The following is a 55,113-nucleotide window of genomic DNA, read 5'->3' as shown; positions in this document are numbered from 1 at the left end:
TGATAAGCTACTGGAACAGTCGGGAATCGTAGGCGAAGAAGAAAACAGAAAACTGTTGTTTCTACTGGCTTCCAGTTACAAAATGCCGTATCTGCTGCATGGGTTGGTTCAAGGGAACAGCGGAGAAGGCAAAACGCACCTCATCAACAGTATAGCCAGTTGTATGCCACAGGAAGACATACTCAACATGACCCGAATAACCAGCAAATCCCTATATCACTATCGTGGCAAAGAATTGATAAACAAATTGATTCTAATTCAGGATTACGATGGTTTGGACGATGAAGCGCAGCTCGCCTTTAGGGAAATGCAATCGGCAAAGGTGCTATCCAGCTCAACGGTGATAAAGGACAGTTTTGGAAACATCCGCAGTAAAATAAAAGAAGTGAACGCCCATTTTGCAAGCCTAATGGCAACCACCAAAGCAGAGATTTACTATGATAATATGAGCCGTTCGGTCATCGTGGGTGTGGATGAAAGCGAAGAACAAACCCTTAGAATCATTGGTCAACAGAACAGAAAAATTGCGGGGCTATCCAATAAAGAAAATGAAGAACAGGCAAAGCAATTATTACGTAACTGCATGAGGGTTTTAAAGAGTTATGAAGTGATTAACCCGTTTGCCGATAAACTGGTTTTACCCAGCAACGCTAAGATGTTAAGAAGGTTAAACAGCCAGTTCCAAAATTTTGTTTCACAGATTACCCTGCTGCACCAGTACCAGCGTAAAACGGACGATAAAAATAGGCTCATAACTACCAAAGAAGACATTCAGCTGGCTGTTGATATTTTCTTTAGTGCCATCGTTCTCAAAGTGGACGAACTGGACGGCAGCACCCGTCTGTTCTTTGAAAAGATGAAAGCATTTGTAAAAGAGCAACCCAGCGGAACAACGCACCGTTTTACCGCTCGTGAAATCAGACAAGCTTTGAATACCAGTAAAACATCGGCATTCAAGCACATGGAATTATTGCAACAACTGGAGTACATAAGCCCAGTTGAAGGGAATGCAGCCCGTGGATTCAAATACAAGGTGAGTTACTGGGATAGTTTGGAGAGGCTTAAAGCCACAATCAAGGAAGACCTCAGCAAACAGTTATTGCAGTTGTGAAATCACTAAAAAGAACGCTGAAAGCCTAGTAAATACAACTAATACACCGCTAGCGTTCCTAAAATTGGAAAGTGTGCATAAGGGAAGTTTTCAAATGATGAATTTTTAAAATCGGATAACATGAAGAAAAAAACAATACAAACACCAGCATTTCAAAACCTGCTTAACGAATTTGAAAGCTATGTGAAGGTGAAGAATTACAAGCAGGGAAAAGGTAGTACAATGTACCAGAGCGCAGTCAGAGAATTTTTAATCTGGTTGGAAGAATCGGGAATCACCAAAATAAAACAAGTGACAGGTAAAGAATCGGTAAACTATTTGGAGTACCTCATCACAAGACCCAACCAGAGAAGAACTGGAACGCTGGCGGATAAAACCATCAAATTCCATTTATATGTTCTGGGTATATTTATGTTCAACCTATTGGAAAGCAAGCAGATTGAACGTGTCTATTACATACCGAGCTATTCGGGTGACAATGAAAAGCCCCGAAATGTTCTAACAGTGGAAGAAATCAAAACACTTTATGAACATTGCCAAAGCGATTTACAGCGGGCAATACTATCGGTGGCTTATGGGTGTGGATTGCGTAGGTCGGAAATTGAAGCCTTGGACGTTAGGGATGTTCAGTTCTCCAGTAAGATGCTGATTGTTCGGGACGGTAAGGGAAGTAAAAGGCGTGAAGTTCCCATGAGCAATTTGGTCATTGAGCATTTGAAAAAATATGTAATTGAAGAACGCTACCAAAAATTGGTCGGTAAATCTCAGATTGAAGAAGCATTTTTCATCTACGATAACAGCAAACGAATGACAGGGGAATACTTAGGCAAATCCCTAAAAAAGATTATTGAGCAAACAGAAAATTATGAGCTGATAAAGAAGGACATAACGCTCCATTGCCTACGTCATAGCATTGCACACCATCTGTCAGAGAATAACGCAGGATTTGAGTTTATACGCAGGTTCTTAGGTCATTCGGAAATCAATACAACCTATCTCTACGCTAGGAAAAACAAAATGCCAGTAGTAACCTTTTAAAATAAAAACCTATGGAAAAACAAACACTAGAGCAGTTTCTACTTCAAGATTGCAGCAAACAAACGGTAAAGAGCTATTTGTTTTCGATTAATCATTTTTTGAAAATGAACCCAAGGGCTAAAAGGTATAAATACCAGCATATTGTGGGCTACATGGAAGAAATCGGGCAAAAGCAATCGAATGCCAAATATCGGGTAGCTATACTATCCGCCATCAAAAAATATTATGATTATTTGATATTCAGCGGACACAGAACCGACCACCCCTGCAAGCAGTTGAATATTAAAGTTAACAGCAATCAGGCAATACAGGTGCAGGAACTATTTAGCAGCGAAGAATTACAATTGCTAATGAACCGTGAGAACCGCTACCAGCACCTAGATACCCGAAACCACGTTCTTTTAAGTTTACTGATTTATCAAGGTTTAACCAGCAATGAAATTGCCCGACTGGAAGTGAAAGACGTTGATTTGGATGGTGGAACTATCAAGATTAAAGCTTCCACCAACCTCAACAAGCGAACGCTGGGACTGGAAGCCAAGCAAATAAAATTATTTGCAAAATATATCGATGAAACCAGAGAAGCCCAATTGCGATGCCAGACCGATAAGCTGATTTTAACCAAACTTGGAAAGCCAATCAAAGTGGACAGCATTCATTCGGTAATTGAGCCTTTAAAGCCATTATTTCCAGACAGAGACCTCAATCCGAAAACTATCCGCATGAGCGTTATCTGTAATTGGTTGAATACGGGGAATAAATTGCCTTTGGAACGGGTTCAGTACCAATCGGGACATAAGTGGCCTGGTACTACGGAAAAATATATCAAGGTTAATAACTTGTTAGAAGTGGAGTTGATAAATAGGTATTTTCCTATTTGAAAATTGATTATATTTGGAATATAACAACTTAAACTCTAAGATTATGGGACTAAAACCAGGACCGAAAAGAACAGCGACATCAACAGGACAGCCTGACAAACGCCAACGTGATAATAAAAGTACACCAGGGAATACCCCCTCGTTGAAACCGTCTAAAAGTTCAGGAAAAAAGTAAATTTATCTTTGTTCAACAATCAGTAATCCATCCAATTCGGATGGATTTTTTTGTTTGTTGTTATTCCTATGATGTATTTGTTATTTTGTCCTATCTCAATTAGGATTTGACCTGAATTACCCTTATTTTCGTCAGATAAAACGTTCTTATACATACCAAAGCGACCCTTTTTTTCGTGCGTATGATGGTTTTCTTACTGAAACGTATAAATATAAGTACAACGGGAAAGAATGGCAGGACGAGCTGGGGCTGAACATGTACGATTACGGAGCAAGGAATTATGACCCTGCTATTGGTAGATGGATGAATATTGACCCTAAAGCGGAGACGAGTAGAAGATTTTCACCGTATGTCTATGCTTTAAATAATCCAATTAGGTTTATTGACCCTGATGGCATGCAAGCTGTTGATAGCGATGATTGGATTGAGTATACTACAAAAGATGGTAAGCAAAGTATTACTGGTAATGTATCAGATTTAGTGATACTACTATTCCGAAGAGCTAACAATTTAATAATCAGCAATTATCGAAAGGTTAAAGCAAAAAGATGGATAAATACAAGTCCATCTTTTTTATTTGTTAATGTCTTAAATCGATTCTAATGGCAAATAATTCAATCTTATGTACCATAATTAGTGACAAGGTTAAATGCAAGCAATGTTGCAGCTTTGAAGTGATTAAGAACGGTAGAACTAAGAATAGAAAACAGCAATACGTTTGCAAAAATTGCAAGTATCATTTCATTGATAACTATACTTATAATGCATGTAAAAATGGTACTAACGATAATATTGCAATACTTACAAAAGAAGGATTGGGCATCAGGAGCATTGCAAGGGTTTTGAAAATTTCCATCACAACTGTACTAAAAAGGATTGTGAGTATTGCAATACATTGCAATCCTCCTGCAATGAAATTTGGTAAAGCATATGAAATTGATGAATTAAGAAGTTTTATTAAAGAAAAAGACAAACTCATTTGGATTGTTTATGCTTTAGAAAGAGAAACAAAAAAGGTAGTCAGCTTTAATGTTGGTCGGAGAACGAATAAGACTCTAAGTGTTGTTACAAATAATGTTATCCTATCTTCTCCAAAATCAATATCGACAGACAAATTAATCAATTACAAATCACTTATTGATAAAAACCTACATCAAACAACAAGATTTGGCACTAATCATATCGAAAGGAAAAATCTAACATTAAGAACACATCTAAAGAGATTAAATAGACGCACCATATGTTTTAGCAGAAGTTTGACCATTCTTAAATCTGTTCTAAAAATCTATTTTTGGTATTAAAAAAGAGATAATAATATACTTAGTATACCACAAATATAGAACATTCCTTAAGACCAATCTTTCGATTGGTCTTTCTTTTTGTGTTAATACAGCAATGTTCAAAATCAGAATATCCCTAAATTTAATGATATAAAAATCACCAAAATTAGGTATTATAGGAAAATACTTTTTTAAATATATTGCCATTTAATTGTTTTGAGTTATGCAAAAAATTACAATAAAAGAGCTTGTTGAATTTAGAAGAAAATCTGATAAGAGTAAAATGAACTTTGCTTTCAAATTGAAGACTAGAACGGAAAAAAATAAAGTTGATACTGAAAATGAAGGAGGTGGTGATTACTGGGTAACTAGTACAAGTTCAATCTATAATACATTTAAGCATGATAAAGATGAATTCTATGACGATAAGATTGAAGAATTACATCTTAGATATAGTACGACAGAGGATTTACGAGTTAAAGATATGTATAGAAGAAATATTGAAATTTTAGAAAACTTTAAAGATTTCGATTTTAAAGATTTAAGACCCCGAGACATTTCAAAATTTGAAACAGTTCATAAGGATTCGAAAATATTAATTCTCAATAATTTCCCTATATATCTTAATCCAAGTTTAATTTTTTGCTTTGAAAGAAACGGGAAGGATGAAATAGGCGCACTGTGGTTAGTTCCACAATTAGAAGGATTTCAGAAATCAGAACTTGGAATGTTTTGTGAAATACTTCATAGATTTCTTATAAAAAATTACTCTGCTAATTATCAAATTTCAGAAGACTACTGTATTGCAGTAGACACTTTTAACGCTCAAACTGTAATTTATTCTGATCTAGTAAATGGTCAAATTCCTTTTCTGATTGATAAGACTTTAGAAGAGGTTAAAAACATATAAAAAGACAACAACAATTATGAATTCAAAAAATAGTAAAGTAAAAATTACTAAAATCAGGTATTGCATGAGAATACTCTTTAAGCAATAGCAAAACAAACAATTGCACATTCAAGAACATTAGATAAGTATTTAAGTATACAACATTAAGCGAAATAAAATGTCTTTTGCTGATTTAACTGCATGGAATTGCAACCAAACAAGCAGATGTTCTTAATAAGCAAATTAATAAAATTAGTTAAAAATATGTGATACTATTCAATTATACCACTTGACAAAAATTATAATAATTGTCTACATTTAGATGTGGTATATGAGTATTTTATTATAAAAAAAGATAAACTTTAGCTTCTTTTAAAAACAAAATTTCACCTTAATTTAGCCCTTTTCATTAAAAACCACCAAAAAAAGTTGTGGTTTCCAAGATTAGGAAACTTTTTTCAACGTGGTTTCCAAATAAAAATCAATTTTGGAAACAACTTAACAATCTGTAAATCAATTAGTTTTAGATAAAAGTTTCCTTGTTTCCAAAGTTTCCAAAAAATTTGAATTGGCAGCCGAGAGAAATTAAAAAATCATAACAAAATATTTGAATTTTTTATTTGTTCATCTGCAGATTTTATTCTTGGAGTATAAATTTCAGTTGTTCTAATCTCTTGATGCCTTGCCTGATCTCTAACTTTTAAAGCAGGTATTCCATTATACAATAAATCTGTAATTCCTGTATCTTTAAATGAATAAAACTGAAACTTTTTATCTAGCCTTAGATCTTTTCTAACAACATCCCAAGAGTTTTGAATTTTACGAACACTCATTTGTTTTAGCCCAGCAAAATAATTATTATTAGAAAATACGTACCAATCATTGGGAGCATTTGCAATATGTACTAAAATATCTTGCAAGAAGTTTGCAGGTATTGTTATTGTTTGATCCTTTTTATTTTTGGAAATCTCTTTAGGTATAAAAATTGTGCTCGCAGATTTATCAATCATCCATACTTGCAATTTCCTTAATTCAGAATTTCTCAAAAGACAATAATATATTGCTTTACAAAGCACAGGAAATCCATCTTCTCTGCTTTTTAAATAACCACTTATTCTCTCTTTTGTAATTGGATCAAAGACTTCCCTTTTCTTTACCTGAATCCTTAATGGCTGTAACCCATGAGTCGGATTTTCAGCTAAAACACCTTTGTCAACTAACCAACCACAAAATAGTTTTATGAAAATTAGATGATTATTACGAGTTCTAGGAGAACTCTTCCTATCAATATATATCCACTCTAGATACTGAACACAGAAAGCTTTTTTGATTTCGATTGCAAAAGTGATTTTATATTGTTGATTAACGAATTGCTCCAATAAATTGCAATTTGAATTGTAGGTTCGCTTAGTATCTGCTCTCAAAACATTATCTGCAACTAATTTATCTAGTCCTACTTTGAATTCTGTTATAACATCATTAAAACTTTTGAAATTCTTACCAGACTCTTCTAAATATGGTGACCAACCATTAGATAGTTTATTGTTAATTTCTAAAACTATTCTCTTGGCAAATTTTAATCTTTCAGACTTAGAGTCCATTGATGGAACCCTACTTCTAAATCTTTCTAATTGCTTTGTAATTGGATTCTTTGCATAATAAACAATTAACCATTCTTTGTTTAATCGCAATTCTGCGGGTTTGAAGTCAATAAACGCATTAACCTTTACACGGGAAGTTTTTTTCTCAGAATTTGGCATTTTTTTATATAGCACTAAAAAATACACTTTTTTAGCACCATAAAGTTTGACATATTTCTGACACAGACTTTTGTCTGTTTCTTCTCTCAACCCCACACCTATAGGGGTTGAGAAAATTATTGCAGAGAGGAAGGGATTCGAACCCTCGATGCAGTTACCCACATACAAACTTTCCAGGCTTGCTCCTTCAACCACTCGGACACCTCTCTAGTTTGAGTCTGCGAAATAACAATTTTTATTTGAGTTATTCAATGTTTTTTGAAGAAATTTTAGGACAGTTCGCCACGAATTGAAGTTTCAAAAATGGTTTTGAAAACCGCAGCTGGTACTTGCTGACCTAATAAATACATCAGTTTGGTAATGGCTGCTTCCGTTGTGATATCATGTCCGGAAATTACACCGATTTTCTTCAGTTGAACACCGGTTTCATATTTTTCCATATTCACGCTACCACCGGAGCATTGCGTTACATTCACCACTTGCAAACCGCTCTTGATTGCTTTTTTAAGAGTGCTAATAAACCAATCTTCGGTTGGGGCATTTCCGGAACCGTACGTTTCTAATACTACACCTCTCAAATTTGGAATTGCCAAAACGGCTTTTAACACACTTTCATTAATTCCGGGGAACATTTTCAGCACAACCACATGACTGTCAAACTCTTTGTTGACTTTCATTTTTTTAGTACCTACTTTCTTAATAAGTAAATCGTGATTGATTTTCAGATGCACACCAGATTCCGCCAATTCCGGATAATTGGGGGAAGCAAAGGCGTTAAAATGTTCCGCGCTGATTTTAGAAGTTCTGTTGCCTCGGTACAATTTGTATTCAAAATACAAACAGACTTCGGAAATTACCGGTTTTCCTTTTTGACGCAAAGAAGCAATTTGAATCGCCGTGATTAAATTCTCTTTAGCATCTGTGCGCAAATCCCCTATCGGAAGTTGAGAACCTGTAAATACAATCGGTTTTCCTAAATTCTCAAACATAAAACTCAACGCAGAAGCGGAATACGACATCGTATCCGAACCGTGTAAAATCACGAAACCGTCAAAAGCATCGTAATTCTTCTCCACAGCTTCCGCCATGGCAACCCAGCGCTCCGGATTCATGTTCGAGGAATCTATCGGCTCTTTAAAAGAAACCGTTTCGATTTCACAGTCTAAAAGTTTTAATTCAGGGATATTGTGTAACAATTCGTCAAAGTTGAAGGCTTTCAGCACACCGGTTTCGAAGTCTTTTACCATACCAATGGTACCTCCGGTGTAAACCAACAATATTTTCGGTTTAGTCGACATTGCCGTATTTCAGTTTATTGATTACAGGGTTGGCGTACATCGCTAAGAAACTATCGCGAAGGGTTTCCTTTTCACTTCCCAGACGCATTTCCAAACGACGTTCAAAAAGTTGTTTTTCTTTTTCAGTGTACTTTCCTGTAAAAGTAGTTGTATTGTGTAGTAAATCGTAAGCAATAAAATTGGTTGGCCACAATTTGTAAGTCGACAGAATGGCATCGTCAATTACTTGAGCCAAAGCCTGTATCTGTTTGTTCGTGTTGTCGTTTTCGGCTTTAATCTGTTCGTATTCCTTATCCAAAACATCTCCGATATGAATATGAATACGCTTCTTCTGCCCGATAATCCCACTGATTAAGGTGATAAAATCTTCGTTACGTTCTTTAATATAAACCTCATCGTTGGCTTCTGCCATCAGTTGCGGCATTTTTAAAGCATCGGTTGGATCGTATTCGTAAGAAATGGAAACCGGTACTACGCGAACTTTTCGGAAGAAATCCATCGCATTTTTCTCATCCGATGCCATCGCCAGCATTTTCAATACGCCTTGGTGTGTCGCATCGTTTCCGTCTTTGGTACGTCCTTCGCGTTGGGCTATCCATACCGAACGGTTTTCTTTGGAAAGCAGATGATACATGAATTCCGACATCAGCTTCGAACTTTGCAACAATTCTCTTGGCGACAAACCTCTGCGTACTAAAAAGTTTCGGTTCAATCGCGATAAAGCCAGCAAAAATGTTTTTTGAACCAGATTGTCTCCAATCGCTGAAGCCGTCATGATTTGACCGTGATCAAACAAACTTACGTTCAATAACGAAGTATCTAAAATGATATCGCGGTGATTGGAAATGAAAAGATAGGATGTATTCGGTTCTAATTTTTCAAAACCGGATGTGGAAAGTCCTTCCGAACTGCGCTCTAAAACACGTTGAATGGACTGATAAATAAAGTTAACCTGAAAATCACGAATAGAATGCGTGCGTTTGAGTTGCTCCATCCAAACTTCTTCTTCAACTTCGGGAAAGGTGAAACTCATCAAAGCTTTCATCATCGGATGATTGGCAATGCTTTGGATGGCTTCATTTACCTCGCTGTCATAAAACTGTCGAATCGAATCGAATTTTGTAGGCATTTTTTGGTTACTTCATTTACAATTCACAAAAGAACGAATTTTTTATCAATCTAAGGGAATTTCTTTATTAAATCCCGAAAACTTCTTTAGAATTTTCAGTCGTGATTCGGGCAATTTCAGCAACGGGAAGCTGGTAAATTTCAGCCAATTTTTCGGCAAGTAAAGTAACGTAGCTGCTTTCATTGCGCTTTCCGCGATACGGAACGGGCGCCAAATAAGGAGCATCGGTTTCCAAAACAAGATGTTTGATGTCGATTTGATGCAAAAATTGATCAATCTTTCCGTTCTTAAACGTAACCACACCGCCGATTCCCAACTTCATGTTGTAGGAGATCGCTTGTAGCGCTTGTTCGTAAGTTCCGCTGAAGCAATGAAAAATCCCGAATAAATCATCTGATTTCTCCAATTCCAAAACTTCAAAAATTTCATCAAAAGCGTCCCGACAATGGATATTGATAGGTAATTTGTACTTTTTCGCCCACTGAATTTGTTTCTGAAAGGCTATTTTCTGAATCTCTAAAGTGGTTTTGTCCCAATACAAATCAATCCCGATTTCTCCGATAGCCGCAAATTTTCGTTTGCTCAATTCGGCTTCCACATGGGCCAATTCGGCTTCGTAATTCTCTTTTACATAACACGGATGCAAGCCCATCATCAAATGAATATTCTCCGGAAACTGTTGTTCCAAATCGTACATTTTTTGGGTATACGAAGCATCAATCGCCGGAATAAAAAAACGTTTTACACCTTTACTGATGGCGCGTTCAATCATTTCAGTACGGTCTTCGGCAAATTCTTCGGAATATAAATGCGTGTGGGTGTCGGTTAAAACAAAATCGGTATTCAAAATTTATCTTTTTGTATTGTTGCTGCGAAATTACGAAGATAGTTTCAGTTTTTGTGTATTTTTGAGTTATGGAGCAACTGCACGAGGTCTTAAAAAAGAAAGGATATAAGAAAATCCGATTCAAATTATCTAAAACCCAACACCTTTTGATTAAAGCCAAAATCAACGGTGTGGAAGGCAATTTTATTTTAGACACAGGTGCTTCCAACAGTTGTGTAGGTTTCGACAGCGTTGATTTTTTTAACCTAGTCGCACAAGACTCACCTACCAAAGCAGCAGGGGCCGGAGCTGTAGGCATGTATACGCAAATGGCCACCGACAACACTTTGCAATTATCCCGCTGGAAAACGAAGAATTTTCAGGTCATTATTTTCGACATGAGCCATGTAAACCAAGCCCTCCAGCAATACAAAGCCAAACCAGTACACGGAATCATTGGTGCCGATATTCTTTTAAAAGGTAAAGCAATTATTGATTATTATCACCATTACCTATATCTCAAATAGTTAACCTTAAGCAACCTTTTTACAGATTTTACATCTTTTTTATTAAACTATACTATTATGAAAAAGTTCCTTTTTGCCTTAATCCCTTCTCTAATATTGGTAGCATGTTCTGATCAGGATGACAATCTGGTTCAGGTTACCGGACCTGACGCTGAAGCAGTTTATAATCTTTTCAACACCGAATTGGAGAGTCAAACACAAAATTTCGAAATGAATGCTGAAGACGGCTACGTAACTTTTACTTCTGCTCAGGGCGTGACTTTAGGCATTAACGGAGCCTGCTTACAACTTAACGGTGTTCCCGTAACCGGAGCTGTAGACATCGAGTTTGTTGAAATATTTGATCGCGGCAACATGTTAGTCACTAATAAAACCACGATGGGAATGCATAACGGTGAAAAACATTTGCTGATTTCCGGTGGAGAATTTTATGTCAATGCAACGCAAAACGGAGAACAATTAACCCTGACTTGTGCTTATGAATTATACGTCCCAACAGCAATTACCGGTGGTACAGATAACAACATGCTGCCTTTTAACGGCACTTTAGACAACTTAGGCAATATCACTTGGGAACAATCGACCAGCGGCGAATGGTGGATTGGTTCTGCTAATGGTAACGCCGATTCCTATAATGCGATTATGACCAATTTCGGATGGTTCAATTGTGATAAATTTATGAATACGGCTGGTCCTAATACTACCATTTCAGCCTTTGTTCCTCAAGGTTACGGTAATGGAAACAGTCTTATTTTTATTGCCACTGCTAGCCAGCCAAATTCTTTAGGTGCTATAGCCGGACAATATCCGGTAGGATTGCAATGCCATCTGATTTTTGTATCTGAAAACAACGGCGAGTACATTTATTCGATTTTACAAGACCAGACTTTAGTGGAGAATCATCAGGTGGAGTTTCATTCCAACGAAATGCAAACAGCCACTGCTGACCAGCTTGTAGCAGTCATCAATGCTTTACCATAAAAAGAAAGGCGCTCGTTGAGCGCCTTTCTTTTTATCTTAATCGCAACGCACGATACGCCACAATACAACTAATCAACATTAAAAATCCTCCTAAAAGAAACGGCGCTCCTGCAAATTCAAACGGTGCTTCTTTGTGCGTGAAGAAGTAAAAGGTATTGGTCATTAACGGCGGTCCTACAATCGCTGACGCACTCATCAAACTCGTCAAGGTTCCCTGAATTTCGCCCTGTTCGTTCACCGGCACTTTACTGGTGATGATGGATTGTAAAGCAGGGCCGGCAATTCCGCCTAAACAATACGGTACTAAAAAAGCGAACATCATCCAGCTTTGAGTTGCAATGGCGAATAGAAACATTCCGAAGGTATACAACCCTAAACCAACATAAATACTTTTCTCATTACCCAATTTCGGATTTACCCATCGAATTAAACCACCTTGCACCAACGCTACCAACAAACCGATAACGCCTAAAGAAATCCCAACCATCCTTTCATCCCAATGGAATCGGTACATCGTAAAGAAGTTCCAATTGCTGTGAACGGCATGCGAACCGACGTACAATAAAAAGATAGCCAATACCAGCCCAATTAACGACGGATATTTTTTCAGATTCAGAATGGCATTGACTGGATTCGCTTTTTTCCAATCGAACTCGCGAAGGTTTCCTTTATCCAGCGATTCAGGAAGGATGAAATAACCGTAAAGGAAATTCAGCAAACACAAAACAGCTGCCGCATAAAACGGAACTCTGGCGCCGTATTGTCCTAACAAACCACCCAATACCGGACCGATGATAAAGCCTAAACCGAAAGCAGCTCCAATCATTCCGAAGTTTTTGGCTCGGTTTTCCGGTGTACTGATGTCTGCGATGTAAGCAGATGCGGTTGTGATACTTGCTCCGGTAAATCCGGCGATAATTCTTCCGATGAAAAGCCAAGTAATGGTTGGTGCCATCGCCAGTAAAACATAATCGAAAGCAAAACCTAACAACGAAATGAGAATAATGGGACGACGTCCGAATTTATCACTCAAATTTCCGATTAATGGTGCAAAAACAAATTGTGTGATGGCGTAAGCAAATGTTAGCCAACCTCCATATTTTGAAGCTTCACTGATGTCGCCGTGAATGAGTTCGGCAATTAATTTCGGGATAACCGGTATGATGATGCCCCATCCGATAATATCAATCAGCATAGTGATAAAGATAAACCCGATGGCGGCCTGTTTTTTACTTTCTTTCATGCTAGTATTTTGAGGTTGCAAAGAAATGAAAAATCTACGTTGGTTAAGACGCTTTTGCTTCCTTGATTTTCTGTTCTAGGTTTTTCTTTTGTTTGTCGAAACTTTCTTTTTTGAGTTGTAGTTCTTCTAAAACAAACAAATTGTGAATTTTTAAAGTTGCTGTCGCCCTTGCCTGAATACCTTGCGCCAAAATCGCCTGACTTTCTTTTTGTTTCGCCAGAAAAGCAGCCACTTCCAAAGCAGCGAAACACTCTTGGCGAATGCTCGTAACTTTAGCAATTTGTTTAGCTGTTTTTAACTGTTTGATTTGGATGATACGATACTCGCGTTCCAATTTTTCCTGAAGTTGTAGGCGTTGGGCTTTGTTGATAGCTTCACTTTCTTTGGCAACGGTTTTATTTTCCTTCAGATGCACCAAGACATCATTTAAACGCAACATCGCCGCTATGGGTAAACCGCGCTTCCCGGAAACAAACATCGACCATTGCGCCCGACTAACACCGAGCCATAGCGCCGCTTCTTCTTGCGACAAACCCAATAATTTTCTAAAATCGTTTTCTTTTTTCATGTTTCAATCTTTTAAAAAAATTCTATTTGCAACACAAACTGTTTCAATTCACCAAAAATAATCAGTTTGAAACAAAAGTTGTTGCAAAATTCAAAAAAGTATTTGTTTGCAACAAAATAATTTGTTTATGAAATAAACATTAGTTCTGGGCTCATTTCGAAAAGTTTACAAATAGATTTCCAATTGAAGTCCATATCACTACGAAATAAAATCGTAAATTTGAGATTCAATCAGCAACGAGACTTATGAAAAAACTGCAATTCAAAAAAGAAATCAACGCAACAGCCCAAAAAGTGTACGAAACGATGTTGGGACTGAAAGACAAAAGCAGCTACGAACACTGGACGGCTGCCTTTAATCCTACTTCGACCTACGAAGGCAGTTGGGACAATGGAAGTAAAATTTATTTTGTTGGCGTTGACGAAAACGGCAAAAAAGGCGGTATGGTTTCGGAAATCGTAGCGCACCAACCGGCTAAATTCATATCCATACGTCATTACGGTTTTTTGGATGGTGAGATTGAAGTAACCACCGGAGAACAAGTTGAAAAATGGGCCGGCGGACATGAAAATTATGCTTATGAAGAAAACAACGGCCTCACCACTGTTACCGTTGAACTCGATACCGTTGATGAGTATATGGACTACTTTAAAAACACCTATCCGAATGCGTTGGATAAATTGAAAGAGATTGCTGAACGGTAATGGTTTTTGAAGTTGAAAATAAAAAAATCCCGCTTATCATTAAGCGGGATTTTTAATATCTAATTATTTCAGACTACAACTCCAAAGCTTTCTTCGGGTTGTTGTCCATTAAAAGTTCTACAGGGTTTTCCAACGCTTCTTTTACCGCTACCAAGAATCCTACAGACTCACGTCCGTCGATGATTCTGTGATCGTATGATAAAGCTACAAACATTACCGGAGCGATAACGATTTGACCGTTTTTAACGATAGCTCTGTCTACCACATTGTGCATTCCTAAAATACCAGACTGTGGTGGGTTAATGATTGGTGTAGACAACATCGATCCGAAAACTCCTCCGTTAGAGATTGTGAACGTACCGCCTGTCATTTCATCTACAGTGATTTGTCCGTCACGAGCACGGATAGCCAAACGTTTGATTTCAGCCTCAACACCTCTAAACGTTAACAATTCTGCACTGCGCACTACCGGTACCATTAATCCTTTAGGACCTGAAACTGCTACCGAAATATCACAGAAATCATAAGAGATTTTCTCCTGACCGTCAATCATCGAATTAACATCCGGATACAATTGCAATGCACGAGTAACTGCTTTTGTAAAGAATGACATAAAGCCTAACCCCATTTGGTGTTTCGCTTTAAACTCTTCTTTATATTGGTCACGGATTGCATAAATCGCGCTCATGTCTACTTCGTTGAACGTAGTCAACATTGCCGTTTCGTTTTTAGCCGATACTAAACGCTCAGCCACTTTACGACGCAACATTGATAATTTTGTTCTTTCTGAACCACGAGAACCGCCTGTTGGCGTTCCCATAGACGCTTTAGCATTCATCGCATCTTCTGTAGTGATTCTTCCAGATTTTCCTGTACCTGAAACAGTTGCAGGATCAATATTTTTCTCTGCTAAAATTTTCTTAGCTGCTGGTGAAGCTGAACCTGTTGCATACGTAGCTTCTTGTACCGGTGCTGCTTTTGGTGCTTCAACGGTTGCTGAGCTTGTCGAAGTATCTGCTTTTGGTGCTTCAACTGCCGGTGCTGCTGCTCCGTCAGGTCTTGCTGCATCCGTATCAATTAAACACACTACTGCGCCTACTGCTACCGTATCTCCTTCTTCTGCTTTAAGCGTAATTACCCCGCTCATTTCTGCCGGTAACTCTAAAGTCGCCTTATCGGAATCAACCTCAGCAATCGCCTGGTCTTTTTCTACATAATCTCCGTCTTTTACTAACCAAGTAGCGATTTCTACTTCCTTGATTGATTCTCCCGGTGAAGGGACTTTCATTTCTAAAATCATCGTTTATATAATTTTATAAGTGTTGTTATTTATTGCTGTTCAAAAATACAATTTTTATTGGAATAGGTTTTTGTCGAAAACCATCGCAATGGCTGCCGCGTGACGCTTTTTAGAACGCACGTAACTTCCAGCTGCCGGCGCACTGTACGCTTTAGGTGATGCTACTCTGAATTTCACTTCGTGGAAGTTCATCAGCATAAACCCGTACGCTCCCATGTTTCTTGGCTCTTCCTGTGCCCAAACGTAATCGTCTGCGTTTGGATATTGTGCGATTACCGCTTTCATCTGCTCGACTGGTAACGGGAACAATTGCTCCACACGAACCAAAGCAACATCGGTTCTTCCGTTGGCTTCTCTTTCAGCTTTTAAGTCGTAGTAGAATTTACCGGTACAAAATACTAACGTTTTCACATCGGCTTTGTTTACATTCGCGTCGTCGATTACTTCCTGAAATTGTCCGTCGGTGAATTCAGATACCGCAGAAACGGCTTCCGGGTGACGTAACAAACTCTTCGGTGTAAATACCACCAATGGCTTACGGAATTTCGTTACCAACTGTCTTCTCAACAAGTGGAAGAAGTTCGCCGGTGTGGTACAATCTGCTACATACATATTGTGGTTCGCACATAATTGTAAGAAACGCTCCATTCGTCCTGACGAATGCTCTGCTCCTTGGTTTTCATATCCGTGCGGCAACAACATTACTAAACCGTTTTGGTTGTTCCATTTGTCTTCCGCTGCGGAAATGTATTGGTCAATCATGATTTGCGCTCCGTTTCCGAAGTCTCCAAACTGCGCTTCCCATATCGTTAAGGCATTCGGATTGGCTAAGGCATACCCGTATTCAAATCCTAAAACACCGTATTCAGAAAGGTGCGAATTGTATACCGAGAATTTTCCTTTTTTGTTCGGAACGTGGTCTAACAAGATTACTTCTTCTTCCGAATCTTCTACTTTTACTACCGCGTGACGGTGCGAGAAAGTTCCACGCTCTACGTCCTGACCGGAGATACGAACGTCGTAGCCTTCCGTTAATAGTGTTCCGTAGGCTAACATTTCACCCATTGCCCAATCCAACTTATCGGTTTCAACCATTGTTTTACGGTCTCCGATTAGTTTGGTTATTTTGCTGATGAATTTTTTATCCGATGGCAATTCCGTTACGGTTTTGGCTACATCGGCAATGATCTTTTTATCTACTTTAGTTTCGTATTTTTGAAGCATCCCTTCAGCCTCAACCTGTTCGAAACCTTGCCATTCGTCTTGCATGAACGGAGAAATCACCGTTAAGTCTTTCTTGCGGGAATTTTCTAAGTTTTCTTCAAGATTGGCTTTGTATTGCGCTTCTAATCCACTTACATACGTTCCGTCGATGGTTCCTTCAGACTTTAATTTGTCTGCATACAAGTCTCTTGGGTTTTTATGTTTGGAAATCGCTTTGTATAATTTTGGCTGGGTGAAACGCGGCTCATCTCCTTCGTTATGACCGTATTTTCTATACCCCAATAAGTCGATGAACACGTCTTGCTTGAATTCCATACGGTATTCTAAAGCGAACAACATCGCATGTACTACCGCTTCCGCATCGTCTGCGTTTACGTGCAATACCGGAGACAAGGTAACTTTCGCTACATCGGTACAATACGTTGACGAACGTGCATCTAAGTAATTCGTGGTAAATCCAACCTGGTTGTTGAATACAACGTGGATGGTTCCGTTGGTTTTGTATCCGTCCAGTTTCGCCATCTGAATGATTTCATAAACGATACCCTGACCGGCTACGGCTGCATCTCCGTGTACCGCAATTGGCAACACTTTTGACGCATCTTCAGCATAATATTTATCTTGTTTTGCTCTTGCAATTCCTTCAATTACCGCTCCAACCGTTTCCAAATGCGAAGGGTTCGGCGCTAAATTGATGTTGATGTTCTTTCCTGTTTGCGTAGTACGATTGGCTGTTAATCCTAAGTGGTATTTCACGTCACCGTCAAACAAAGCATCGTCGTCGTAATCTTTCCCGTCAAATTCTGAGAAGATATCTTGTGTTGGTTTTCCGAATACGTTCGCCAATACGTTCAAACGACCGCGGTGCGCCATTCCCATTACGAATTGCTCTACGCCTTTATCAGCAGCTGCTTCAATTAAGAAATCTAATGCCGGAATAGCCGACTCGATTCCTTCCAAAGAGAAACGCTTCTGCCCAACATATTTGGTATGAAGGAAGTTCTCGAAAGAAACCGCTTCGTTTAATTTTCCTAAAATTCTTTTCTTCTGATCTGTATTGAAACTTGGCAAGTTATCGTTGACATCTAAACGACGCTGAATCCACTCAATCACTTTTGGATCACGGATATACATGTATTCCACCCCGATTGACTGGCAATACACTTTGTCTAAATGATCGATGATTTGTTGCAAAGTACTAGGCGGCATGTTCACCACTTTCGCAGCATCAAAAACCGTATTCAAATCGGCCGAAGACAAACCGAAATTTTCTATTTTTAAATCTGGCGAATACGTTCTACGGTCACGAACCGGATTGGTTTTGGTGAATAAATGTCCGCGGGAACGGTATCCGTCGATTAATTTTAAAACGTTAAATTCTTTTTGGATTTTTTCCGAATTTCCGGTCATTGGTGCATCGCCATTAGCAAGTGCATTCAATTGATCTAGAGGACCGTTACCAAACTCATTGGCAAAATCAAACCCTTGAAAAAAGCTTCTCCAACTTGGTTCTACACTATCCGGATTATCTAAATATTGGTCGTATAAATCGGCAAAAAAAGCCGTGTGTGCTGCGTTTAAAAAGGAAAACCTATCCATAATACTGTCGTATGACGATTTTGGGTTAAAAAAATTTACGCAAAAGTACAATACTTTATAATAATCTTCTAATGTTTTTCATACTTTTATATCATAAATTCTTCTTAATGATGAAGTTCAAAATCAACTTATCAATTTATTTAACATTTAGTCTGAGTTTATTTCTTTTTTTAACGGACTTTTCTTCTGTTTACGCTCAGGATACGATAAATTTCAAACAAAAAAGTGATTTTTGGAAGAACGTTCGGTTTGGTGGCGGACTCGGATTGGGCTTCGGAAGTGGCTACACTAATATCATGGTCGCACCGAGTGCAATTTACAATGTAAACGATTATTTTTCAACAGGTTTGGGTGCGCAATACAGCTATGTAAGTTCGCGTGATTATTTCAATTCACATATTTATGGCGTGAGTTTGATTGAACTCTTCAACCCGATTCCGGAAGTACAGCTTTCTGCAGAATTGGAACAACTTCGCGTAAATAATACCTACACGCAATTTAACCCTGAAATCAAAGACAATTTTTGGAATACCGCTTTGTTTTTAGGCGCCGGATATCGCAACGAAAATGTGACTATTGGAATTCGGTATAATGTTCTCTATAAGGAAGCAAATAATGTGTACAGTCAGGCATGGCTGCCGTTTGTTAGAGTTTATTTCTAAACCAAACCTTTTGCCATTCGCGTTTTAAAATCAGGAACGTTACTTGTTCCGACAAATCGGCTAAATCTGAGCCATCGAGTTTCTTTACTTGTTCTTCGGAAACATCAATGATGTAAAGCAGGTTTAAATATTCCGCGAATTTATATTGGATAAGCTTATAAATTTTGTCGTGAAGCTGTAATTTCAGATTGATGGGCGAAATATCGGTTTCAAAATCCACACTTTCGTTAGCAAACGTAAAATCTTTGTTAATTTGCTCTACCAGTTTTACATACAATTCCTCCTTCTGAGCTTCAGAAAGCAATAAATCGGTATTTAGAGGAGTAACATACATGCAATTACACTTTTCGGCCCATTAAGTTTTCTCCGAAAGTACGCAAAACTGTTTTTTTATCAGCTTCAATCTGCATTTTTTCTAAAGTCTCAAAAGCTTTAAAAGTATAAGATTTGATGGCTTCCTGAGTAGCTTCACTCGCTTTGGTTTGGTTGAAAATTTCTTTTACTTTTTCAACTTTGTCGGTATAATTACTCGGCTGAATGGAGAACAGATGCTTGAGTTGTGTTTTAACATCGGAATCGGCAAATTCCACTGCTTTTAAATACAAATACGTTTTTTTGTTTTCGATAATATCGCCACCCACTTGTTTCCCAAAAGTCAGCGGATCGCCGAATGCGTCTAAATAATCATCCTGTAACTGGAAGGCAATGCCTAAATTCAATCCAAAATCGTAAATCAGGTTCGCATTCTCTTCCGAAGTTTCTGCCACGATGGCGCCAATTTTCATAGCAGCACCAACCAAAACTGCCGTTTTGTATTCAATCATTTTCAGGTATTCCGGAATGGTTACATCGTCTCGGTTTTCAAAATCGACATCCCATTGCTGGCCTTCACACACTTCCAAAGCCGTTTTACTGAACAGTTTTGCTAAATCCCTGAAAATCGCCGGTTCGTATTGTTCAAAATACTGGTAGGCTAAAATCAGCATCGCATCACCGGATAAAATTCCGGTATTGATGTCCCATTTTTCATGCACAGTTTCGTGCCCGCGACGCAAAGGGGCATCGTCCATAATATCGTCGTGAATCAGGGAAAAGTTGTGAAAAACTTCCACCGCGGTTGCTGCAGCCAAGGCTTTTTTATAATCCGAATTGAAAACTTCGGCAGCCATTAACGTTAAAACCGGGCGAATTCGTTTTCCGCCTAACGATAAAATATACTGAATCGGCTCGTACAAATTCTTAGGCTCTCTTTCGATTGAAATTTTGGAAAAATGCTCGGATATAAACTCTTGATACTGCGCTATGGAATGCATAAAACAAATTTTGCGCTAAAGTAGTTCAATTTGTGGTTTTTTCAAACGTTAATTTTTTATTAAAAAACGAGGAAACTTTTTAAGTGCTTAAAGTTTCCATTATACATTTGTCCCATAATTTAAAGTTTAATAAAATGTATATTCTAATCATATCTATAGCAACAATCAGCGTAATAGCCTACTGGTTTTTAGAAAGCGAGCGCTTTGGGAAAATGCCAAAAGGGTTACGTTTAGAAAGAATTAAAAATTCAGAGAACTATAAAAACGGTGCTTTTCAAAATAAAAGTTTCACACCCGATTTAACCGAAGGAGCTAATTACTATTCGGTTTTAAAAGAATTTATATTCTCAGACAAACAAAGAAATAAGCCTACAAACATTATCCCGAACACCAAAACCGACCTACACAATTTGGATTCGGAAAAAGATTTGTTAGTATGGTTTGGTCATTCCTCGTATTTTATTCAATTGGATGGCAAAAAAATTTTAGTGGATCCCGTTTTCAGCAAAACCGCTTCACCATTTTCGTTCACAACAAAATCATTCAAAGGCAGTAACCAATATACAGCTGATGATATACCGGAAATCGATTTTGTTTTTATCACCCACGACCATTGGGATCATTTGGATTACAGAACGATGAAAGCTTTGCAACCTAAAATCGGTCAGGTGATTTGTGGTTTGGGAACAGGTGAACATTTAGAACGTTGGGGATTTCGCTCAAATCAGATTATAGAAAAAGATTGGCATGAAAATTTTGCTTTGACTGATGGTTTTTCAGTAACAACGGTTCCGGCAAGACATTTTTCGGGACGCGGTTTAAAACGAAATCAGTCACTTTGGCTGTCGTTTGCTTTGAAAACCCCTACAATGAACATTTATATTGGTGGAGACAGCGGCTACGATACCCATTTTGAAGAAGCCGGAAAAAAACTTGGTCCTTTTGATATTGCTATTCTTGAAAACGGTCAATACGACAAAAGCTGGAAATACATCCATATGCAACCCGAGGAAGTGGTGAAAGCGGCTGAAGATTTAAAAGCATCGAAATTGTTCCCGGTACATTCTTCAAAGTTTGCTTTGGCAAATCATGATTGGGATGAACCTTTAGAAAGAATATCAAAACTCAATGAGAAAACTGATTTACAATTGCTTACACCCATAATTGGAGAAGTTGTGCATCTAAAAAAACAACAAAAGTTTTCAAAATGGTGGGAGTTTACGAATTAATGTTAACGTTGATCAATCAATAATCATCACAATCCCTCTATTTACAGTACTTAACACTAATGTTAAATAATTGTGAAAACTTTGGAAACTATTTTTGTGTTCAAAGTTTCCATAGTACATTTGCGTAGAATTTACAAAGAATATGAAAGAGAAAATCATGCTCAAGGCCAATGAAATGTTTTTAAAACTTGGTTTTAAGAGCGTTACCATGGACGACATTGCCGGAGAAATGTGTATCTCCAAAAAAACCATTTACAAATATTTCTGTAACAAAGAATTGTTAGTAGAAGAAACCACGGAAAGAATGCACCAGGAAGTTAATCAGAAAATTAACGAATTGGCCTTGCAGAACTTTAATGCGATTGAAGAGAATTTTGAAATTCAAAAGATGTTCAAAGAGATGTTCAAATCGTATGATACTTCTCCGGTTTATCAGCTAAAAAAACACTATCCGATGATTTTTATGAAAATTCAGGAGAAAAGTATTGAATTCTGTAATTCCAATTTCCGCAATAACATTGAAAAAGGAATCCGCGAAGGCTTGTACAGAACAGATTTAGACATAAAAGCCGCAGTTGACTTTTACTACACCTTAATCTTCTATATCAACGAAAACACCATTTACGAAAAAGATGTACATGAAATGGAAATAAAAGCGCTTGAATACCATACTCGAGCCATTGCCACTCCAAAAGGAGTTTTAGAACTTGAAAAACATTTACAAAATCCTAATATATAATGAGAAACCTATTTATACTTTCCTTGTTAACGCTTGCTTTTACAGTAAAAGCTCAAGAAGTCAAGGAACTTAGCTTGAAAGACGCTGTTACCTATGCGTTAGAAAACAAGGCAGAAGCCGTTAAAGCCCGACTTGAAGTAAAAAACAGCGAATTAAAAATTGATGAAGTTAGAGCTAGTGCTTTACCGCAAATTAACGCCAACGGAGGATTAACGTACAATCCCATTTTACAACAAAGTGCCATTGATTTTGGTGGAGAAACGCAAATCATCACTATGGGACAGCCTTGGCAATCAACTGCTTCGGTTTCCTTAAACCAACAGTTGTTCAACTTGGCTGTTTTTACTGGATTAAAAGCCGCAAAATCAACGCGTGAATTTTATCAGATTAACGCCGATTTAACAGACGAACAGGTAATCGAAAAAGTAGCCAACAGCTATTATGAGGTATACAAAACCAAATCACAATTAAAAACAGTTGATCAGAATTTAGCCAATACCACCCGAGTACGTGATGTAATCGCAGACTTATTTAAAAACGGATTGGCAAAAAAAATCGATTTAGACCGAACTACAGTAACCGTAAATAACATCCAAAGTACGCGTTTGCAACTTATCAATTCCTTACAATTACAGGAAAACGCTTTAAAATACCTGATTGGTATGGATATCAACAACAGCATCATCTTGCCAGAAAACACCTTTGAAGTTACAGCAAATGCTTTCACAACAGATGGTAATTTTGTTGACAAACGCACCGAAATTAAACTATTGGAAAAACAATCCGAATTGTTAGAACTGAACAAAAAAGCCATTCGCGCAGAAGGTTTGCCAAGTTTAAGCTTAACCGCTAATTACGGATATTTAGGAATTGGAGAGGAATTTCCTTGGTTTCAATCGTATCCCGGAGCGTATTGGTCAGATTATTCAGCCATCGGATTGAACCTGAACATTCCAATTTTTAACGGTGGTAGTGTGCGTGCCAAAACAAAACAAGCACAAGTCCAAATTGACATGTTGGAAGCTGACAAAAAGGATACTCGTTTAGCTTTGGATTTGGCATATAAAAATGCTGTGGCACAAATCAACAACTCGCTTTTATCGGTTAACACGCAAAAAGAGAACGTAACCTTGGCGAAAGATGTTTTAAGCAACACAGAGAACAATTACAAAAACGGATTATCACCTTTAACAGATTTGCTTGACGCTGAAACATCGTATGCCGATGCGCAAAACAACCTTACAAATGCCTTATTAAGCTACAAACTAGCTGAAATTCAATTAGTAAAATCAAAAGGAGAACTTAAAACACTAACCAAATAATATATAGAGATGAAAAAAATAATAATAACTTCAATCATAATTTTAGCCTCATTAGTTGCTATCGGTTTTGTATTAACAAGCAATAAAAAAGAAAACCAAGAAAAAATTGATACAGTAGCAGCAACTAACGCAGCTGTTGCCGTAAAAGTTGCCCAAATTAAAACCGAAGAAGTTTCATTTGATTTTGAAACCAACGGAACTTTTGAACCCATTCAACAATTGACTTTTTCTGCCGAAAAAAGTGGTAAAATCACAAATGTCTTAGTTAAAGAAGGGGATTATGTGCGTGCCGGACAAGTGTTAGCCATTATGCGCGGTGATGCCATAGGTGTAAGTGCCGAAAATGCAAATGCAGTATATCAAAATGCTGTGGTTGATTACAACCGATTTGAAAACGCATACAAAACAGGTGGTGTAACCAAACAACAATTAGATCAAGCCAAAGTAAATATGCTCAATGCAAAAGCTAATTTATCGCAAGCCAATATTAATGTAGGCGATACACGAATTAAAGCGCCATTTAGTGGTTTTATCAATAAGAAATTTATCGAAGTAGGTTCTATAATTACATCAATGCCGGCAACAGAATTATTTGAAATCGTTAACACTGCCAAATTAAAATTAAATGTTACCGTAAACGAAAATCAAGTAACACAATTAAAAGTGGGTACGCCTATTAAAGTAAAATCAAGTGTTTTTCCAGATAAAACTTTCAACGGAAAAATTACGTTTATTGCTGCAATGGCAGATGCTTCTTTAAACTTTCCAGTTGAAATTGAAATCAACAACAACGCTTCAAACGACTTAAAAGCGGGTATGTATGGTACTGCAGAATTTACTTCGAACCAACAAAAACAAAATATTATGATTGCACCTCGTGCCGCTTTCGTAGGAAGTGTTAGTAGCAATCAAGTATTTGTAAACGAAAACGGTACTGCTGTATTGAAAAATGTAACTTCGGGAAGAATTGTAGGTGACCGAGTTGAAATCATCAGCGGATTAAAAGACGGCGATGTCGTAGTTACAACGGGTCAAATCAACTTAGCTGACGGTGCCAAAATAGAAGTTATTAAATAATATAATTTCTACAGAAATTAAAATATATGAAATTAGCAGAAATATCTATAAAAAGACCTTCTTTAATCATTGTATTATTTACAATATTAACATTAGGCGGGTTGTTCTCTTACACCCAACTGGGCTACGAATTAATCCCGAAATTTGAAACCAACGTAATTACCATTTCAACGGTTTATCCGGGTGCTTCACCAAGTGAAATTGAAAATACGGTTACTAAAAAAATTGAAGATGCCCTAGCGTCATTGGAAAACATTAAAAAAATTGAATCGAAATCATTTGAAAGTTTATCAACGGTTTCTGTCACCTTAATTTCGGGTGCCGATGTTGATATTTCAATGAACGATGCCCAACGAAAAGTAAATGCCATTTTAGGAGATTTACCCGATGATGCCGATCCGCCTTCATTAACAAAATTCTCGTTTAGCGATATGCCAATTATTACATTGGGCGCTAAAGGAAAAATGGACGAAGCTGCTTTTTACGACTTAATTGACAAAAAGATTACACCGGTATTATCACGTGTTGCAGGTGTTGCGCAGGTGAATATTATTGGTGGTCAAGAACGTGAAATTCAAGTAAATCTTGACGCTACAAAAATGCAAGGTTACGGACTTTCAATTCCGCAAGTACAACAAACTATTTTAAGTTCCAATTTGGATTTCCCTACCGGAAATATTCAAACGCGTGATCAAAAAATATTAATCCGTTTAGCCGGAAAATATAAAACAGTTGATGAATTGCGAAATTTGGTTGTATCATCGCAAAACGGAATTCAAATTCGTTTAAAAGACATTGCCGATGTACAAGACGGACAAAAATTAGCCGAAAAAATTGCCCGTGTTGATGAAAAAAGTGCCATCATTTTACAAATCGTAAAACAATCGGATGCTAATGCGGTTGCGGTGAGTGAAAAAGTAATGGAAACCATTCAAAAATTAGAAACCGAATACAAAGCCAACGACTTAAAACTTGAAGTAGCAAAAGACAGTACTATTTTTACATTGGAAGCTGCCGATTCAGTTACGCACGATTTATTGATTGCCGTAGTATTAGTGGCATTGGTAATGTTGTTTTTCTTACACAGTATCCGTAACTCGTTAATCGTAATGGTGTCTATTCCGGCATCGTTAATTGCAACTTTTATTGGTATTTATTTATTAGGATATACCTTAAACTTGATGAGTTTATTAGGACTTTCGCTTGTAGTTGGTATTCTTGTCGATGACGCCATTGTGGTTTTGGAGAATATTTACCGACATATGGAAATGGGTAAAAGCCGAATCCGTGCCGCTTACGACGGAACAGCCGAAATTGGCGGGACCGTAACTTCGATTACTTTGGTAATTGTGGTAGTATTCTTGCCTATTGCAATGAGTTCCGGATTGGTTTCTGACATTATTACGCAATTCTGTATGACCGTTGTAATTTCAACTTTGTTATCATTATTGGCTTCATTTACCATTATTCCATGGTTGTCATCTCGTTTTGGTAAATTAGAACATATCGAAGGTAAAAATTTATTCGGAAGAATAATTTTAGGATTTGAAAGTTATTTAACTCGTTTTACCAATTGGATTTCAGGATTATTAACCTGGTGTTTAGATCACTATAAAACTACTTTTGCTATTGTAGTATTTCTTTTTGTGAGTTCAGTAGCATTAATTCCTGCGGGATTTATCGGTGGTGAATTCTTTGCTTCTTCTGATAGTGGTGAGTTTTTGGTACAAATTGAAATGCCAAAAGAAGCATCGCTGGAACAAACCAACTTTATGACGCAAAAAGCCGAAGCGTATTTAAAATCGAAAAAAGAAGTTGCTACGCAATTTACGACCGTTGGTCAAACCAGTGAAGGCTTTAGTGCATCGCAATCAACGGCTTATAAAGCTGAAATCGATGTTAAATTATTGGATAAAAAAGATCGTATAAACCAAGATGAAGCCAATGTGTATGCTGCTAAAACAAAACGTGAGCTTCAAAAAATATTAGTCGGTGCCAAAGTAAAAACTGTTCCGGTGGGTATTATGGGTACGGCTGAAGATGCCACTTTACAATTAATTGTAACCGGTCCGGATGTGCCAAGTGCTATGAAATTTGCGAAATTAGCCGAAAACGAATTGCGCCAAATTCAAGGTACAAGCGAAATTAAATTGAGTGTTGAAGACGGAAATCCAGAAATTAACGTTCAAGTTGACCGCGATAAAATGGCCGCTTTAGGCTTAACGATGCAAACGGTTGGTTTAACGATGCAAACAGCTTACAGCGGAAACACTGATGGTAAATTTAGAGCTGGTGAATACGAATATGACATCAATATTAAATACAACGAATTTGACCGTAAAAACATTAACGACGTAAGTAATTTGATATTTGTAAATAGCTTAGGACAACAAATAAAACTAAGTCAGTTTGCCACTATTACCGAAGGATCAGGTCCAAGCCGATTAGAGCGTCGCGATAAAACCGCTTCAGTTACGGTTCAAGGTCAAAATATCGGTGTACCATCGGGAACCATTGTACAAGAATGGCAAACCCGATTAGATAAATTAGAAAAACCAACCGGTGTAAGCTACATTTGGGGTGGTGACCAAGAAAATCAAAGCGAAGGTTTTGGTACATTGGGAATTGCTTTATTGGCCGCTATTATTTTAGTTTACTTAGTAATGGTAGGTTTGTACGACAGTTTTGCGCATCCGTTTGTGGTATTGTTTGCTGTTCCTCTTTCGTTTATCGGTGCGTTGCTAGCATTGGCACTAACCAATAACTCGTTAAACATCTTTACCATTTTGGGTATTATTATGTTAATTGGTTTGGTGTGTAAAAATGCGATTATGCTAGTGGATTATACGAACCAACGTAGAGCAGCCGGCGAAAGTATTCGTACAGCCTTAATCCAAGCGAATCACGCACGTCTTCGTCCGATTTTGATGACAACAATTGCAATGGTTTTCGGTATGTTACCAATTGCATTAGCTTCGGGTGCTGGTGCCGAGTGGAAAAACGGTTTGGCTTGGGTAATTATCGGCGGATTGATTTCATCATTGTTCCTTACTTTAATTGTTGTTCCGGTGATTTATGAAATTATGGAAAAAATAATTGCTAAATTCTCTAAAGGCGAAAAAATCGATTACGAAAAAGAAATGGTAGCCGATTACGAAGCTAAAGAATTGAGTGAAGACGGCTTTACACCGAAACACAATATGTAATAGATTGATTATTTAATTTGTGGGAGAACCGCTGCAGCAATGTAGCGGTTTTTTCGTTGGAAGAAGTTCCTAAAAACAAGAATGGCTGTCACTACTCTGTAACAGCCATTCCTCTTTAAAAACGGTGGTTTTTTAATCCTACAAACCGATTTAATCTTTTTCTCGAAAGCAGACCGTGATTAATTTCGATTTGCCAACCCGTCTTTAGACCATTTTTTTACATCTGAAATTTTGCTTTTGGTGTAATCTACTTCAGCTAATGAAGCGTCGTTCCAAAAAAACCATTTACCGGTTTTCATTCCGTCTGTATATTCTCCTATAGATTGTTTAGATCCGTTTTCATTGAAAGCAACCCATTTCCCGTGCAATTTGCCGTCTTTGTAGAACCCTTCCTGTTTTACCTGACCGTTATCATAATAATAGGTAGCCTTTACCGTTTTTCCAACAATCTCATATTTAGGCTCTATATTTTGTGCAAATAATACTCCCGAAAACAATAACAATCCTGCAATTAAGTTCTTTTTCATAGCGCTATTTTTTAATAGGTTAACAATTATACTAACGAAGTTACAATTATATTTTACACTAAAGAAACTTTTGCTTAACAATTTCGTAACATTGAACAAAACTTAACATGACAAAGTAAAATCTTACAATTTTAAAATCTTCTTTTTATTTAAAATCCTAAGTTTCAAACTCGAAAATAAAAACTTAAATTTGCGTCAAATTTTTTAAAGAATGTACAGAAGTCATACTTGTGGAGAACTAAATCTTTCACATAACAATACAGAAGTCACCCTAGCCGGATGGGTACAAAAATCACGCGACAAAGGATTTATGATTTGGGTGGATTTACGTGACCGTTATGGCATCACCCAGTTAATTTTCGACGAAAGCCGTACCGATAAAGCCGTTTTCGACTTAGCCAAAACTTTGGGCCGTGAATTCGTGATTCAGGTGAAAGGAACTGTAATTGAACGTGAATCAAAAAATCCAAATATGGCAACCGGTGACATCGAAATTTTGGTTACCGAACTGAACATTTTAAACCAAGCGATGCTTCCTCCATTCACAATCGAAGACGAAACCGATGGTGGTGAAGACATCCGCATGAAATACCGTTACTTAGACATCCGAAGAAATCCGGTTAAAAACAGTTTGTTGTTCCGTCACAAAGTAACGCAGGAAGTTCGCAACTATTTATCCGACAAAGGATTCTGCGAAGTGGAAACTCCATATTTAATTAAGTCTACACCGGAAGGGGCACGTGATTTCGTAGTGCCAAGCCGCATGAATCCGGGGCAATTTTACGCTTTACCACAATCACCACAAACTTTCAAACAGTTATTGATGGTAGGTGGAATGGACAAATATTTCCAAATTGTAAAATGTTTCCGCGATGAAGATTTGCGTGCTGACCGTCAACCGGAATTCACCCAAATCGACTGTGAAATGGCTTTTGTGGAGCAGGAAGACATCATCAACATGTTTGAAGGCCTAACCCGTCATTTATTGAAAGAATTAAAAGGCATCGAAGTCGATAAATTCCCGAGAATGACGTACGAGCATGCCATGAAAACTTACGGAAATGACAAACCGGACATCCGTTTCGGTATGGAATTTGGCGAGTTAAATGCTGTGGCGCAACATAAAGATTTCGGCGTATTCAATTCTGCGGAATTAGTGGTCGGAATTGCAGTTCCAGGCGGAGCATCTTACACTCGAAAAGAAATTGACGCTTATATCGATTGGGTAAAACGCCCGCAAGTTGGCGCATCCGGAATGGTTTATTGTAAATACGAAGCTGACGGCAGTTTAAAATCATCTGTCGATAAATTCTACGACCAAGACGATTTAAAAAAATGGGCAGAAGCAACCGGAGCCAAAGAAGGGGACATTATTTTTGTACTTTCTGGACCTGCTAATAAAACCAGAGCACAATTAAGCGCACTACGAATGGAAGTATCAACACGTTTAGGCTTAAGAAAACCGGACGAATTTGCACCGTTATGGGTTGTCGATTTCCCGCTATTGGAATGGGACGAAGACAGCAACCGTTTCCATGCGATGCACCACCCGTTTACCTCTCCAAAACCGGAAGATATTCATCTAATTTCGACCGAGCCTGGTAAGATTAGAGCCAATGCTTACGATATGGTTTTAAACGGAAATGAAATCGGAGGCGGCTCCATTCGTATTCATGATAAAGACCTACAAGCCAGAATGTTTGAATTGTTAGGATTCACCAAAGAAGAAGCTGAAAATCAGTTTGGATTCTTAATGAATGCCTTCCAATTCGGCGCACCACCACACGGAGGTTTAGCCTTCGGATTAGACCGATTGGTAGCCATTTTAGGTGGTCAGGAAACCATTCGTGACTTTATTGCCTTCCCGAAAAACAACTCTGGAAGAGATGTGATGATTGATGCTCCATCGGTAATTGACAACAAACAGCTCGATGAGCTTTTCATAAAACTGAATTTAAATTCATAAGAATGAGCGGCCAAATTGGTCGCTTTTTTTGTTTTATTAGCAAATAATTAACTTTGATTTAAACTTTTCAACACTTAAACCATTTTTTTGTAAATTTTTTAGCAAAAACTTGTTTGGTTTAAAAAAAAGTCTATCTTTGGATTATTATTAATTATTTTTTATTACAGAATGCGCACAGGCAAAGTAAAATTTTTCATTGAATCCAAAGGATATGGATTCATCACGGACGACGAAACCGGAAACGACATTTTCGTTCACGCAACAGGTTTAAACGCTGAAGGTTTAAGCGAAGGAACAAAAGTTTCTTACGTTGAAGAAGAAGGCAGAAAAGGTAAGATTGCCGCTCAAGTAGCAGTTATCGAAGAATAATATATTTTCAATTACCTGAATGTTTAACCACTCTTTACAGAGTGGTTTTTTATTTTTAAAAAACAAACAAACCGATTATGTTAATTATTTGGAATTAGTCTAAATATGTTTTACCTTTAATAGTGCTCTCTACGCGAAAATCAACTTAAAATTGCCTTGCGTTTAATTATAAGGAATGTATATTTGTGAATTGAATTCTTTTAAGAGATTTTAACATGCAAACTAACCAAATCGACTACATTCCTATCATCATGCAATTGCTTTTAGCAACAGGGTTTGTAGGGACTACAATTATCATTTCAGGCTTCTTAGGCCCGAAAAGACATTCTGCCAACAAAGACAAAAACTTTGAGTGCGGTATCGAATCTGTAGGTAATGCGCGTATTCCATTTTCCGTAAAATACTTTTTAGTCGCTATCCTTTTCGTGCTTTTCGACGTGGAGGTTATCTTCATGTACCCATGGGCCGTGAATTTCAGAGAAATGGGTTGGGAAGGTTTAGCTAAAATGGCCATTTTCATGACGCTATTGGTAATCGGTTTTTACTACGTTATCAAGAAGCGCGGTTTAGAATGGGAATAAAAATTTAAAACAATGAGCGATTCTTCAAAATATACAATGGTAGACGCTCCGGAAGGATATGCCGGAGAAGGTTTTTTTGCTACCAAATTAAGCGATGTAGTAGGATTGGCAAGAGCTAATTCTCTTTGGCCTTTACCTTTTGCTACCTCTTGTTGCGGTATCGAATTTATGGCAACTATGGCTTCTCACTATGACGTAGCACGTTTCGGATCGGAACGTATGAGTTTCTCTCCGCGTCAGGCTGATATGTTATTGGTTATGGGAACCATCGCTAAAAAAATGGCCCCGGTTTTACGTCAGGTATACGAGCAAATGTCAGAACCGAAATGGGTTATTGCTGTGGGAGCTTGTGCTTCTTCAGGTGGTGTTTTCGATACGTATTCCGTACTTCAGGGAATTGACAAAGTCATCCCGGTAGACGTTTACGTTCCAGGTTGTCCGCCAAGACCGGAACAAATCTTAGACGGTATCATGAAATTGCAGGAAATCGTTAAAAGCGAATCGGTTCGCAGAAGAAGTTCCGACGAATACAAAGACTTATTAGGTTCTTATAACATCAAGTAAAATGGCTTTAGAAACCTCAGTAATACAAAACAAACTGATTGAAAATTTCGGCTTAAAAGTATCCGATTTCGTTCAGCTTCACGATATTTTAACTTTCGAAGTAGCACCGGGTTCCATCTTGGAAATCATGAAATTTTTAAGAGACGATAGTACGATGCGTTTCAATTTCCTAACCGATGTTTGTGGTATCCATTACCCGGATTACGACCAAGATCGTCAATTTGCCGTGGTATATCACATGCACAATTGGGTAGATAATGTTCGCATCCGCATCAAATGCTACTTAAACGGAGACAATCCTGAAATCGACTCAGTTTCTTCTTTATTTTTAGGAGCCAACTGGCAGGAAAGAGAAACGTTTGATTTTTACGGCATCAACTTTAAAGGTCATCCGCAGTTGAAACGTATTCTGAATATGGACGAAATGACTGTATTCCCAATGCGTAAAGAATTCCCATTGGAAGATGGCGGAAGAACCGACAAAGACGACCGTTTCTTCGGAAGAACCAAACAAAATTGCTAATAGTAACCTGAAATAACCACCCAAATGTCAGATCTATTATTAACGCCGGAAAAGCGATTCGCTAAAGAAATCGAAAAGCGCCGAAACGAAGACGGAAGTGAACTTTCGGTTTTGAATCTTGGGCCAACACACCCGGCTACCCACGGAATTTTCCAAAACATCCTGTTAATGGACGGAGAGCGTATCGTTGACGGAGAAGGAACCGTTGGATACATTCACAGAGCATTTGAAAAAATCGCTGAAAACCGACCATTCTACCAAATTACCGTATTAACAGATCGCATGAACTATTGTTCGGCGCCTATTAATAATATGTGTTGGTGGATGACGTTGGAAAAAGCGCTAGGAATAGAAGTTCCAAAACGCGTACAATATATGCGCGTAATCGTAATGGAATTGGCACGTATCGCAGACCATATCATCTGTAACTCCGTATTAGGAGTAGATACCGGAGCTTTAACCGGATTCTTATATGTTTTCCAGTTCCGCGAAAAAATTTATGAGATTTACGAAGAAATTTGTGGTGCCCGATTAACGACCAATATGGGACGTATCGGAGGTTTCGAAAGAGACTGGAGCCCGGAAGCCTGGAAAAAAATCGATGCTTTCCTAGAAGAATTCCCTCCTATTTGGCAGGAATTTGAAAACTTATTGACCCGAAACCGAATCTTTATGGATCGTACCATCAACGTAGGTCCAATTTCTGCTGAAAAAGCAATGAGTTATGGCTTCACAGGACCTAACTTACGAGCTGCCGGAATCGACTACGACGTTCGTGTAATGCAACCGTATTCGTCATATGAAGATTTTGATTTCAACGTTCCTGTTGGAAAATCTGGCGACACTTACGATCGTTTTTGTGTTCGTAATGCGGAAGTTTGGGAAAGCTTGAGCATCATCAAACAAGCCTTGGCTAAATTGCCGGAAGGACCTTTCCATGCGGATGTTCCAGAATATTATTTGCCTCCGAAAGAAGATGTGTATTCCACCATGGAATCCCTAATCTGGCACTTTAAAATTGTAATGGGTGAAGTTCCAGTTCCGTTAACGGAAGTTTACCATGCGGTTGAAGGCGGAAACGGAGAACTTGGTTTCTATTTGATTACCGATGGAAGCCGTACACCATACAGATTACATTTCAGAAGACCTTGTTTTATATATTATCAGGCATTTAACGATATGGTACGCGGACAAATGCTATCCGATGCCATTGCAACCTTATCAAGTTTAAACGTAATTGCCGGAGAATTAGACGCTTAATGATTATGGAAAAATATATCTACAAACAGGATATCAATATTACACCGGAATTAATGGTTCGCATCAACGAATTATTAAGTCATTATCCGGAAGATAAAAAGAAATCGGCTTTGTTACCGGTTTTGCACGAGGTTCAAGATGCTCACGACAACTGGTTGAGCTATGAATTGCAAGACAAAGTAGCCGAAATTTTAGAAATCCAACCGATTGAAGTTTACGAAGTAGTATCGTTTTATACGATGTTCAACCAAAAGCCAATCGGAAAATACATGTTCGAGTTTTGCAGAACGTCTTGTTGTGCAACGCGCGGTGTAGAAGATTTGATGGATTACACATGCAACAAATTAGGCATCAAAGAAGGAGAAACTACTGTTGACGGCATGTTCACCGTTGTTGGTGTAGAATGCTTAGGGGCTTGCGGTTATGCTCCGATGATGCAGGTTGGAGATTTCTACCACGAGAATTTAAACCAGGAAAAAGTAGATCAGTTAATCGCCGACTGCAGAGCCGGTAAAGTAACGTTACACGATAAATAATACCATGGGAAGAAAGATATTATTAGATAAGATAAACGTTCCGGGTATCAAAACCTATGAAGTCTACCGCCAAAACGGAGGCTATGCTTCAGTGGAAAAAGCGTTGAAACAAATGACTCCCGATGAAGTAACCGAAGAAGTAAAAACTTCAGGTTTACGTGGTCGTGGTGGTGCCGGATTCCCAACCGGATTGAAATGGAGTTTCATCGATAAAAAATCAGGAAAACCAAGACATTTAGTTTGTAACGCCGACGAATCCGAACCAGGAACTTTCAAGGACCGTTACTTAATGGAATACATCCCTCACTTGTTAATCGAAGGAATGATTACTTCAAGTTATGCATTAGGCGCGAATTTGTCGTACATCTACATCCGTGGCGAATACATGTGGGTTTTCAAAATTTTGGAAAGAGCCATCAAAGAAGCATATGCAGCAGGTTGGTTAGGAAAAAACATTTTAGGATCAGGATTCGATTTAGATTTGCACGTACATTGTGGTGCCGGAGCTTACATCTGCGGTGAGGAAACAGCTTTAATTGAATCGTTGGAAGGAAAACGAGGCAACCCAAGAATCAAACCACCATTCCCGGCGGTTAGCGGTTTATGGGCGAATCCAACGGTAGTAAACAACGTAGAATCCATTGCAGCAGTGCCTTGGATCGTATTGAATTCCGGTGAAGAATACGCAAAAATCGGAGTTGGTCGTTCTACCGGAACCAAATTGATTTCCGCATCCGGACATATTAAAAATCCAGGAGTTTATGAAATCGAATTGGGCTTATCTGTAGACGAATTCATGAATTCTGACGAATATTTAGGAGGAATGTTAAACGACAGACCATTAAAAGCATTAGTGCCGGGTGGCTCATCGGTGCCGATTCTTCCTGCGAATTTAATTTACAAAACTGCCAACGGAGAAGACCGTATGATGACGTACGAATCACTATCCGACGGAGGTTTTGCCACAGGTTCCATGTTAGGTTCCGGAGGTTTCATCGTATACAACGACACCACTTGTATCGTTCGCAACACTTGGAATTTCTCCCGTTTCTATCACCATGAATCGTGTGGACAGTGTACACCTTGTCGTGAAGGAACCGGTTGGTTAGAGAAAATCTTACACCGTATCGAAAACGGTCACGGGCGTGAGGAAGACATCGAATTATTGTGGAGTATTCAGAGTAAAATCGAAGGAAACACGATTTGTCCGTTAGGAGATGCGGCTTCTTGGCCGGTTGCAGCGGCAATTCGTCACTTCAGAGAAGAGTTTGAATACCACGTTCGATTCCCGGAAAAAGTTAAAAACAGAGACCACTTTGTGAATGAGCCTTTTGAAAAAGTACGTCACTTAGTTGGAAAAACCATAGTATAAACCAAGTCGAAAGTTGAAAAAGTAAGTTTTTCGCTTTAAACAAAAGCAATATGAAAGTAACAATAGACGGTCAGGAAATACACGTAGAACCGGGGACCACCATCCTGCAGGCTGCGCGAATGATTGGAGGCGAGTCCGTACCGCCGGCGATGTGCTACTATTCCAAATTAAAAGGAAGCGGTGGTAAATGTCGTTGTTGTTTGGTAGAAGTATCGAAAGGTAGTGATGCCAACCCTACCCCTATGCCGAAATTGGTAGCCTCTTGTGTTACCGGTGTGATGGACGGGATGGAAGTTAACAGTAAAAATTCAGCCCGCGTGGAAGAAGCGAGAAAATCGGTTACCGAATTCTTGCTGATCAACCACCCGCTGGATTGTCCGGTATGTGATCAGGCTGGAGAATGCGATTTGCAGAACTTGAGTTTCCAACACGGAAAATCCGAAACGCGTTTTATCGAAGAAAAAAGAACCTTCGAACCGGAAGACATAGGCCCAAACATTCAATTGCACATGAACCGTTGCATTTTATGTCAGCGTTGTGTATTGGCTGCAGATCAGTTAACTGACGGACGTGTTCACGGTGTTGTTAGCAGAGGTGACCATGCGCAAATTTCAACGTGTTTGTCCAAAGCGATTGACAATGAATTCTCCGGAAATGTAATCGATGTTTGTCCAGTTGGAGCTTTAACCGACAAAACCTTCCGTTTCAAATCGAGAGTTTGGTTCAACAAACCGTACAACGCGCACAGAAATTGTGACAAATGTTGCGGTAAAACAACCGTATGGATGTTCGGAAACGAAATTCAACGTGTAACAGCTCGTAAAGACGAGTACCATGAAGTAGAAGAATTTATCTGTAATACTTGTCGTTTCGACAAAAAAGACATGAATGATTGGGTAATCGAAGGACCTCGTAAATTCGAGAAATTCTCGGTTATCAATAGAAATAATTATGCGCTACACGCTCCAAAAGTGGAAATCAAAACCGAGAAACACATTTTGGAAGGACGCGATCAGGACCAGAAACGCATCAGTATGGTGGAAGTTCCTGAGAAAACTAATGGTAATTCAATTTCATAAACAATGGACAGTGCAATTATCATAGAAAAAGGGATTTTTATCCTGGCTATTTTCGCTGTAACGATGTTTATGGCGATGTATTCCACTTTGGCTGAACGTAAAATTGCTGCTTGGCTGCAAGATCGTATCGGACCTAACCGTGCTGGTAAAGGAGGAATTTTACAACCTTTAGCCGATGGTTTGAAACTATTCGCGAAAGAAGAGTTCATGCCGAGTACCCAAAACACCTTCTTATTCGTATTAGGTCCGGCAATTTCCATGTCGATGGCTTTGATGACCAGTGCTGTTATTCCTTGGGGTGACAAATTGGAAATCGGTGGCAGAACTGTAATTCTTCAAGCGACGGATATCGATGTGGCAATGTTGTACATCTTCGCGGTTTTATCAGTTGGCGTTTACGGAATCATGATCGGAGGTTGGGCTTCTAACAATAAGTTCTCCTTAATGAGTGCCATGCGTGCTTCTTCCCAAATGATTTCTTATGAAGTGGCTATGGGATTAGCTATCATCGCATTAATCATGGCAACCGGAACGTTGAGTGTTCGTGAAATCGCGGCACAGCAATCTGGTTTCTGGAATGACGGTTGGTTCACCTGGAACGTGTTCAAGCACCCGGTGAGTTTCCTAATCTTCTTAGTGTGTTCTTTTGCTGAAACTAACAGAACGCCATTCGATTTAGCGGAATGTGAAGCCGAGTTGATTGGAGGACACCATACGGAATATTCTTCCATGAAAATGGGCTTCTATTTGTTTGGGGAATACGCAGCGATGTTCATTTCATCCGCTATTCTTGCTATCTTATACTTTGGTGCTTACAACTACCCTGGATTCCAGTGGGCGGTTGAAAATTGGGGTGTAAACGTAGCCAACATTCTAGGAATCATTGCTTTGTTTACTAAAATCTGTTTCTTCATCTTCTTCTATATGTGGATTCGTTGGACTATCCCGCGTTTCCGTTACGACCAGTTGATGAACTTAGGATGGAAGATGTTAATTCCGTTAGCCATCGCTAACATTATCATAACGGCCTTAGTAATTTTACTAACCGATAAAATTTTATAAGAAATGTCATTAGATACCATTTCATTATCAGGAAAGAAAAAAGAGGTTTCCAACAAGAAGATGACCTTCTGGGAAAGCTTGTATCTGGTTGCGATTTTCAAAGGGTTGATGATTACGATTCGTCACCTTTTCAAAAGAAAAGTAACCATTAAATATCCGGAACAAAAACGTCCGTTGAGTCCTGTTTATCGTGGACAGCACATGTTAAAGCGCGATGAACTAGGTCGTGAAAACTGTACGGCTTGCGGTATGTGCGCCGTTGCCTGTCCTGCCGAAGCTATCACCATGAAAGCCGCAGAGCGCAAACCGGACGAAAAATTATTATACCGAGAAGAGAAATACGCCGAAATCTACGAAATCAACATGTTGCGTTGTATTTTCTGCGGTTTGTGTGAGGAAGCGTGTCCGAAAGATGCGATTTACCTAACAGAAACCAAAGTTATGGTGCCATCGGCCAGCAAACGTGAGGATTTCATCTTCGGAAAAGATAAATTGGTGATGCCTTTAACTGAGGCTATGAAAAACCGTCAAAATCAAGTGAGTTAATATGGGAATGGGAGAAATTATTTTTTACGTTTTAGCCGCTATCACACTTGGAACTGCATTTTTGACTATTTTCAGCAGAAACCCAATTCATAGTGCGTTGTCTTTGGTGGTGTGTTTCTTTTCCATCGCCGGGCATTATTTGTTACTGAACGCTCAGTTTTTAGCTATTGTTCATATCATCGTGTATTCGGGAGCTATCATGATTTTGATGTTATTCACCATCATGTTGATGAACCTGAACAAAGATGACGAATCGCATAAACCAATTGCCGCTAAAATTGCCGCCACTATAGCTTTCTGCTTGGTTGGTTTAGTTTTATTGGCCGGTTTATTACGTACCAAGCCTGTAGTGGAAAGCTACTACTACTCTGGAGAAGATTTCCAGTCGATTAAAGTGCTTGGAGAAGTATTGTTGAACGAGTATATCTTACCATTTGAATTTGCTTCCGTATTATTATTGGTTGCGATGATTGGAGCGGTATTGATATCCAAAAAAGATAAAGAAAAAAGCCTGAAATAATATGGAAACGATTTTAAAAGAAATTGGGGTAGAAACCTATTTGTACCTGTCCGCCTTATTATTCAGCATAGGCGTTTTCGGAATTTTATTGAGAAGAAATGCCATCGTGATGTTCATGTCGATTGAAATCATGCTGAATGCGGTAAACATGATGTTAGTAGCATTTGCAACCTATCATCAGGATGCGTCCGGACAAGTGTTCGTATTCTTCTCGATGGCGGTAGCAGCTGCCGAAGTAGCAGTTGGACTGGCGATTTTGGTTTCAATTTTCAGAAACCACGGATCGGTAGACATTGATAATTTAAAGAATTTAAAAGGATAAGCCCGAATGGAGACAAGTTTAGTTTTACTCTTATTGTTGGCCCCGTTTGTTGGGTTTTTATCTAATGTATTTTTAGGGAAGCAATTCGGCAGAACCGGTTCTGGTGTTTTAGGAACTTTGGCTGTGGTGATTTCCTTTATTGTTACTGTAATTTTCTTCATGCAGGTTAATACTACTGGAGAAGTGGTCAAATTGCCTTTGTTCGATTGGATTGCTTTAGGAAAATTCAGTATTGGTTTTGACATTTTATTAGATCAGTTGTCGTTATTGTGGTTGCTATTCGTTACCGGAATTGGTTCGCTAATTCACATGTATTCGATTAGTTATATGCACGACGACGAGAATGCACACAAATTTTTCTCGTACCTGAACCTTTTCGTGTTCTTCATGATTACATTGGTAGTCGGAAGTAACTTATTGATTATGTTCATCGGATGGGAAGGTGTTGGATTGTGTTCGTATTTGCTAATCGGATTCTGGTATAAAAATCAGGATTATAACGATGCGGCGAAAAAGGCGTTCATCATGAACCGTATCGGGGATTTAGGTTTCTTAATCGGAATCTTCATCATCGGTTATTTGTTCAACACATTGGATTTCGTAACCTTAAAACAAGCGATTTTAGCAGGTAAAGGCACTACAGATTTAGCCTTACTTGGAACAGCAGCTTTATGCTTGTTCATCGGAGCTTCGGGTAAATCAGCACAAATTCCGTTGTATACTTGGTTACCGGATGCGATGGCAGGACCTACTCCGGTTTCAGCTTTAATCCACGCAGCTACGATGGTTACCGCAGGTATCTTCATGATTACCCGTTTGAACTTCTTATTCGAATTAACTCCGGATGTAAAAACCATCATTGCAGTTATTGGGGCTATTACGGCTTTGGCTGCTGCTGCTATCGGTTTAGTACAAAACGACATCAAAAAAGTATTAGCTTACTCAACCGTTTCGCAATTAGGTTTAATGTTCCTAGCCATCGGAATGGGCGCTTATCAGGTAGCTGTTTTCCACGTAATAACACACGCTTTCTTCAAAGCTTGTTTATTCTTAGGTTCGGGATCGGTTATCCACGCGTTGCACGGAGAACAGGATATGCGTAACATGGGTGGTTTGCGTAAAGCGATGCCGATTACGTTCATCACCATGTTAATTTCAACCTTGGCTATTTCAGGAATCTTCCCATTTGCAGGATTTTGGTCGAAAGATGAAATCTTAATGAGTGCTTTCCACGGAAACGTTGTCTTGTGGGTGATTGGTTCCATTGCTTCAATTATGACTGCTTTTTATATGTTCCGATTGATGTTCTTAACGTTCTTCGGAGAATTCAGAGGCACGGAAGAACAAAAACATCATTTGCACGAAAGTCCGGCTTTAATTACGGTTCCTTTAATTGTTTTAGCCATTTTAGCAGCCATCGGTGGAGCGATTAACTTACCGGGAAGCAACTGGTTGAACCATTATTTGGCGCCATTGTTTCAAGGTCACGAAGCGCATCATTTAGACAATACCGCTTATATGTTAATGGGTATTGCAACTGTTGGTGCTTTAATCGGAATCGGAATTGCTTACAGCATGTACATCAGCAAAAAACAAGTTCCGGAAGCGGACGATCAAGTACAAGGTTTACACAAAGTATTGGCCAACAAATTTTATTTAGATGAAATGTATATGGCTGTTATCGTGAAACCGATTTACGCTTTGTCAAAATTCTTCCGCGACTATATCGAAAAAGGAATTTCCAACATCGTTTTCGGTTTTGGAACCGTTGCCGATTCGTTGGCGCTGCAAGGTAAAAAACTACAGAACGGAAACATTGGTTTCTACCTGTTTGCCTTTGTATTCGGACTTTGCTCGATAGTATATTATTTATTCTTTGTACGATAATCTCATAAAAATGGACGTAACTCTATTACTCATACTTTTATTCATCGGAGCGTTAGCCACGTATTTCTCCGGAAATGCGATTGCTTCTAAAGTAGCCTTGTTTTTCAGTGTAGCGGCTTTGGGCGTTTCGTTGGCACTTTTGAATCAGTTTACCAATGGAACCGATATCAGTTTCTCGGCACAATGGATTAAAAATCCAAACGTATTGTTCGCTTTAAAAGCAGACGGTTTGTCGATTGCAATGGTACTTTTAACCACAGCACTGACTCCGTTAATTATACTTTCTGGATTCGGAAACAATTTCAACAATGCTAAGAGTTTTTACGCTTTAGTACTATTCATGGCGTTTGCGATGATTGGCACTTTTTTAGCTTCTGACGGTTTTGTGTATTACATTTTCTGGGAACTTGCTCTAATTCCGATTTACTTCATCGCCTTACTTTGGGGTAATGGTGACGCGGAAGAACGCAAAAAAGCCGTTATTAAATTCTTCATTTATACGTTTGCAGGATCGTTGTTCATGTTGGCAGCGTTCATCTATTTGTACAAAAAAGCCGGAACTTTCAAATGGGATGTTTTGGTTGGATTGAACTTGTCCTCAACTGAAGAATTTTGGATTTTCTTAGCTTTCTTCGCTGCTTACGCAATTAAGATTCCTTTGATTCCATTCCACACTTGGCAGGCAAACGTGTACCAAAAAGCACCAACCATCGGAACGATGTTATTATCCGGTATCATGCTGAAGATGGGATTGTACTCTATTTTACGTTGGCAATTGCCTTTGGCTCCAAATGCTGCTAAAGAATTGCAATATACCATCATCGGAATGGCATTGGCTGGCGTAGTTTACGGTTCTATTGTAGCTTTAAAACAAAAAGACTTAAAGAAATTATTAGCGTATTCTTCCCTTGCACACGTTGGTTTAATCGCGGCAGGATGCTATGCTTTAAATATGGACGGTTTACGTGGTGCGGTTTTACAAATGATTGCTCACGGTTTTGTAATCGTTGGCTTGTTCTTCGCGGCGGAAATAATTTACAGACGCTACGAAACGAGAACCATCAGCGACATGGGCGGCATTCGTCAGCAAACTCCAAAATTCGCTTCGATGTTTATGATCTTGGTATTGGCTTCTGTGGCTCTGCCGGGAACTTTCAACTTCGTGGGAGAATTTACCGTTTTATACAGTTTATTTACAGAAAACATGGCGTTCGCTGTTATCGGTGGAACGACAATCATATTAGGAGCTTTCTACATGTTAAGAATGTTCCAACATGTAATGTTAGGCGAAACCAATACGAAAGTTTTTGCAGATGTTAACGCATCGGAAGCGATTGTGTTTGTGGCGATTATCGGTTTCTTATTGTTCTTCGGATTATACCCGAAACCAATTATCGAATTCATCACGCCGAGCATTCAGGAAATTTTAGTTCACGTTAAATAATTTAGACCTACAGAATGAATACTTTAATAGCAATTGCAGTTTTAGGTGTTATTGTCCTTTTAGCTGAAATTTTCAACGCAAGAAAAGCCATTATTCCTGTAACCCTTGCAGGTTTAGTTGCGACATTGGGTCTAACCATCAGTGAATTTGGTGTCAACGAAACACATTTCAACAACATGATTAAGGTGAACAATTTTACCGTTGCCTTTTCCAGTTTGTTTATAGTGTTGACAATCTTTTTAGTGGCGTTAAGTGCTAACTTTTATGAGGACAAAGCTTCCAAAATTTCGGATTTCATCTCCATAAAATTATTCCTTTTGGTAGGTGCGGTTTCTATGGTTTCTTTCGGAAATTTAGCGATGTTCTTCTTGGGAATTGAAATCTTATCCATTTCCCTTTATGTTTTGGCAGGAAGCGACCGTTTGAATGTAAAAAGTAACGAGTCGGGAATGAAATATTTCTTGATGGGATCATTTGCTTCCGGAATCATCCTTTTCGGGATTGCCTTGATTTACGGTGCCGTAGGTTCATTTGATATGGACATGATTTTTGAAGCATCCAATTCAGCTACTACTGTTGATTGGTTCTATATCGGGGTTTCGATGATTACTGTCGGAATGTTGTTCAAAATTGCAACGGTTCCGTTCCATTTCTGGGCTCCGGATGTATACGAAGGCGCGCCAGCTTTGACTACTGCGACGATGAGTACGTTGGCTAAAGTTACCGCGATGGCTACCTTCTTCAAATTAAACATGGCGATGAACGGTAATATGAAATTCGAATATGAATTGGTGATTGTAATCGTTTCAATTGCTTCGATGACTGTTGGTAACATTATGGCGTTACGTCAAAATAATATCAAAAGAATGTTGGCATTTTCGGGTATTTCCCATGCCGGTTTTATGTTGATGGCTTTATTGAACTTACAAAACGCTACCGGAAGTTTGTTCTATTACACTGCTGCTTACGGTTTAGCCGGTATCGCAGCCTTCACGGTAATTCTATATGTTTGTAAAGGAAAAGACAACGAGAATATCGAAAACTTCAACGGTTTAGGAAAAAGAAGCGCATTGATGGCAGGAATTCTAACAGCATCATTATTGTCAATGGCTGGTATTCCAATTTTCTCAGGATTCTTCGCAAAATTCTTCTTATTGAACCAAGTGTTACAAGCTGGATGGTTAATTTTAGTGATTGCCGGAGTTATCAATTCGATGTTAGCCGTGTACTACTACTTCAAAGTAATCAGTGCGATGTACACTAAAGAAGCTACAGAAGAAGCAACCAAAGTTCCTTTCGAATTTTATATCGTGGCAGTTTTAGCTATCGGTTTGAATGTAGCAATTGGACTTTTCCCATCCGTTTTGATGGATTTATTCTAAGAGAAAACAACTCAAAATAGTAAAGGCTGTTCATAACTTTGAGCAGCCTTTTTTCATTTTCTCCGTACCTTTACTACATGTATGCTTTAGTCGATTGCAATAACTTTTACGCTTCGTGCGAACGCGTGTTTCAGCCCCATTTAACTGGTAAACCGATTGTCGTTTTATCGAACAATGACGGTTGTATCATCTCGCGCAGTGAAGAAGCGAAAGTTCTTGGCATACCCATGGGCGCTCCGGAATTTCAGGTTCGGGAACAACTTAAAAAAAACAATATCAATGTATTTTCTTCGAATTATACTTTGTACGGAGACCTCAGCGGGCGCGTGATGAACATCTTACGCGATTTCACGCCCAATGTGGAAGATTACAGCATCGACGAAGCATTCCTCAATTTTGATGGTGTTTCCATTTCCGATTATCATGCCTACGGTTTAGCAATCAGACAGCGCATTCTAAAATGGTTGGGTTTACCCGTTTGTATCGGCGTTGCTCCTACCAAAACCTTAGCGAAACTTGCCAATCGGATTGCAAAGAAATTCCCGGAAAAAACTCTTGGTGCGTATGTAATCGATTCCGAAGAAAAACGAATCAAAGCCCTAAAATGGTGCAAAATTGAAGATGTTTGGGGCATTGGTTATCGGCTCTCCAAAAAAATGAAGACTAAAAAAATTGCAACGGCTTACGATTTTATCCAACCACAACACGAAGCCTGGATTAGCACAACGATGGGTGTTTTAGGCAAACGTATGCTGAGTGAACTCAAAGGGATTCCCGTTTTGGATATGGATGCACCACTCGAAACCAAAAAAAGCATCGCCATCACCCGAAGTTTTAAAACCAAACTGACACAACTTCAGGATTTGAAAGAACGCGTTTCCACTTTCGGAACGGTTTGTGCCGAAAAACTGCGTAAGCAAAATTCATGTTGTTATACCGTAAATGTGTTTCTGGCCAAAGATCCGCATAAAACGGTTGGGAGAACCTATTTCAGCCGAACGGAGACCTTGCCGTTTGCCACCAATTCCAACTTAACCATCAGTCAATTAGCCGTGGAAATGCTGGAAAAAATTTACGAACCGAATCAAGTGTATATGAAAGCCGGCGTGATTGTGACGCAAATTATTCCGAAGAACCAGAAGCAGTTTCATTTGTTTGAGGAAGAAAATCCGAAGCACCAAAAACTGATGGAGGCGATTGACCAGTATCACACCAAAATCGGGCAACGAAAAATTCGCTTGGGCAATCAGGATTTACAGCAAACTTGGATTATGAATCAAAATTTCCTTTCCAAAAATTACACGACCAATATTAACGAAGTCATTACCGTACAATGTTAACAAACGATACTAAAATAAGTGTTTTTCAGCCCGATGAAAGCAATTCTTCGGAAGTTCCTTTTGTGAGCAGTGGCATCAAAGCAGGATTTCCTTCGCCCGCAGCAGATTTTGATGGCACAAAAATCAGTTTGGATGCGATAGTCGTAAAGCACAAAGAAGCAACTTTTTACGCCAGAGCCAGTGGAAATTCGATGGTTAATGCCGGAATAGCCGATGGTGATATTTTGGTAATCGACCGCAGTTTAGAACCCACGCACAACAAAATTGCCGTTTGTTTTATTGATGGCGAATTTACCGTAAAGCGCATTCAGATTGAAAAAGATTGTGTGTATCTGATTCCGGAAAACAACGATTACGAGCCAATAAAAGTAACCGAAGACAATGAATTACTCATTTGGGGCATCGTAACACACGTCTTGAAAAGTCTTTAATTTTTGCAGAGATTGCCAATGTAAGCATTCAATTGAATCTGGAATAAAGTGCCTTCCACCAAATCTTTTAACTGCAACGCTTCATCCGAAGATACCGCCAATTCCAAACCGTCAAAAGGGGTTCGTAACAAATAGCGTTGGCAACGATTTTTTAGTTCACAATCCGAACAACAGATTTTAGAACAGGTAGTATCTAACTCTTTCGCGAATTTCAAAAGATTCGGAGTAGTTAGATACAACCCGGTTTCTTTAAAAACGAGTTGTACTTTTTCGGTTAAAATCTGCTGGTCTTTCTTCCAAAAAAAAGCGACTCCGATATCGTTATGATAGACTTCCTGTAACTCTTGCATGCTTTTAGATTTTTCTCAAAGATAAGAATTTATTTAAAATGATTCTAAATAAATTAACTTTCTAATTCTTTGTCTATGTTCAGCTTTATGAATTTAGGCGAAGTAACGCCCATCACTCCTACTACAACCAAAGTCATCACTCCGCCAAATACAACCGCTGGTACAACACCCATCAGTTTGGAAGTCAAGCCACTTTCAAAAGCTCCTAACTCATTCGAAGAGCCAACAAAAATGGAATTTACGGAAGAAACCCGTCCGCGCATGTGATCGGGCGTGTATATCTGCAAAATAGTTTGGCGAATTACTACAGAAATTCCATCGGTTACTCCACTTAAAAAAAGGGCAACAACCGAAATCCAAAAATTAGTAGACAAACCGAAAATGATGATACAAATTCCGAAACCGAAAACGGCAATCAATAACTTCTTACCGGCATTCTGATTTAATGGAATTGAGGTCGCAATCAACATCGTAATCAAACCTCCAATTGCCGGAGCAGCACGCAAAATCCCAAAACCTTCCGAACCGACTTTTAAAATATCTTGTGCAAAAACGGGTAATAAAGCTACTGCTCCACCAAAAAGCACCGCAAACATATCGAGGGAAATCGCGTTCAAAACGGTTTTATTCTGAAAAACGAAACTGATGCCTTCTTTCAAGCTCTTGGTAATCGGCTCTCCTTTTTTAGGATTTAAAATTGGTTTCTTTTCAATCTGAAGCAAACCGAAAAAGGCAACAAGCAAACAAACCACCACAATCACCATCGACCAAAAAACGCCTATCCATCCAATTGAAAACCCAGCAACGGCAGGACCAAAAACGGCTGCAATCTGCCAAGTAGAACTGCTCCAAGTCGCAGCATTCGCGTATTCTTTCTTCGGCACAATCAAACCCAATAAACTGAATACAGAAGGAATGATGAATGCCCGTACAATTCCACCCAAAAACACCAAAGCGTAAATCCCATAAAGTACGTACTCTTTGGAAAGGATATGTGAAATGTCCGATTTCACCAATAAAGTCATCAAAGCGCTTAACGAAGTTAAAGCGAACAAACATTTTAGCAACAACGAACGCTTTTCGTTCTGATCGACAATGTGTCCGGCAAACAAGGCCATCGAAATCGCCGGAATGACTTCCATCAACCCAATTAAACCGAGCGACCACGGATCTTTCGTAATGGAATACACTTCCCATTCAACCAAAACAAACTGCATCGACCACGCCAGAACCATCGCCAGACGCATGCTCAAAAACCAACGGAATTCTTTAATCCGAAGGGCAGAAAAAGGATCTTTTTTAATCATTTTTTATATCGCGTATTCGCAACTGAAGCGAAATCGTTCCGTTCCATTCGTTTTCGTCCACGGAAAAAACAGCGGCGAAACTTTGCTTTTTTTGAATCAGACTTAATTTGTCACCCAATCCAAAACCTACGGCTCCAAAACCATCGGCATCATCTTGTTTAACATACAGTTTTAAATGTTCTTCGTTACCCCCAATTTTCTTGGCATAACCGGAATCCGTTAAAGCGCCGGTAATGAAAATAGGTGTCATATTTTGGGGCCCGAAAGGCTCAAACTGTTTCAATATTCTGAAGAATTTAGGTGTGATTTCCGAAAGATGAACCTCAGCATCAATACTGATTTCCGGCGTGAGCAAATCCCGAGAAATTGTTTCCGAAACCACACGTTCAAAAGCGTCTTTAAATTTCTCGTAGTTTTCTTCCTTAAGTGTCATTCCCGCTGCATACATGTGTCCGCCAAATTGTTCCAAATGTTCCGAACAGGCTTCCAAAGCGTTGTACACATCAAAATCTTTCACCGAACGTGCCGAAGCGGCTAACTTATCACCACTTTTGGTAAAAACCAAGGTCGGACGGTAATAGGTTTCGGTCAAACGGGACGCTACAATTCCGATTACGCCTTTGTGCCAGTCTTCCTGATACACCACAGTAGTAAATCGGTTTTCTTCGTTATTTTCTATAATTTGTTGCAAAGCTTCTTCGGTGATTTGCTTGTCGAATTCACGTCTATCTGCATTGAAATTTTCAATTTGTGCAGCAAAGGCTTCGGCTTGTTCCAAATCGAATTCCGTCAATAATTCTACGGCATAATTCCCGTGTCTGATGCGTCCTGCAGCGTTGATTCGAGGCGCAATGACAAAAACCACGTCAGTAATGGTTAAGGTTTTACGTTTCAGATTCTGAATCAAAGCTTTAATTCCCGGACGCGGATTGGTATTAATCACTTCCAAACCGAATTTAGCCAATACGCGATTTTCGCCCGTAATCGGAACAATATCTGCTGCAATCGCTGTAGCTACCAAATCTAAATAAGGTATCAAATCTTCAATGGTTTGGTTTCTGTTGGCCGCTAAAGCCTGAATCAGTTTAAAACCGACTCCGCAGCCACACAATTCGTCATACGGATACTGACAATCTTCACGTTTTGGGTCAAGAACAGCCACGGCATCGGGCAAAACATCTCCCGGACGGTGGTGATCACAAATGACAAAGTCAATATTTTTAGCCTTTGCATACGCTACATGTTCGATGGATTTTACGCCGCAATCGAGTGCTATGATTAAGGAAAATCCGTTGTCATCCGCAAAATCAATTCCTTGATACGAAACGCCGTACCCTTCATTGTAACGGTCTGGGATATAGGTGGCAACATTCGGATAAAAACTTCTCAGGTAGGAAGACATTAGGGAAACGGCTGTTGTTCCGTCTACATCGTAATCGCCAAAAACCAAAATATTTTCGTTGTTTTCGATGGCTTTTTCAATTCGTTCAACCGCTTTGTCCATATCTTTCATCAGGTACGGATCGTGTAAGTCGTCTAAACTCGGGCGGAAAAATTTTCGGGCGTCTTCGTAAGTGGAAATCCCGCGTTGCACCAACAATTTGGCGATTAAAGTATCAACATTTAATTCTGAAGCTAATTGGCTTATGGTTTCAGAATTCGGTTCGGGTTTTAGTGTCCAGCGCATATATTCAAGGATTTTGGATTGTATAAAATTTAATGTTTCGGCTTATAGATTATTGATGATGGTAATGGATTTTAATTTCAAGTTTGGCAAACTGTCGGAACATTTCCATTACGCCACAGTATTTTTCAACGGAAAGATTTACAGCACGTTCTAGTTTTTTTTCATCCAGATTGTTGCCGTAAAAATGGTAGTCTAATCGAACGGTGTGATACGTTTTCGGATGCTCTTCGGTTAAGTCGCCTTCGGTCTCAATTTTGAAATCTGCAACTTCGAGTTTCATTTTTTCGATTAACGAGGTAACATCCAATCCCGTACAACCGGCTAACGCAGAAAGCATCAGTGCTTTTGGACGAAAACCATTCCCTTCGCCGCCATTATCCGGTCCGGCATCGATTAACATAGTGTCGCCACTCGGGTTGGTGGAATCGAATTGCATTTTTCCTTGCCAGGTTGTAGTTATTTTGTGTGTGTCCATATTAATTAACTTAATTATTATGCCATTGAACAACTTTTACATTCAATTGATAATATTCTTGGAACCCATAATATTAGATTCATCCCTAAAACTAACAATCCAAAGGCAAATACATTATATTGACGATTTAAAAAGTTATAAAAGGCCATCAAAAAAAACACAATAGTTGATATGAAAAATAAAATAATACAAAAATCTGCACTTGTCGTATGAGCATTAACTGATTTCTGAATAAATGGTAATAGCCAAAAATAAACGCCACTATTTACAATCAATAGTAAACTAAATAAAAGAACTATTTTAGTTTTCATTCTCATTTATTTTTCCCTGCCACAATCACCACAATTTCTCCTTTTGGTGGTTTGGCTTCGAAATGTTGCAGTACTTCTTCCGCAGTTCCGCGAACCGTTTCTTCGTGCAGTTTCGACAATTCTCTCGATACCGAAACTTGTCTGTCGGCGCCAAAATATTGTACAAATTCCGCTAAAGTTTTAACCAATTTGTGTGGTGAAACGTATAAAATCATGGTTCTCGTTTCTTCGGCTAAAGCCAAATAACGGGTTTGTCGTCCTTTTTTATCTGGCAGAAATCCTTCAAATACAAATTTATCATTGGGCAAACCACTGTTCACTAAAGCCGGTACGAAAGCCGTAGCGCCTGGCAAACATTCTACTTCAACACCGTTTTCAACGCAGGCTCTCGTCAATAGAAAACCAGGGTCAGAAATCGCTGGAGTTCCGGCATCCGAAATTAAAGCAATCGTTTCTCCGGTTTGCATTCGTTTTACCAAACCTTCAACAGTTTTATGCTCGTTGTGCATATGATGACTGTGCATCGGTGTGGCAATTTCGAAATGCTTTAATAGTTTTCCGCTGTTTCGGGTGTCTTCGGCTAAAATCAAATCGACTTCTTTCAGAACTTTGATGGCTCTGAAAGTCATGTCTTCCAAATTCCCAATCGGTGTGGGGACCAAATACAGTTTTCCCATTTATACGAAACGTTTCTCGACCAACTCCATAAAACGCTCTACATACTCGTCTTTGCCGTTCCAGTTGTTGTAGTCCGGTTTAACCAAATCGTCAATAAAATCTTTGGCTTCATCAAGTGAATTAAGGGTGTTCAACTGTGAAATCACACGGTTTAAATCTTCACCGCTACCATCGAAAAGGTGCTTTTCAAACGAAATTCTGTCGTTTAACCCTAAAGTAATAGTCTTGCTGAACTTGTCGTTCAAGTTTAAATTCGCGACTTTATAATTCTCTTTTTCTTTGGCAATTTCTTCCTGAATGTTGTTTATCGGTTCGGCTTTTTTAACTTCTTCAACTTCGGTTTCGGCTTTTTCGAAAATGATGTCAGTAACTTTTTCGATATTCGCAGGAACGTCATCCACTTTTACGAATTCTGGCTCTGTATAGGTTTCGCCTAACAAATCTTCAAAGGAAATTTGCTGTGGTTGCTTTTCTTCTTCGGCTACCGGCTCGAATAAAGGTTCGATAATTTCTTCTTTATTGTCTTCAAGAACGGCAATCGGTTCTTCTTCATCAATATCTTCTTCGTCGATTGCAACTTCGCCTACCAGAACTTTTTCTTCTTCAACTGGAAGTGCCACTTCTTCATTTGTTTCTTCCGCAACTTGTTCTTCTGGTTTAGTTTCGGATGCAGCAATAACAACTTCTTCTGCTTTATGTGCTACGGCCGCAATCGGCTGGTTATAAACTTCTTCTAACTTTTCGTCCAATTCCTCATGCGAAAGCGTTGGTTTTAAGGCTTCAAAATTTTCTTCGTAGAAACGTAAAATCGAAAGCTTCTCATATAATTTCTGGGTTTCCTGATGCAATAAAACGACGTCTTCTTTTCCTTTCAGCTTTAAAATTCGGTGCGCAATACTAATTAATTCGGCTTCTAATTTTTTCTTCATAACTTTTGAGTTTATATGGAGTAAAGCAAGTTGATTTTACTATTTTTGTTTTAGTTACAAATCTAAACAGAAATAACTTCTGTTGCACTGAAAATTACAAAATGTTTCTCGAAAATACGGTAAATCATAAAGAACAATTCGGATGGATTGAAGTCATCTGCGGCTCGATGTTTTCAGGCAAGACGGAAGAGCTGATTCGAAGGCTGAAACGCGCCCAGTTCGCCAAACAGAAAGTGGAAATTTTCAAGCCCGCTATCGACACGCGTTATCACGACGAAATGGTGGTATCGCACGATTCCAACGAAATCCGATCTACTCCGGTTCCTGCTGCAGCGAATATTCGCATTTTGGCACAAGGCTGTGATGTAGTCGGTATTGACGAAGCGCAGTTTTTCGATGACGAAATTGTATCGATTTGTAACGATTTGGCCAATTCTGGAATTCGCGTAATTGTAGCCGGTTTGGACATGGATTTTAAAGGCAATCCGTTTGGACCGATGCCCGCGTTGATGGCTACTGCCGAGTACGTAACCAAGGTTCACGCGGTTTGTACCCGAACCGGAAACTTAGCCAATTACAGCTTCCGAAAAGCACAAAGTGATAGTTTAGTATTATTAGGCGAAACCGAAGAATACGAACCCTTGAGTCGTGCTGCTTACTTCAACGCTATGAGAGAACAGGCGGAAAAAGAAGACAACAACCATTCCAGAAACAAAAACAATCCCGAATAAGCTTTGAGTTTATTGATTAAAAATATCGTCCCGGTCATTCACGCCAAATGGTTTGGGACCGACGAATCGTGTTCGATTGACAACGTTTCCATCGACAGCCGTTCGTTACAAAACAACAATGGAACTTTATTTTTTGCCTTAGTCGGACATCATCATGACGGGCATCAATACATTTCGGAATTAATCGAAAAAGGCGTTCAGAATTTTGTCGTACAGTACATTCCAGCGAACCTGAACGGAAAAGCAAATTTTCTGATGGTCGGAAACACTTTGGAAGCTTTACAACAATTCGCTGCTTTTTACCGCCAGCAATTCGATTTCCCCATCATTGGAATTACCGGAAGCAACGGTAAAACCATCGTAAAAGAATGGCTGAACTTTCTTTTGAGTCCCGAATACAACATTATCCGAAGTCCGAAAAGCTACAACTCGCAGGTTGGCGTTCCGCTATCAGTTATCGGAATCAATGAAAAACACAATTTAGGAATTTTTGAAGCCGGCATTTCTCAGCTTGGGGAAATGGAAAATCTGGGCAACATCATACAGCCAACTTTGGGAATCTTGACCAATATCGGTTCAGCACATAACGAAGGATTTGCTTCGGAAGAAGAAAAAATTCAGCAGAAACTAAAATTGTTCGACGCTACTCCGGTAGTCATTCTGCAGAAAAACGAGAAAATCGAAACGTTGCTAAAATCGGAAACCAAAGCATTTACTTGGAGTTTTGATAAGGCTTCCGCAGATGTTTTTATTACCAAAAAATCGGTTTCAACCTTTGATATTCAATATAAAAGTGAAACCTTTTCAATTGTACTTCCGTTTCACGACAAGGCTTCGGAAGAAAATTCGATAACCTGTTTAATGGCGCTTTTGTATTTTGGTTACGACGCCAAAACCATTCAGGAGCGTATTGCCAACTTGTACCCGGTGGAGATGCGTTTGCAGGTGAAAAACGGTATCAATCATTGTACTATTATCGACGACAGTTACAGTTCGGATTATCAGTCGCTTAAAATTGCATTGGATTTTCTCGAACAACATAAAACACACCAGAAGAAAACGGTCATTCTCTCCGATATCTTCCAAAGTGGATTTTCGGCAGAAGAATTATACGCCAAGGTTGCCAAACTCCTGAAAAACAACCATATTGAACGTGTTTTTGGTATTGGCGATAACATTTCAGCACATTTAAAAGCGTTTCCGAATTTCATTTCGTTTCCCACTACTCAGGATTTTGTAGCGCATTTTGATTCCCATGAATTTGAATACGAAACAATTCTAATCAAAGGTGCGCGCAGTTTTCAGTTTGAAGAAATCGTTGTCCTTCTTGAAGAAAAAACACATGAAACGGTTCTGGAAATCAACCTGAATGCTATTAGTCACAACCTGAATTTTTACAAATCAAAACTCAAACCGACCACCAAAATGATGGCGATGGTTAAAGCTTTTGGTTACGGAAGCGGCAGTTTTGAAATCGCTAAATTGTTAGCGCATCATAAAATTGATTATTTAGGTGTGGCTTTCGCCGATGAAGGAATCGCACTTCGTAACGCCGGAATCACCATGCCAATTATTGTGATGAATCCCGAAAACAGTGCTTTTGCTGCGATGGTGGCTTACAATCTGGAACCCGAAATTTATTCGGCTGCTGTTTTGAAAAAGTTCATCACTTTGGCACAGCAGAAAAATTTATACAACTATCCAATTCACATCAAATTGGACACCGGAATGCATCGTTTAGGCTTCGAAGAAAAGGATTTGGACGGACTTATCAGTTTGCTCAAAAACAATAATTTAGTAGAGGTTAAAAGCATCTTTTCCCATTTGTCGTCAAGTGATGTGCCGGAATTTAGAGATTTCACTTTAGAACAGATTCAGAAATTTGACAGATGGTCATCTCAATTGATGTCAGAATTAAACATTCAACCGATTCGGCATATTTTAAACACTTCAGGTATTTATCATTTCGCTGAACATCAGTTTGATATGGTACGTTTGGGCATCGGTTTGTATGGCGTTGGGAACGATGCTGAAGAAATGCAACAGCTTGAAAATGTCGGAACACTGAAAACCATTATTCTTCAAATCAAAGAAATTCCAACCGGTGACAGCGTAGGTTACAGCCGAAAATTCAAAGCCGAAAAACCCACCCGAACCGCCACCATTCCAATCGGTTATGCGGACGGTATTCCGAGAAGCTGGGGCAACGAAAAAGGCTATGTTTTGGTCAATCATCAAAAAGCCAGAATTGTGGGCAACATCTGTATGGACATGCTTATGATTGATGTAACCGACATCAATTGTCAGGAAGGCGATACGGTTATTGTTTTCGGAAAATCACCTCGTGTAACTGAACTCGCTAATGTTGTCGGCACCATTCCGTATGAAATTTTAACCAGCATTTCCCACCGTGTAAAACGCGTTTTTTATAAGGAATAAATCACTTTTTGTTGAAAAAACACGAATTGTAAATCTAATTTTACTAATTTAGTGTTAAATGAATTTTTAACTAAAATCAGAATCTATGGGATTTATTTCAGAATTTAAGGAATTTGCCATGAAAGGCAACTTAGTGGACATGGCAATTGGTTTTGTGATGGGAGCTGCTTTTACAAAACTGACTACTGCTTTTGTTGAAAAAATGTTTGCACCAGTTGTAGGACTTTTAATGGGAGGTTTAGACTTATCAAAAGAAAAAATTGTTCTTAAAGATGGTGTTGCCGAAGTAAAGGATGCGGCTGGAGCTGTAACAACACCTGCCGTAGCTGAAGTAGCAATCGAATGGGGAGCGTTTATCACTGCTGTAATCGATTTCATCATCGTAGCTTTCGTGATGTTCCTAATTATCAAAGC

The 55,113-nt window shown here is 38.9% G+C and carries 54 protein-coding genes and 1 tRNA gene; 36 read left to right on the top strand and 19 right to left on the bottom strand.

Annotation, left to right across the window (positions count from 1 at the left end; translation table 11 throughout):
- The 6 genes from RUH60_RS06970 to RUH60_RS06945 all read left to right on the top strand — a co-directional run.
- The coding region (locus tag RUH60_RS06970) for a hypothetical protein (RefSeq protein WP_313806767.1) at positions 1-1,111 on the top strand (1,111 nt) is incomplete at its 5' end.
- A 120-nt stretch (positions 1,112-1,231) separates the two neighbouring features.
- The gene (locus RUH60_RS06965) at positions 1,232-2,149 is read left to right on the top strand and encodes a tyrosine-type recombinase/integrase (protein WP_313806766.1); all 918 of its coding nucleotides are present in this window, start codon (positions 1,232-1,234) and stop codon (positions 2,147-2,149) included.
- A gap of 11 nt (positions 2,150-2,160) precedes the next feature.
- Positions 2,161-3,030: a tyrosine-type recombinase/integrase gene (locus RUH60_RS06960; RefSeq protein WP_313806764.1), complete on the top strand. Its 870-nt coding sequence runs from the start codon at positions 2,161-2,163 to the stop codon at positions 3,028-3,030.
- A 250-nt stretch (positions 3,031-3,280) separates the two neighbouring features.
- Entirely contained in the window at positions 3,281-3,808 is a 528-nt protein-coding gene (locus tag RUH60_RS06955) for an RHS repeat-associated core domain-containing protein (RefSeq protein WP_313806771.1), read from the top strand.
- The gene (locus RUH60_RS06950) at positions 3,808-4,506 is read left to right on the top strand and encodes an IS1 family transposase (RefSeq protein ID WP_313806762.1); all 699 of its coding nucleotides are present in this window, start codon (positions 3,808-3,810) and stop codon (positions 4,504-4,506) included. The genes RUH60_RS06955 and RUH60_RS06950 overlap by 1 nt, the downstream gene beginning before the upstream one ends.
- A 202-nt stretch (positions 4,507-4,708) precedes the next feature.
- Positions 4,709-5,395, top strand: a complete 687-nt coding sequence (locus tag RUH60_RS06945; protein WP_313806760.1) for a hypothetical protein — start codon at positions 4,709-4,711, stop codon at positions 5,393-5,395.
- Between the two features lie 572 nt (positions 5,396-5,967).
- Here RUH60_RS06945 and RUH60_RS06940 read toward each other — a convergent pair.
- The 5 genes from RUH60_RS06940 to RUH60_RS06920 form a co-directional block, all read right to left on the bottom strand.
- Positions 5,968-7,230, bottom strand: coding sequence for a site-specific integrase (locus RUH60_RS06940; RefSeq protein WP_313806759.1), 1,263 nt, complete (start codon positions 7,228-7,230; stop codon positions 5,968-5,970).
- 26 nt (positions 7,231-7,256) lie between these two features.
- A tRNA-Ser gene (locus tag RUH60_RS06935) sits at positions 7,257-7,343 on the bottom strand.
- A gap of 60 nt (positions 7,344-7,403) precedes the next feature.
- Positions 7,404-8,432: an asparaginase gene (locus RUH60_RS06930; protein ID WP_313806757.1), complete on the bottom strand. Its 1,029-nt coding sequence runs from the start codon at positions 8,430-8,432 to the stop codon at positions 7,404-7,406.
- A complete protein-coding gene (locus tag RUH60_RS06925; RefSeq protein ID WP_313806755.1) occupies positions 8,422-9,561 on the bottom strand; it encodes a 1-acyl-sn-glycerol-3-phosphate acyltransferase in 1,140 nt (379 codons plus the stop codon). The genes RUH60_RS06930 and RUH60_RS06925 overlap by 11 nt, the downstream gene beginning before the upstream one ends.
- A gap of 67 nt (positions 9,562-9,628) precedes the next feature.
- On the bottom strand, positions 9,629-10,408 hold the full coding sequence (locus RUH60_RS06920; RefSeq protein WP_313806754.1) for a TatD family hydrolase: 780 nt from the start codon (positions 10,406-10,408) through the stop codon (positions 9,629-9,631).
- A 68-nt stretch (positions 10,409-10,476) separates the two neighbouring features.
- Here RUH60_RS06920 and RUH60_RS06915 point away from each other — a divergent pair, with 68 nt between their 5' ends.
- A complete protein-coding gene (locus RUH60_RS06915; RefSeq protein WP_313806753.1) occupies positions 10,477-10,914 on the top strand; it encodes a retropepsin-like aspartic protease in 438 nt (145 codons plus the stop codon).
- A gap of 57 nt (positions 10,915-10,971) precedes the next feature.
- Entirely contained in the window at positions 10,972-11,895 is a 924-nt protein-coding gene (locus RUH60_RS06910; RefSeq protein WP_313806751.1) for a hypothetical protein, read from the top strand.
- Positions 11,896-11,926: 31 nt separating this feature from the next.
- Here the strand turns inward: RUH60_RS06910 and RUH60_RS06905 are convergent, their stop codons facing one another.
- Together RUH60_RS06905 and RUH60_RS06900 are read right to left on the bottom strand one after the other, a co-directional pair.
- Positions 11,927-13,138: a TCR/Tet family MFS transporter gene (locus RUH60_RS06905; protein ID WP_313806749.1), complete on the bottom strand. Its 1,212-nt coding sequence runs from the start codon at positions 13,136-13,138 to the stop codon at positions 11,927-11,929.
- Positions 13,139-13,181: 43 nt separating this feature from the next.
- Positions 13,182-13,706: a helix-turn-helix transcriptional regulator gene (locus RUH60_RS06900; protein WP_313806747.1), complete on the bottom strand. Its 525-nt coding sequence runs from the start codon at positions 13,704-13,706 to the stop codon at positions 13,182-13,184.
- A gap of 245 nt (positions 13,707-13,951) precedes the next feature.
- Here RUH60_RS06900 and RUH60_RS06895 point away from each other — a divergent pair, with 245 nt between their 5' ends.
- Positions 13,952-14,410 (top strand): SRPBCC domain-containing protein, encoded by a 459-nt coding sequence (locus RUH60_RS06895; protein ID WP_313806745.1) that lies wholly within the window; start codon positions 13,952-13,954, stop codon positions 14,408-14,410.
- 73 nt (positions 14,411-14,483) lie between these two features.
- On the opposite strand, the gene odhB is transcribed toward RUH60_RS06895, so the two are convergent.
- Positions 14,484-15,710 (bottom strand): 2-oxoglutarate dehydrogenase complex dihydrolipoyllysine-residue succinyltransferase, encoded by a 1,227-nt coding sequence (gene odhB / locus RUH60_RS06890; RefSeq protein WP_313806743.1) that lies wholly within the window; start codon positions 15,708-15,710, stop codon positions 14,484-14,486.
- Positions 15,711-15,764: 54 nt separating this feature from the next.
- A complete protein-coding gene (locus tag RUH60_RS06885) occupies positions 15,765-18,533 on the bottom strand; it encodes a 2-oxoglutarate dehydrogenase E1 component (RefSeq protein ID WP_313806741.1) in 2,769 nt (922 codons plus the stop codon).
- Between the two features lie 107 nt (positions 18,534-18,640).
- Here RUH60_RS06885 and RUH60_RS06880 point away from each other — a divergent pair, with 107 nt between their 5' ends.
- Positions 18,641-19,195: a hypothetical protein gene (locus RUH60_RS06880; protein WP_313806739.1), complete on the top strand. Its 555-nt coding sequence runs from the start codon at positions 18,641-18,643 to the stop codon at positions 19,193-19,195.
- Here RUH60_RS06880 and RUH60_RS06875 read toward each other — a convergent pair.
- Entirely contained in the window at positions 19,179-19,529 is a 351-nt protein-coding gene (locus RUH60_RS06875; protein ID WP_313806737.1) for a hypothetical protein, read from the bottom strand. The two genes, RUH60_RS06880 and RUH60_RS06875, sit on opposite strands and share 17 nt — an antisense overlap.
- A gap of 4 nt (positions 19,530-19,533) precedes the next feature.
- Positions 19,534-20,508, bottom strand: a complete 975-nt coding sequence (locus tag RUH60_RS06870; protein WP_313806735.1) for a polyprenyl synthetase family protein — start codon at positions 20,506-20,508, stop codon at positions 19,534-19,536.
- Positions 20,509-20,642: 134 nt separating this feature from the next.
- Between RUH60_RS06870 and RUH60_RS06865 the strand changes: the two genes are divergently transcribed.
- The 5 genes from RUH60_RS06865 to RUH60_RS06845 all read left to right on the top strand — a co-directional run bounded on the left by RUH60_RS06865 (position 20,643) and on the right by RUH60_RS06845 (position 28,081).
- Positions 20,643-21,737 carry an MBL fold metallo-hydrolase gene (locus tag RUH60_RS06865; protein ID WP_313806733.1) on the top strand — a complete coding sequence of 365 codons (1,095 nt, stop codon included), beginning with the start codon at positions 20,643-20,645 and terminating at the stop codon, positions 21,735-21,737.
- Positions 21,738-21,879: 142 nt separating this feature from the next.
- Positions 21,880-22,476 carry a TetR/AcrR family transcriptional regulator gene (locus RUH60_RS06860; protein ID WP_313806731.1) on the top strand — a complete coding sequence of 199 codons (597 nt, stop codon included), beginning with the start codon at positions 21,880-21,882 and terminating at the stop codon, positions 22,474-22,476.
- Complete coding sequence (locus tag RUH60_RS06855) at positions 22,476-23,798, top strand: TolC family protein (RefSeq protein WP_313806729.1); 1,323 nt, start codon at positions 22,476-22,478, stop codon at positions 23,796-23,798. The genes RUH60_RS06860 and RUH60_RS06855 overlap by 1 nt, the downstream gene beginning before the upstream one ends.
- 9 nt (positions 23,799-23,807) lie before the next feature.
- Positions 23,808-24,875, top strand: a complete 1,068-nt coding sequence (locus RUH60_RS06850) for an efflux RND transporter periplasmic adaptor subunit (RefSeq protein WP_313806727.1) — start codon at positions 23,808-23,810, stop codon at positions 24,873-24,875.
- 26 nt (positions 24,876-24,901) lie between these two features.
- On the top strand, positions 24,902-28,081 hold the full coding sequence (locus RUH60_RS06845; protein WP_313806725.1) for an efflux RND transporter permease subunit: 3,180 nt from the start codon (positions 24,902-24,904) through the stop codon (positions 28,079-28,081).
- Positions 28,082-28,260: 179 nt separating this feature from the next.
- Here the strand turns inward: RUH60_RS06845 and RUH60_RS06840 are convergent, their stop codons facing one another.
- Positions 28,261-28,608, bottom strand: a complete 348-nt coding sequence (locus RUH60_RS06840) for a membrane-binding protein (protein ID WP_313806724.1) — start codon at positions 28,606-28,608, stop codon at positions 28,261-28,263.
- A gap of 211 nt (positions 28,609-28,819) precedes the next feature.
- Here RUH60_RS06840 and aspS point away from each other — a divergent pair, with 211 nt between their 5' ends.
- The 18 genes from aspS to RUH60_RS06750 all read left to right on the top strand — a co-directional run bounded on the left by aspS (position 28,820) and on the right by RUH60_RS06750 (position 45,792).
- Positions 28,820-30,574 (top strand): aspartate--tRNA ligase, encoded by a 1,755-nt coding sequence (gene aspS, locus RUH60_RS06835; protein ID WP_313806722.1) that lies wholly within the window; start codon positions 28,820-28,822, stop codon positions 30,572-30,574.
- Positions 30,575-30,742: 168 nt separating this feature from the next.
- Complete coding sequence (locus RUH60_RS06830) at positions 30,743-30,943, top strand: cold shock domain-containing protein (RefSeq protein WP_313806720.1); 201 nt, start codon at positions 30,743-30,745, stop codon at positions 30,941-30,943.
- Positions 30,944-31,158: 215 nt separating this feature from the next.
- Entirely contained in the window at positions 31,159-31,524 is a 366-nt protein-coding gene (locus tag RUH60_RS06825) for an NADH-quinone oxidoreductase subunit A (RefSeq protein WP_313806718.1), read from the top strand.
- Positions 31,525-31,536: 12 nt separating this feature from the next.
- Positions 31,537-32,088, top strand: a complete 552-nt coding sequence (locus RUH60_RS06820; RefSeq protein ID WP_313806716.1) for an NADH-quinone oxidoreductase subunit B — start codon at positions 31,537-31,539, stop codon at positions 32,086-32,088.
- A gap of 1 nt (position 32,089) precedes the next feature.
- On the top strand, positions 32,090-32,611 hold the full coding sequence (locus tag RUH60_RS06815; protein WP_313806714.1) for an NADH-quinone oxidoreductase subunit C: 522 nt from the start codon (positions 32,090-32,092) through the stop codon (positions 32,609-32,611).
- Between the two features lie 24 nt (positions 32,612-32,635).
- Positions 32,636-33,871, top strand: coding sequence for an NADH-quinone oxidoreductase subunit D (locus RUH60_RS06810; protein ID WP_313806712.1), 1,236 nt, complete (start codon positions 32,636-32,638; stop codon positions 33,869-33,871).
- A gap of 5 nt (positions 33,872-33,876) precedes the next feature.
- Entirely contained in the window at positions 33,877-34,407 is a 531-nt protein-coding gene (locus tag RUH60_RS06805; RefSeq protein ID WP_313806710.1) for an NAD(P)H-dependent oxidoreductase subunit E, read from the top strand.
- 4 nt (positions 34,408-34,411) lie between these two features.
- Positions 34,412-35,779: an NADH-quinone oxidoreductase subunit NuoF gene (nuoF, locus tag RUH60_RS06800; RefSeq protein ID WP_313806709.1), complete on the top strand. Its 1,368-nt coding sequence runs from the start codon at positions 34,412-34,414 to the stop codon at positions 35,777-35,779.
- 50 nt (positions 35,780-35,829) lie between these two features.
- The gene (locus RUH60_RS06795; RefSeq protein ID WP_313806707.1) at positions 35,830-36,858 is read left to right on the top strand and encodes a 2Fe-2S iron-sulfur cluster-binding protein; all 1,029 of its coding nucleotides are present in this window, start codon (positions 35,830-35,832) and stop codon (positions 36,856-36,858) included.
- 3 nt (positions 36,859-36,861) lie between these two features.
- Positions 36,862-37,920 (top strand): NADH-quinone oxidoreductase subunit NuoH, encoded by a 1,059-nt coding sequence (nuoH, locus tag RUH60_RS06790; protein ID WP_313806705.1) that lies wholly within the window; start codon positions 36,862-36,864, stop codon positions 37,918-37,920.
- 3 nt (positions 37,921-37,923) lie between these two features.
- A complete protein-coding gene (gene nuoI / locus RUH60_RS06785) occupies positions 37,924-38,466 on the top strand; it encodes an NADH-quinone oxidoreductase subunit NuoI (RefSeq protein ID WP_313806704.1) in 543 nt (180 codons plus the stop codon).
- A gap of 7 nt (positions 38,467-38,473) precedes the next feature.
- Positions 38,474-38,986 carry an NADH-quinone oxidoreductase subunit J gene (locus tag RUH60_RS06780; RefSeq protein WP_313806769.1) on the top strand — a complete coding sequence of 171 codons (513 nt, stop codon included), beginning with the start codon at positions 38,474-38,476 and terminating at the stop codon, positions 38,984-38,986.
- Between the two features lies 1 nt (position 38,987).
- Positions 38,988-39,308 carry an NADH-quinone oxidoreductase subunit NuoK gene (gene nuoK, locus RUH60_RS06775; RefSeq protein ID WP_313806703.1) on the top strand — a complete coding sequence of 107 codons (321 nt, stop codon included), beginning with the start codon at positions 38,988-38,990 and terminating at the stop codon, positions 39,306-39,308.
- A gap of 6 nt (positions 39,309-39,314) precedes the next feature.
- Positions 39,315-41,195 carry an NADH-quinone oxidoreductase subunit L gene (gene nuoL, locus RUH60_RS06770; protein WP_313806701.1) on the top strand — a complete coding sequence of 627 codons (1,881 nt, stop codon included), beginning with the start codon at positions 39,315-39,317 and terminating at the stop codon, positions 41,193-41,195.
- 10 nt (positions 41,196-41,205) lie between these two features.
- On the top strand, positions 41,206-42,639 hold the full coding sequence (locus RUH60_RS06765) for an NADH-quinone oxidoreductase subunit M (protein WP_313806699.1): 1,434 nt from the start codon (positions 41,206-41,208) through the stop codon (positions 42,637-42,639).
- A gap of 14 nt (positions 42,640-42,653) precedes the next feature.
- On the top strand, positions 42,654-44,021 hold the full coding sequence (locus RUH60_RS06760) for an NADH-quinone oxidoreductase subunit N (RefSeq protein WP_313806697.1): 1,368 nt from the start codon (positions 42,654-42,656) through the stop codon (positions 44,019-44,021).
- Between the two features lie 38 nt (positions 44,022-44,059).
- Positions 44,060-45,361, top strand: coding sequence for a Y-family DNA polymerase (locus RUH60_RS06755; RefSeq protein ID WP_313806695.1), 1,302 nt, complete (start codon positions 44,060-44,062; stop codon positions 45,359-45,361).
- A complete protein-coding gene (locus RUH60_RS06750) occupies positions 45,355-45,792 on the top strand; it encodes a translesion error-prone DNA polymerase V autoproteolytic subunit (RefSeq protein WP_313806693.1) in 438 nt (145 codons plus the stop codon). Before RUH60_RS06755 ends, RUH60_RS06750 begins: the two co-directional genes overlap by 7 nt.
- Here the strand turns inward: RUH60_RS06750 and RUH60_RS06745 are convergent.
- From RUH60_RS06745 to RUH60_RS06715, 7 genes are read right to left on the bottom strand one after another with little or no spacing between them, the layout of a single operon-like run.
- The gene (locus RUH60_RS06745) at positions 45,789-46,142 is read right to left on the bottom strand and encodes a hypothetical protein (protein WP_313806691.1); all 354 of its coding nucleotides are present in this window, start codon (positions 46,140-46,142) and stop codon (positions 45,789-45,791) included. The genes RUH60_RS06750 and RUH60_RS06745 overlap by 4 nt on opposite strands.
- Positions 46,143-46,195: 53 nt before the next feature.
- Positions 46,196-47,449 carry an MFS transporter gene (locus tag RUH60_RS06740; protein ID WP_313806689.1) on the bottom strand — a complete coding sequence of 418 codons (1,254 nt, stop codon included), beginning with the start codon at positions 47,447-47,449 and terminating at the stop codon, positions 46,196-46,198.
- Positions 47,442-49,136, bottom strand: coding sequence for a single-stranded-DNA-specific exonuclease RecJ (gene recJ, locus RUH60_RS06735; RefSeq protein WP_313806687.1), 1,695 nt, complete (start codon positions 49,134-49,136; stop codon positions 47,442-47,444). Before recJ ends, RUH60_RS06740 begins: the two co-directional genes overlap by 8 nt.
- 49 nt (positions 49,137-49,185) lie before the next feature.
- A complete protein-coding gene (locus RUH60_RS06730) occupies positions 49,186-49,611 on the bottom strand; it encodes an OsmC family protein (protein WP_313806686.1) in 426 nt (141 codons plus the stop codon).
- Positions 49,612-49,628: 17 nt separating this feature from the next.
- A complete protein-coding gene (locus tag RUH60_RS06725) occupies positions 49,629-49,922 on the bottom strand; it encodes a hypothetical protein (RefSeq protein ID WP_313806684.1) in 294 nt (97 codons plus the stop codon).
- A 2-nt stretch (positions 49,923-49,924) separates the two neighbouring features.
- Positions 49,925-50,599, bottom strand: a complete 675-nt coding sequence (rsmI, locus tag RUH60_RS06720) for a 16S rRNA (cytidine(1402)-2'-O)-methyltransferase (RefSeq protein WP_313806682.1) — start codon at positions 50,597-50,599, stop codon at positions 49,925-49,927.
- Positions 50,600-51,529, bottom strand: a complete 930-nt coding sequence (locus RUH60_RS06715; RefSeq protein ID WP_313806681.1) for a hypothetical protein — start codon at positions 51,527-51,529, stop codon at positions 50,600-50,602.
- Between the two features lie 101 nt (positions 51,530-51,630).
- Between RUH60_RS06715 and RUH60_RS06710 the strand changes: the two genes are divergently transcribed.
- From RUH60_RS06710 to mscL, 3 genes are all read left to right on the top strand, one after another.
- Positions 51,631-52,260, top strand: coding sequence for a thymidine kinase (locus tag RUH60_RS06710; RefSeq protein WP_313806679.1), 630 nt, complete (start codon positions 51,631-51,633; stop codon positions 52,258-52,260).
- Positions 52,261-52,263: 3 nt separating this feature from the next.
- The gene (locus RUH60_RS06705; RefSeq protein WP_313806677.1) at positions 52,264-54,699 is read left to right on the top strand and encodes a bifunctional UDP-N-acetylmuramoyl-tripeptide:D-alanyl-D-alanine ligase/alanine racemase; all 2,436 of its coding nucleotides are present in this window, start codon (positions 52,264-52,266) and stop codon (positions 54,697-54,699) included.
- A gap of 85 nt (positions 54,700-54,784) precedes the next feature.
- Positions 54,785-55,113 (top strand): large conductance mechanosensitive channel protein MscL (gene mscL, locus RUH60_RS06700; RefSeq protein WP_313806675.1); only part of this gene is annotated, 329 nt, incomplete at its 3' end.

Source organism: Flavobacterium sp. (genome assembly GCF_032153895.1).
In the GTDB taxonomy this organism is placed as follows: domain Bacteria; phylum Bacteroidota; class Bacteroidia; order Flavobacteriales; family Flavobacteriaceae; genus Flavobacterium.
Note: the sequence above shows the minus strand (reverse complement) of the source record. Positions and strands in the feature narration are given on the sequence as shown.

What these genes read in the sequence shown, in the direction of transcription:
- RUH60_RS06960 (WP_313806764.1), top strand. Translation starts at nt 2,161, where the DNA reads ATGGAAAAACAAACACTAGAGCAGTTTCTACTTCAAGATTGCAGCAAA.
- RUH60_RS06925 (WP_313806755.1), bottom strand. Translation starts at nt 9,561, where the DNA reads ATGCCTACAAAATTCGATTCGATTCGACAGTTTTATGACAGCGAGGTA.
- RUH60_RS06845 (WP_313806725.1), top strand. Translation starts at nt 24,902, where the DNA reads ATGAAATTAGCAGAAATATCTATAAAAAGACCTTCTTTAATCATTGTA.
- rsmI (WP_313806682.1), bottom strand. Translation starts at nt 50,599, where the DNA reads ATGGGAAAACTGTATTTGGTCCCCACACCGATTGGGAATTTGGAAGAC.
- recJ (WP_313806687.1), bottom strand. Translation starts at nt 49,136, where the DNA reads ATGCGCTGGACACTAAAACCCGAACCGAATTCTGAAACCATAAGCCAA.
- nuoL (WP_313806701.1), top strand. Translation starts at nt 39,315, where the DNA reads ATGGAGACAAGTTTAGTTTTACTCTTATTGTTGGCCCCGTTTGTTGGG.
- RUH60_RS06865 (WP_313806733.1), top strand. Translation starts at nt 20,643, where the DNA reads ATGTATATTCTAATCATATCTATAGCAACAATCAGCGTAATAGCCTAC.
- RUH60_RS06880 (WP_313806739.1), top strand. Translation starts at nt 18,641, where the DNA reads ATGATGAAGTTCAAAATCAACTTATCAATTTATTTAACATTTAGTCTG.
- RUH60_RS06910 (WP_313806751.1), top strand. Translation starts at nt 10,972, where the DNA reads ATGAAAAAGTTCCTTTTTGCCTTAATCCCTTCTCTAATATTGGTAGCA.
- RUH60_RS06795 (WP_313806707.1), top strand. Translation starts at nt 35,830, where the DNA reads ATGAAAGTAACAATAGACGGTCAGGAAATACACGTAGAACCGGGGACC.
- RUH60_RS06765 (WP_313806699.1), top strand. Translation starts at nt 41,206, where the DNA reads ATGGACGTAACTCTATTACTCATACTTTTATTCATCGGAGCGTTAGCC.
- RUH60_RS06915 (WP_313806753.1), top strand. Translation starts at nt 10,477, where the DNA reads ATGGAGCAACTGCACGAGGTCTTAAAAAAGAAAGGATATAAGAAAATC.
- nuoF (WP_313806709.1), top strand. Translation starts at nt 34,412, where the DNA reads ATGGGAAGAAAGATATTATTAGATAAGATAAACGTTCCGGGTATCAAA.
- RUH60_RS06805 (WP_313806710.1), top strand. Translation starts at nt 33,877, where the DNA reads ATGGAAAAATATATCTACAAACAGGATATCAATATTACACCGGAATTA.
- RUH60_RS06885 (WP_313806741.1), bottom strand. Translation starts at nt 18,533, where the DNA reads ATGGATAGGTTTTCCTTTTTAAACGCAGCACACACGGCTTTTTTTGCC.
- RUH60_RS06825 (WP_313806718.1), top strand. Translation starts at nt 31,159, where the DNA reads ATGCAAACTAACCAAATCGACTACATTCCTATCATCATGCAATTGCTT.
- RUH60_RS06815 (WP_313806714.1), top strand. Translation starts at nt 32,090, where the DNA reads ATGGCTTTAGAAACCTCAGTAATACAAAACAAACTGATTGAAAATTTC.
- RUH60_RS06860 (WP_313806731.1), top strand. Translation starts at nt 21,880, where the DNA reads ATGAAAGAGAAAATCATGCTCAAGGCCAATGAAATGTTTTTAAAACTT.
- RUH60_RS06715 (WP_313806681.1), bottom strand. Translation starts at nt 51,529, where the DNA reads ATGAAGAAAAAATTAGAAGCCGAATTAATTAGTATTGCGCACCGAATT.
- RUH60_RS06760 (WP_313806697.1), top strand. Translation starts at nt 42,654, where the DNA reads ATGAATACTTTAATAGCAATTGCAGTTTTAGGTGTTATTGTCCTTTTA.
- RUH60_RS06750 (WP_313806693.1), top strand. Translation starts at nt 45,355, where the DNA reads ATGTTAACAAACGATACTAAAATAAGTGTTTTTCAGCCCGATGAAAGC.
- nuoK (WP_313806703.1), top strand. Translation starts at nt 38,988, where the DNA reads ATGGAAACGATTTTAAAAGAAATTGGGGTAGAAACCTATTTGTACCTG.
- RUH60_RS06965 (WP_313806766.1), top strand. Translation starts at nt 1,232, where the DNA reads ATGAAGAAAAAAACAATACAAACACCAGCATTTCAAAACCTGCTTAAC.
- aspS (WP_313806722.1), top strand. Translation starts at nt 28,820, where the DNA reads ATGTACAGAAGTCATACTTGTGGAGAACTAAATCTTTCACATAACAAT.
- RUH60_RS06855 (WP_313806729.1), top strand. Translation starts at nt 22,476, where the DNA reads ATGAGAAACCTATTTATACTTTCCTTGTTAACGCTTGCTTTTACAGTA.
- RUH60_RS06950 (WP_313806762.1), top strand. Translation starts at nt 3,808, where the DNA reads ATGGCAAATAATTCAATCTTATGTACCATAATTAGTGACAAGGTTAAA.
- RUH60_RS06895 (WP_313806745.1), top strand. Translation starts at nt 13,952, where the DNA reads ATGAAAAAACTGCAATTCAAAAAAGAAATCAACGCAACAGCCCAAAAA.
- nuoI (WP_313806704.1), top strand. Translation starts at nt 37,924, where the DNA reads ATGTCATTAGATACCATTTCATTATCAGGAAAGAAAAAAGAGGTTTCC.
- RUH60_RS06810 (WP_313806712.1), top strand. Translation starts at nt 32,636, where the DNA reads ATGTCAGATCTATTATTAACGCCGGAAAAGCGATTCGCTAAAGAAATC.
- RUH60_RS06725 (WP_313806684.1), bottom strand. Translation starts at nt 49,922, where the DNA reads ATGAAAACTAAAATAGTTCTTTTATTTAGTTTACTATTGATTGTAAAT.
- RUH60_RS06830 (WP_313806720.1), top strand. Translation starts at nt 30,743, where the DNA reads ATGCGCACAGGCAAAGTAAAATTTTTCATTGAATCCAAAGGATATGGA.
- RUH60_RS06710 (WP_313806679.1), top strand. Translation starts at nt 51,631, where the DNA reads ATGTTTCTCGAAAATACGGTAAATCATAAAGAACAATTCGGATGGATT.
- RUH60_RS06900 (WP_313806747.1), bottom strand. Translation starts at nt 13,706, where the DNA reads ATGAAAAAAGAAAACGATTTTAGAAAATTATTGGGTTTGTCGCAAGAA.
- odhB (WP_313806743.1), bottom strand. Translation starts at nt 15,710, where the DNA reads ATGATTTTAGAAATGAAAGTCCCTTCACCGGGAGAATCAATCAAGGAA.
- RUH60_RS06850 (WP_313806727.1), top strand. Translation starts at nt 23,808, where the DNA reads ATGAAAAAAATAATAATAACTTCAATCATAATTTTAGCCTCATTAGTT.
- RUH60_RS06780 (WP_313806769.1), top strand. Translation starts at nt 38,474, where the DNA reads ATGGGAGAAATTATTTTTTACGTTTTAGCCGCTATCACACTTGGAACT.
- RUH60_RS06945 (WP_313806760.1), top strand. Translation starts at nt 4,709, where the DNA reads ATGCAAAAAATTACAATAAAAGAGCTTGTTGAATTTAGAAGAAAATCT.
- RUH60_RS06930 (WP_313806757.1), bottom strand. Translation starts at nt 8,432, where the DNA reads ATGTCGACTAAACCGAAAATATTGTTGGTTTACACCGGAGGTACCATT.
- RUH60_RS06840 (WP_313806724.1), bottom strand. Translation starts at nt 28,608, where the DNA reads ATGAAAAAGAACTTAATTGCAGGATTGTTATTGTTTTCGGGAGTATTA.
- RUH60_RS06905 (WP_313806749.1), bottom strand. Translation starts at nt 13,138, where the DNA reads ATGAAAGAAAGTAAAAAACAGGCCGCCATCGGGTTTATCTTTATCACT.
- RUH60_RS06820 (WP_313806716.1), top strand. Translation starts at nt 31,537, where the DNA reads ATGAGCGATTCTTCAAAATATACAATGGTAGACGCTCCGGAAGGATAT.
- nuoH (WP_313806705.1), top strand. Translation starts at nt 36,862, where the DNA reads ATGGACAGTGCAATTATCATAGAAAAAGGGATTTTTATCCTGGCTATT.
- RUH60_RS06730 (WP_313806686.1), bottom strand. Translation starts at nt 49,611, where the DNA reads ATGGACACACACAAAATAACTACAACCTGGCAAGGAAAAATGCAATTC.
- RUH60_RS06875 (WP_313806737.1), bottom strand. Translation starts at nt 19,529, where the DNA reads ATGTATGTTACTCCTCTAAATACCGATTTATTGCTTTCTGAAGCTCAG.
- RUH60_RS06870 (WP_313806735.1), bottom strand. Translation starts at nt 20,508, where the DNA reads ATGCATTCCATAGCGCAGTATCAAGAGTTTATATCCGAGCATTTTTCC.
- RUH60_RS06740 (WP_313806689.1), bottom strand. Translation starts at nt 47,449, where the DNA reads ATGATTAAAAAAGATCCTTTTTCTGCCCTTCGGATTAAAGAATTCCGT.
- RUH60_RS06745 (WP_313806691.1), bottom strand. Translation starts at nt 46,142, where the DNA reads ATGCAAGAGTTACAGGAAGTCTATCATAACGATATCGGAGTCGCTTTT.